46 protein-coding genes and 6 pseudogenes are annotated in these 57136 nt (G+C 69.3%); 24 read left to right on the top strand and 28 right to left on the bottom strand.

Features of this window, described 5'->3' with window-relative positions; all coding sequences use genetic code 11:
- A partial coding sequence (locus tag ABZ396_RS32275) for a plastocyanin/azurin family copper-binding protein (RefSeq protein ID WP_359186515.1) occupies positions 1-866 on the bottom strand: 866 nt, incomplete at its 3' end.
- A 775-nt stretch (positions 867-1641) separates the two neighbouring features.
- Between ABZ396_RS32275 and ABZ396_RS32270 the strand changes: the two genes are divergently transcribed.
- The 3 genes from ABZ396_RS32270 to ABZ396_RS32260 all read left to right on the top strand — a co-directional run bounded on the left by ABZ396_RS32270 (position 1642) and on the right by ABZ396_RS32260 (position 7541).
- The gene (locus ABZ396_RS32270; protein ID WP_358918435.1) at positions 1642-2640 is read left to right on the top strand and encodes a multicopper oxidase domain-containing protein; all 999 of its coding nucleotides are present in this window, start codon (positions 1642-1644) and stop codon (positions 2638-2640) included.
- A 337-nt stretch (positions 2641-2977) separates the two neighbouring features.
- Positions 2978-6967 carry a ThuA domain-containing protein gene (locus tag ABZ396_RS32265; RefSeq protein WP_358918436.1) on the top strand — a complete coding sequence of 1330 codons (3990 nt, stop codon included), beginning with the start codon at positions 2978-2980 and terminating at the stop codon, positions 6965-6967.
- Positions 6968-7304: 337 nt separating this feature from the next.
- Entirely contained in the window at positions 7305-7541 is a 237-nt protein-coding gene (locus ABZ396_RS32260) for a LuxR C-terminal-related transcriptional regulator (protein WP_358918438.1), read from the top strand.
- Between the two features lie 156 nt (positions 7542-7697).
- Here the strand turns inward: ABZ396_RS32260 and ABZ396_RS32255 are convergent, their stop codons facing one another.
- Complete coding sequence (locus tag ABZ396_RS32255; RefSeq protein WP_358918440.1) at positions 7698-8867, bottom strand: ROK family transcriptional regulator; 1170 nt, start codon at positions 8865-8867, stop codon at positions 7698-7700.
- 148 nt (positions 8868-9015) lie between these two features.
- Positions 9016-10005 carry a sugar phosphate isomerase/epimerase gene (locus ABZ396_RS32250; protein ID WP_358918441.1) on the bottom strand — a complete coding sequence of 330 codons (990 nt, stop codon included), beginning with the start codon at positions 10003-10005 and terminating at the stop codon, positions 9016-9018.
- 675 nt (positions 10006-10680) lie between these two features.
- Here ABZ396_RS32250 and ABZ396_RS32245 point away from each other — a divergent pair.
- On the top strand, positions 10681-13149 hold the full coding sequence (locus ABZ396_RS32245; RefSeq protein ID WP_358918443.1) for a PQQ-dependent sugar dehydrogenase: 2469 nt from the start codon (positions 10681-10683) through the stop codon (positions 13147-13149).
- A gap of 132 nt (positions 13150-13281) precedes the next feature.
- On the opposite strand, the pseudogene ABZ396_RS32240 reads toward ABZ396_RS32245, so the two are convergent.
- A pseudogene (locus ABZ396_RS32240) lies at positions 13282-13407 on the bottom strand (SAM-dependent methyltransferase); the annotation flags it as partial.
- Here ABZ396_RS32240 and ABZ396_RS32235 point away from each other — a divergent pair.
- Positions 13402-13488, top strand: a pseudogene (locus tag ABZ396_RS32235) (roadblock/LC7 domain-containing protein); the annotation flags it as partial. The pseudogenes ABZ396_RS32240 and ABZ396_RS32235 sit on opposite strands and share 6 nt — an antisense overlap.
- Before the next feature lie 2 nt (positions 13489-13490).
- Positions 13491-13652: pseudogene (locus tag ABZ396_RS32230) on the top strand (cytochrome P450); the annotation flags it as partial.
- A 65-nt stretch (positions 13653-13717) separates the two neighbouring features.
- Here the strand turns inward: ABZ396_RS32230 and ABZ396_RS32225 are convergent.
- Positions 13718-14947, bottom strand: a complete 1230-nt coding sequence (locus tag ABZ396_RS32225; protein WP_358918444.1) for a cytochrome P450 — start codon at positions 14945-14947, stop codon at positions 13718-13720.
- Positions 14948-15143: 196 nt separating this feature from the next.
- Between ABZ396_RS32225 and ABZ396_RS32220 the strand changes: the two genes are divergently transcribed.
- Complete coding sequence (locus ABZ396_RS32220) at positions 15144-15638, top strand: hypothetical protein (protein WP_358918446.1); 495 nt, start codon at positions 15144-15146, stop codon at positions 15636-15638.
- 198 nt (positions 15639-15836) lie between these two features.
- Here ABZ396_RS32220 and ABZ396_RS32215 read toward each other — a convergent pair whose 3' ends face one another.
- On the bottom strand, positions 15837-16910 hold the full coding sequence (locus ABZ396_RS32215) for a glycerophosphodiester phosphodiesterase family protein (RefSeq protein ID WP_358918448.1): 1074 nt from the start codon (positions 16908-16910) through the stop codon (positions 15837-15839).
- 364 nt (positions 16911-17274) lie between these two features.
- On the opposite strand from ABZ396_RS32215, the gene ABZ396_RS32210 reads away from it, so the two are divergent.
- Positions 17275-17625, top strand: coding sequence for a DUF5335 family protein (locus ABZ396_RS32210; protein WP_358918450.1), 351 nt, complete (start codon positions 17275-17277; stop codon positions 17623-17625).
- Between the two features lie 188 nt (positions 17626-17813).
- On the opposite strand, the pseudogene ABZ396_RS32205 reads toward ABZ396_RS32210, so the two are convergent.
- The 3 genes and pseudogenes from ABZ396_RS32205 to ABZ396_RS32195 form a co-directional block, all read right to left on the bottom strand.
- Positions 17814-18014: pseudogene (locus ABZ396_RS32205) on the bottom strand (EthD family reductase); the annotation flags it as partial.
- A complete protein-coding gene (locus ABZ396_RS32200) occupies positions 17974-18537 on the bottom strand; it encodes a dihydrofolate reductase family protein (protein ID WP_358918452.1) in 564 nt (187 codons plus the stop codon). The gene ABZ396_RS32200 and the pseudogene ABZ396_RS32205, both read right to left, overlap by 41 nt.
- A gap of 56 nt (positions 18538-18593) precedes the next feature.
- Positions 18594-18806: a hypothetical protein gene (locus ABZ396_RS32195; RefSeq protein ID WP_358918454.1), complete on the bottom strand. Its 213-nt coding sequence runs from the start codon at positions 18804-18806 to the stop codon at positions 18594-18596.
- Between the two features lie 207 nt (positions 18807-19013).
- On the opposite strand from ABZ396_RS32195, the gene ABZ396_RS32190 reads away from it, so the two are divergent.
- Positions 19014-20219, top strand: coding sequence for a cytochrome P450 (locus tag ABZ396_RS32190; protein WP_358918455.1), 1206 nt, complete (start codon positions 19014-19016; stop codon positions 20217-20219).
- Positions 20220-20300: 81 nt separating this feature from the next.
- Here ABZ396_RS32190 and ABZ396_RS32185 read toward each other — a convergent pair.
- The 3 genes and pseudogenes from ABZ396_RS32185 to ABZ396_RS32175 form a co-directional block, all read right to left on the bottom strand.
- Positions 20301-21047, bottom strand: a pseudogene (locus tag ABZ396_RS32185) (putative Ig domain-containing protein); the annotation flags it as partial.
- Positions 21048-22107: 1060 nt separating this feature from the next.
- Positions 22108-22308: pseudogene (locus ABZ396_RS32180) on the bottom strand (IS5/IS1182 family transposase); the annotation flags it as partial.
- Between the two features lie 382 nt (positions 22309-22690).
- Positions 22691-23857: a S1 family peptidase gene (locus ABZ396_RS32175; protein ID WP_358918457.1), complete on the bottom strand. Its 1167-nt coding sequence runs from the start codon at positions 23855-23857 to the stop codon at positions 22691-22693.
- Positions 23858-24187: 330 nt separating this feature from the next.
- Here ABZ396_RS32175 and ABZ396_RS32170 point away from each other — a divergent pair, with 330 nt between their 5' ends.
- The gene (locus ABZ396_RS32170) at positions 24188-25456 is read left to right on the top strand and encodes an FAD-dependent oxidoreductase (RefSeq protein ID WP_358918459.1); all 1269 of its coding nucleotides are present in this window, start codon (positions 24188-24190) and stop codon (positions 25454-25456) included.
- Between the two features lie 90 nt (positions 25457-25546).
- Here the strand turns inward: ABZ396_RS32170 and ABZ396_RS32165 are convergent, their stop codons facing one another.
- Genes ABZ396_RS32165 through ABZ396_RS32150 form a run of 4 tightly spaced genes read right to left on the bottom strand, consistent with a single transcriptional unit; the run spans position 25547 to position 29367 of the window.
- Positions 25547-26539 (bottom strand): ABC transporter substrate-binding protein, encoded by a 993-nt coding sequence (locus ABZ396_RS32165; RefSeq protein ID WP_358918460.1) that lies wholly within the window; start codon positions 26537-26539, stop codon positions 25547-25549.
- An 8-nt stretch (positions 26540-26547) separates the two neighbouring features.
- Entirely contained in the window at positions 26548-27570 is a 1023-nt protein-coding gene (locus ABZ396_RS32160; protein ID WP_358918462.1) for an amidohydrolase family protein, read from the bottom strand.
- Complete coding sequence (locus ABZ396_RS32155; RefSeq protein WP_358918463.1) at positions 27560-28255, bottom strand: 4-carboxy-4-hydroxy-2-oxoadipate aldolase/oxaloacetate decarboxylase; 696 nt, start codon at positions 28253-28255, stop codon at positions 27560-27562. Before ABZ396_RS32155 ends, ABZ396_RS32160 begins: the two co-directional genes overlap by 11 nt.
- The gene (locus ABZ396_RS32150) at positions 28252-29367 is read right to left on the bottom strand and encodes a zinc-binding dehydrogenase (protein ID WP_358918464.1); all 1116 of its coding nucleotides are present in this window, start codon (positions 29365-29367) and stop codon (positions 28252-28254) included. The genes ABZ396_RS32155 and ABZ396_RS32150 overlap by 4 nt, the downstream gene beginning before the upstream one ends.
- A gap of 82 nt (positions 29368-29449) precedes the next feature.
- Between ABZ396_RS32150 and ABZ396_RS32145 the strand changes: the two genes are divergently transcribed.
- Both ABZ396_RS32145 and ABZ396_RS32140 read left to right on the top strand, forming a co-directional pair.
- Positions 29450-30397 carry an ABC transporter substrate-binding protein gene (locus tag ABZ396_RS32145; RefSeq protein WP_358918465.1) on the top strand — a complete coding sequence of 316 codons (948 nt, stop codon included), beginning with the start codon at positions 29450-29452 and terminating at the stop codon, positions 30395-30397.
- A 34-nt stretch (positions 30398-30431) separates the two neighbouring features.
- Entirely contained in the window at positions 30432-30884 is a 453-nt protein-coding gene (locus ABZ396_RS32140) for an RpiB/LacA/LacB family sugar-phosphate isomerase (protein WP_358918467.1), read from the top strand.
- Positions 30885-30928: 44 nt separating this feature from the next.
- Here ABZ396_RS32140 and ABZ396_RS32135 read toward each other — a convergent pair whose 3' ends face one another.
- The 5 genes from ABZ396_RS32135 to ABZ396_RS32115 form a co-directional block, all read right to left on the bottom strand.
- The gene (locus ABZ396_RS32135) at positions 30929-31789 is read right to left on the bottom strand and encodes an alpha/beta hydrolase (RefSeq protein ID WP_358918469.1); all 861 of its coding nucleotides are present in this window, start codon (positions 31787-31789) and stop codon (positions 30929-30931) included.
- A 53-nt stretch (positions 31790-31842) separates the two neighbouring features.
- Complete coding sequence (locus ABZ396_RS32130) at positions 31843-32676, bottom strand: 3-methyl-2-oxobutanoate hydroxymethyltransferase (protein ID WP_358918471.1); 834 nt, start codon at positions 32674-32676, stop codon at positions 31843-31845.
- Positions 32677-32728: 52 nt separating this feature from the next.
- Positions 32729-33220, bottom strand: coding sequence for a 3-methyl-2-oxobutanoate hydroxymethyltransferase (locus tag ABZ396_RS32125; protein WP_358918472.1), 492 nt, complete (start codon positions 33218-33220; stop codon positions 32729-32731).
- A gap of 1 nt (position 33221) precedes the next feature.
- Positions 33222-34508 (bottom strand): aromatic ring-hydroxylating dioxygenase subunit alpha, encoded by a 1287-nt coding sequence (locus tag ABZ396_RS32120; RefSeq protein ID WP_358918474.1) that lies wholly within the window; start codon positions 34506-34508, stop codon positions 33222-33224.
- A gap of 76 nt (positions 34509-34584) precedes the next feature.
- Positions 34585-34899 (bottom strand): 2Fe-2S iron-sulfur cluster-binding protein, encoded by a 315-nt coding sequence (locus tag ABZ396_RS32115; protein ID WP_358918511.1) that lies wholly within the window; start codon positions 34897-34899, stop codon positions 34585-34587.
- A 154-nt stretch (positions 34900-35053) separates the two neighbouring features.
- Between ABZ396_RS32115 and ABZ396_RS32110 the strand changes: the two genes are divergently transcribed.
- The 10 genes from ABZ396_RS32110 (at position 35054) to ABZ396_RS32065 (ending at position 47379) form a co-directional block, all read left to right on the top strand.
- The gene (locus ABZ396_RS32110; protein WP_358918476.1) at positions 35054-35815 is read left to right on the top strand and encodes a 2,3-bisphosphoglycerate-dependent phosphoglycerate mutase; all 762 of its coding nucleotides are present in this window, start codon (positions 35054-35056) and stop codon (positions 35813-35815) included.
- Positions 35816-35914: 99 nt separating this feature from the next.
- Positions 35915-37048, top strand: a complete 1134-nt coding sequence (locus ABZ396_RS32105) for an ethanolamine ammonia lyase-activating protein (RefSeq protein WP_358918477.1) — start codon at positions 35915-35917, stop codon at positions 37046-37048.
- A 33-nt stretch (positions 37049-37081) separates the two neighbouring features.
- Positions 37082-38680 (top strand): ethanolamine ammonia-lyase reactivating factor EutA, encoded by a 1599-nt coding sequence (locus ABZ396_RS32100; RefSeq protein WP_358918479.1) that lies wholly within the window; start codon positions 37082-37084, stop codon positions 38678-38680.
- Positions 38681-38909: 229 nt separating this feature from the next.
- On the top strand, positions 38910-40010 hold the full coding sequence (locus tag ABZ396_RS32095; RefSeq protein WP_358918480.1) for an extracellular solute-binding protein: 1101 nt from the start codon (positions 38910-38912) through the stop codon (positions 40008-40010).
- A gap of 41 nt (positions 40011-40051) precedes the next feature.
- Positions 40052-41161 (top strand): extracellular solute-binding protein, encoded by a 1110-nt coding sequence (locus tag ABZ396_RS32090; RefSeq protein ID WP_358918482.1) that lies wholly within the window; start codon positions 40052-40054, stop codon positions 41159-41161.
- Positions 41162-41167: 6 nt separating this feature from the next.
- Positions 41168-42973 carry an iron ABC transporter permease gene (locus ABZ396_RS32085; protein WP_358918484.1) on the top strand — a complete coding sequence of 602 codons (1806 nt, stop codon included), beginning with the start codon at positions 41168-41170 and terminating at the stop codon, positions 42971-42973.
- An 18-nt stretch (positions 42974-42991) separates the two neighbouring features.
- A complete protein-coding gene (locus ABZ396_RS32080) occupies positions 42992-44125 on the top strand; it encodes an ABC transporter ATP-binding protein (protein ID WP_358918485.1) in 1134 nt (377 codons plus the stop codon).
- 3 nt (positions 44126-44128) lie between these two features.
- Positions 44129-45358, top strand: a complete 1230-nt coding sequence (locus tag ABZ396_RS32075; protein ID WP_358918486.1) for an MFS transporter — start codon at positions 44129-44131, stop codon at positions 45356-45358.
- 49 nt (positions 45359-45407) lie between these two features.
- Positions 45408-46475: a cupin domain-containing protein gene (locus ABZ396_RS32070; protein WP_358918488.1), complete on the top strand. Its 1068-nt coding sequence runs from the start codon at positions 45408-45410 to the stop codon at positions 46473-46475.
- A 16-nt stretch (positions 46476-46491) separates the two neighbouring features.
- Positions 46492-47379, top strand: a complete 888-nt coding sequence (locus ABZ396_RS32065; protein WP_358918489.1) for an AAA family ATPase — start codon at positions 46492-46494, stop codon at positions 47377-47379.
- 70 nt (positions 47380-47449) lie between these two features.
- Here ABZ396_RS32065 and ABZ396_RS32060 read toward each other — a convergent pair whose 3' ends face one another.
- From ABZ396_RS32060 to ABZ396_RS32050, 3 genes are all read right to left on the bottom strand, one after another.
- Entirely contained in the window at positions 47450-48460 is a 1011-nt protein-coding gene (locus ABZ396_RS32060) for a cupin domain-containing protein (RefSeq protein WP_358918491.1), read from the bottom strand.
- Between the two features lie 118 nt (positions 48461-48578).
- On the bottom strand, positions 48579-49361 hold the full coding sequence (locus ABZ396_RS32055) for a FadR/GntR family transcriptional regulator (RefSeq protein ID WP_358918493.1): 783 nt from the start codon (positions 49359-49361) through the stop codon (positions 48579-48581).
- Between the two features lie 240 nt (positions 49362-49601).
- A complete protein-coding gene (locus ABZ396_RS32050; RefSeq protein WP_358918495.1) occupies positions 49602-50327 on the bottom strand; it encodes an MFS transporter in 726 nt (241 codons plus the stop codon).
- A gap of 173 nt (positions 50328-50500) precedes the next feature.
- On the opposite strand from ABZ396_RS32050, the gene ABZ396_RS32045 reads away from it, so the two are divergent.
- Positions 50501-51052 (top strand): helix-turn-helix domain-containing protein, encoded by a 552-nt coding sequence (locus tag ABZ396_RS32045; protein WP_359186505.1) that lies wholly within the window; start codon positions 50501-50503, stop codon positions 51050-51052.
- 86 nt (positions 51053-51138) lie between these two features.
- On the opposite strand, the gene ABZ396_RS32040 is transcribed toward ABZ396_RS32045, so the two are convergent.
- Together ABZ396_RS32040 and ABZ396_RS32035 are read right to left on the bottom strand one after the other, a co-directional pair.
- The gene (locus ABZ396_RS32040; RefSeq protein ID WP_358918497.1) at positions 51139-51972 is read right to left on the bottom strand and encodes a transferase; all 834 of its coding nucleotides are present in this window, start codon (positions 51970-51972) and stop codon (positions 51139-51141) included.
- The gene (locus ABZ396_RS32035) at positions 51969-53234 is read right to left on the bottom strand and encodes a glycosyltransferase family 4 protein (protein ID WP_358918499.1); all 1266 of its coding nucleotides are present in this window, start codon (positions 53232-53234) and stop codon (positions 51969-51971) included. The genes ABZ396_RS32040 and ABZ396_RS32035 overlap by 4 nt, the downstream gene beginning before the upstream one ends.
- A 597-nt stretch (positions 53235-53831) precedes the next feature.
- Between ABZ396_RS32035 and ABZ396_RS32030 the strand changes: the two genes are divergently transcribed.
- Complete coding sequence (locus tag ABZ396_RS32030; RefSeq protein WP_358918501.1) at positions 53832-54515, top strand: GntR family transcriptional regulator; 684 nt, start codon at positions 53832-53834, stop codon at positions 54513-54515.
- 25 nt (positions 54516-54540) lie between these two features.
- Here ABZ396_RS32030 and ABZ396_RS32025 read toward each other — a convergent pair whose 3' ends face one another.
- Both ABZ396_RS32025 and frc read right to left on the bottom strand, forming a co-directional pair.
- Positions 54541-55923 carry an OFA family MFS transporter gene (locus ABZ396_RS32025; protein ID WP_358918503.1) on the bottom strand — a complete coding sequence of 461 codons (1383 nt, stop codon included), beginning with the start codon at positions 55921-55923 and terminating at the stop codon, positions 54541-54543.
- Between the two features lie 235 nt (positions 55924-56158).
- Positions 56159-57136 (bottom strand): formyl-CoA transferase (frc, locus tag ABZ396_RS32020; RefSeq protein ID WP_359186501.1); only part of this gene is annotated, 978 nt, incomplete at its 5' end.

The following is a 57136-nucleotide window of genomic DNA, read 5'->3' as shown; positions in this document are numbered from 1 at the left end:
GGCGCGGTGTAGTCCGCGTACGCCCCACTGTCGAGCGAGTACTCGGTCCTGGCCACCCCGGACTCCGCGTCCGAAGCCGACACCGTCACCGTCGCAACGTCGACATAGTTCCCCGAGGCATCCTTCGTCCCCGAGACCGAGGCCGACACCTGCGGCGGGGTGGTGTCCTGCGGCGGAGCCGCCACCACCGTGAACGACACCGACTTCACCGCCGATGTGTTACCGGCCTTGTCCGTGGCCCGGTACGACACCGAATGCTGACCCACACTGTTCACCTGCACCGGCGCGGTGTAGTCCGCGTAGGCCCCACTGTCGAGCGAGTACTCGGTCTTGGCCACGCCAGAACCGGAGTCGGAGGCCGACACCGTCACCGTCGCACTGTCGACGTAGTTCCCCGAGGCGTCCTTGGTCCCCGACACCGACGCCGACGTGTCCGGCGCGGTGGTGTCGTCCCCCGGACTCGCGGTGACGGTCAGTTCGCCCGACATGATGTGACCCGGCATCGCGCAGTAGTAGCGGTAGACGCCGGGAGTCAGAGTGACCTGGGCCGTGTGCCGGCCTCCGCTGGAATCCGATGGGCTCGCCTGGATGTTGAGGCTGACGTCGGTGTTGTAGTCGGGGTTGGAGGTGTCGAACGTCAGCGTGTGCGGCATCCCCGTTGTATTGCCGGTCGCCGCGCTGTTCTCGAACACGATCGTCGCCGGTCCGGCCACCGCAGTGGTGGGGGCGGACGTGTAGCCCATGTATCCGTCGCCGGCTGTCCAAGTGAGCACCTGGGTAGCGGCAGTGGAGTCGGCGCGGCTCCAGGCCGCGTACGCGGTCGGCGCGGCCAGCGCGAACGCCGTGACGAACAGGGCCCCCAGCACCAGGACCACCGAATGCGTGCGGCCCCGGCTCCGTGGCGCGGATCTGGAGGGAGGCGGATCCGTCTGGGTATGGAGCAGTCTTCTGAACACCGCTGCACCTTTCGCGAATCGCTTGTTGCGGTACCGCGTACGGATTCGCGGTCCCGCCGGGTGAACGACCAGCCGCCGGGACGACCGCGTCGGGGCCCGTCCGGCCGGGTGCCGCCCGGAGTTCGATCCGGGGCGGCGGTGGCGCTTTGTCCGTCAGCCTGACCGGCGCGCTGGACTCAGCGGGCCGATGAGGCGCTGGAAGTGATCACCGGGGCGGGACGACGGCGTCCGGCCGCAGTCACACACGAAGGAGCGGTGTCCGCTCCAACTCGTGCCGGAGTACTGACGCCACGGGCCCGCGCGCGTTGTTCACCCGCCTCCCCGGATTGCGGCAACGATGGGAAAGTACCGATCTTTTGACGACTCGCCAAGGTCTACGGCCGCAACCCGACCAACTTTGACCTGAGTCTGGAAAAACTGCGGGAGCGCGGTTACGGTAAGGCCGTTCCGAGGCGCAACCTGCCTCCCCGAGCCGAACCGGTCTCGGCCGTACCAGCACATCCGCCGGCCGGACGGCCCCCGACCGAAAACCGGTCTACCGACCTTCCCGGCGGCCCCCGCGGGGCCGAACGCCTGGCCCACCACCGCAAACCGCCGCGTCCGGATGCTGTGTTGCCCGGGGCGGCGCACCTGACGACCAGACAACGCCTTCAGGCACCCCACGCCTGTCGAGGATTGGAGAGCGATGACCGACTCAGGCGTAGGCTCGAGACGCCTCTTCTCCCGGCGATCATTCGCCACCGGGGTCGCGGCGGCGGCCGTCGTCCCCGCCGTGCTCAGCAGCACCGCCGCCGCGCCCATGGACAAGCCGGCCACGAAAGGCGGCGGCGGCGAGGTTCACAACCTGACGCTGTACATGGAGAAGCTGCCGAACGGGGAGATGGGCTACGGCCTCCAGCCCGGCCAGGCGACGATTCCCGGCCCGCTCATCGAGCTGACCGAGGGCGACACCATGAACATCGAGGTGGTCAACAACCTCGACGTCGCCGCCAGCCTCCATGTGCACGGCCTGGACTACGACGTTGCCAGCGACGGCACCAAGATGAACGACAGCGTCGTTCAGCCGGGCGACCGGCGCACCTACGTCTGGCGCACCCACGCCCCGGGCAAACGCCACGACGGGACGTGGGAGGCCGGAAGCGCCGGCTACTGGCACTATCACGACCACAACGTGGGCACCGAGCACGGCACCGGCGGGATCAAGAAGGGGCTGTTCGGCCCCGTGGTGGTGCGACGCAAGGGCGATGTGCTGCCCGACAAGCAGTTCACGGTCGTGTTCAACGACATGACCATCAACAACAAGGTCGCTCCCAACACCCCCACTTTCAAGGCCGTCCGCGGCGAGCGGGTGGAGTTCGTCGTGATCACCCACGGCGACTTCTTCCACACCTTCCACGTGCACGGCCACCGCTGGGTGGACAACCGCACCGGGATACTGGAGGGTCCGCAGGACGCCAGCCGGGTCATCGACACCAAGACCACCGGCCCCGCGGACTCCTTCGGGTTCCAGGTGATCGCCGGCGAACGGGTTGGCGCGGGCGCCTGGATGTACCACTGCCACGTACAGAGCCACTCGGACATGGGGATGTCCGGGGTCTTCCTGGTGACCGAGGCCGACGGCACGGTTCCCGGCGGCATGCCCTCCATGCCTGGCGGCGATATGCACGGCATGCCCGGCATGTGAGCCGAGCCGGCGCGCGTCCGTCGCCCCACCCCCGAAGCCACGCCGTCACACCTGACCGGACGGCCTGACGGCGTGTACCAACCTGCCGCCGGTCGGTCTCGGGCCGAGAGGACCCGGGTTGCCCCTGCCTTCACGGGCTCCGGCAACCCGGCCGTCCCCGGACGTCCTGATGGCCGGTCCGACCCCCTCGCCCGGCGCACATCGGGCGGAGCCGTGCGGCAGCCCTGCTCCACCCCCTGACCACTCTTCCGTTGTCGGATCGAGTCAAGGAGCAACAATGGGCCGAAGAGACCGGTTCGCCCTGTCACGACGAAGCGGAGCACCGCCGTCGCGCCCCGTGCGAACCCTCGACCATGCGCGGCCCTGGCGCCGCGCGGTCGTCCTGCTGTCCAGCTCGGCGCTGGCACTGGGGCTGGCCGCGCTGCCGGCCGTGCAGGCACAGGCGAAACCGCAATCCGAACCCGTCAAGGACCAGACTGCCGCCACCGACGCCTCGGTGAAGGTCCTGGTCTTCCACGGACCGGCCGACCAGCAGGACGACCCGGTCGCGGCCGCCACCTCGGCGGTCAAGGAACTGGGTCAGAAGAACGGCTTCTCCGTGGACGAGTCCGGCGATCCCGCCGTCTTCACCACAGACAGCCTGGCCCGCTACCGCGGCGTGGTGTTCCTGTCAGCCAAGGGCGTGTCCCTCACCTCCGACGAGGAGTCCGCGTTCCAGGCCTACGTCAAGGGCGGCGGCGGCTTCGTCGGCGTCCACGACGCCGCGCGCGCGGACGCCGGCTCCAGTTGGTTCACCGGCCTGATCGGCACGCGTCCGGCCACCAGCCTTTCCGCCTCCGAGAAGGTGGCGGAGGCCACGGCGAGCGACGAAAACCCGCCGAACGAGACGAAGGCCAAGCTGTTCGACGGCAGCAACTCCACCAAGTGGCTGACTCACCAGCCCACCGCCTGGGTCACGGCGAAGATGGACCACCCGGTCGCGGTGGCCCAGTACGCGCTGACGTCGGCCAACGACTATGCGGGCCGGGACCCCAAGGACTGGACCCTGCAGGGCTCGCAGGACGGGAACACCTGGAAGACGCTGGACACCCAGAGCGGCCAGAACTTCGCCGACCGCTTCCAGACCAAGCAGTACAAGTTCTCCAACACCACCGCCTACCCGTACTACCGGCTGAACGTCACCGCCAACTCCGGTGAGCCGCTGATGCAGTTGGCCGAGCTGCGGCTGTTCGGCGCCGACCCGGCGCCCGCGCCGGAGACCAAGGTGCAGCAGGCGGTCGTGGACGTCACCGATCGCCAGCACCCGGCGAACAAGGGCCTGCCGCTGAAGTGGACCCGGTCCGACCAGTGGATGAACTGGGACCCGAACCCCAACGGCAAGGTCCAGACGGTCGCCCAGGTCGAGGAGAACTCCTACGACCCCGGGCCGGCGGGCAACGGCGCGTTCCACCCGATCTCCTGGTGCCGGGACTACGACGGCGGCCGGTCGTTCTACACCGGCATGGGCCGCACCGAGGAGAGCTACACCTCGGACACCAAGTTCCAGAGCCACCTGCTCGGCGCCATCGAGTGGACGACCGGCATGGTCCGCGGCGACTGCCAGGCGACCATCGCGTCGAACTACTCGGTGGAACGGCTCACCGGCAATAACCAGGCGGGCCAGCTCGACCAGATAGGCGAGCCGCACGGTCTGACGATCGCGCCCGACGGCAAGGTCTTCTACATCGGCAAGGCGGCCTGCCCGAGCGGTCCGATCTCCGACTGGAACGACCCCAAGGTGGGTCTGGGCTGCGGCACGATCCACCAGTGGGACCCCCGGACCAAGCAGGTCAAGCTGCTCACCACGCTTGACGTGATGGGCAACCGGGGCAGCGGCAGCGAGCTGGTCAAGAACGAGGAGGGCCTGGTCGGCATCACCCTCGATCCCAAGTTCGAGCAGAACGGCTGGATCTACATCTACTGGATGCCGCACGAGTCGGTCGACCGGGACAAGCAGACGGGCCAGCGCACCGTCTCGCGCCTGACCTACGACTTCAATAACCAGTCGATCGACAAGAGCACCCGCAAGGACCTGCTCCACTGGACCGCCCAGATCCACAGCTGCTGCCACACGGGCGGCGGCATGACCTTCGACAACAATGGCAACCTCTACGTCGGCGTCGGTGACGACAACTCCTCGCAGGGAGCCGGGGCCGGCTACTCCGGGAACAACTGGACCCAGGACTACAAGGGCCTGTCCTTCCAGGACGCCCGCCGCACGGCCGGCAACACGAACGACCTCAACGGCAAGATCCTGCGGATCCACCCGGAACCGGACGGCACGTACACCATCCCCAAGGGCAACCTCTTCACCGGCAAGGAGGAAGGCGGCGGCAAGACCCGTCCGGAGATCTACGTCATGGGCGTCCGCAATATTGCGCGGATCGCCTGGGACAAGACCAACGACTGGCTGACCGCGGGCTGGGTCGGCCCCGACGCGCCGACGCCCGACCCGGAACTCGGCCCGGCCAAGTACGAGACCGCCACCATCATCACCTCCGCGGGCAACCAGGGCTGGCCGTACTGCATGGGCAACAAACAGCCGTACCGCGACCGCAGCAACACCGACGCCGGCGTGCTGACCGGTTGGTACGACTGCAACAACCTGAAGAACAACTCCCCTCGCAACACCGGTCTGGTGGACCTCCCGCCGGCCCGCAACAACATGATCTGGTACTCGCCGCAGGGCGGCGGCGTGGTCTACCCCAAGCGCAACGACGGCAGCGGGCTGCCCACGTACGCGCAGAGCGACGAGAAGTACACCGAGCCGTACCTCAAGGGCGGCGGCCAGGCCATCATGGACGGCCCCACCTATCACCGCTCGGAGGTCGACACCAACAGCGGTGTCGCCTGGCCCTCGTACTGGGACAACAAGTGGTTCATCGGTGACGAGTCCAACGCCAACAACCGTGTCGCGATCACCGTCGACCCGGCGGGCGTCAAGGACCAGGCCCCGCCGGCCTTCGGCGAGGACCTGCGCCAGATCCTCCCCGGCGGCATCGGGGACAGCAAGATCCAGAGCTGGATGGACGCCAAGTTCGGCCCGGACGGCGCGCTCTACATGCTCGACTACGCCGGCGGCTTCTTCAGCCTCGACCCGAACCAGAAGCTGGTCCGCGTCGCCTACCACGGGGGACCGGCCACGCCGAACCCGAGCGACGCCGCGGGTCGCGCCGTCGCCCAGAGCAAGCCCCGCACGATCCAGTTCTCGGCGGCGAAGGCGGGCGGCGTCGCCTGGGAGTGGGACTTCGGTGACGGCAGCCAGCCGTCGCACGAGGCCAACCCCACCCATACCTACGCCTCCTACGGCACCTACCACGCCACCCTGAAGGTGACCTACGCCAACGGCGAGCAGTCCACCGGGAAGATCAACGTGACGGCGGGCTGCACGGCGCCCGACGCCCGTGCCAACGTCTGGCTGCTCGACAGCGACACCGGCGTGGCCAACCACCAGGTCGGCGGCGGCTGCACGGTCAACGACCTGATCGACGACGAGAGCGCCTGGCCGAACCACGGCGCGTTCGTCAGCTACCTCAACGGCCTGGTGCACCAGTTCCGCAAGGACGGTGTGCTCGACAACCACGAGGCGGCGACGATCAGCAAGGAAGGCGCCAAGTCGCCCATCGGCAAGACATCCGGGTACAAGTCCCTCTTCGACGGATCCGCGTCGAGTCTGGCCGGGTGGAGCCAAGCGGGCGCAGGGCAGTTCTCGCTCCTGCCGGACGGCACCCTGCACAGCTCCGGCGGCATGGGAATGCTGTGGTACAGCAAGCAGGAGTTCAAGGACTACTCGATCCGCCTGCAGTTCCGGGATGTCGCTCCGGAAGGCCACGCGGCCAACAGTGGTGTCTTCGTGAGATTCCCCGATCCGCGGACTCCGCTGGACAAGCGGCCTGAGGGCTGCAGCACGACGGGAGCGGCCCGCACCGCCCCGGAGTGGGTGGCGATCTACTGCGGCAACGAAATCCAGATCTACGACGGGGACACCGGCGAGCCCCAGAAGACCGGTTCGGTCTACAACTTCGATCCGAACGACCTGGCCCATGCGAGGGTCACCCCGAAGGGCCAGTGGAACGACTACGAGATCCGGATCGTCGGCCAGCACTACACGATCAGCCGAAACGGCGTGGTGATCAAGGAGTTCGACAACACGCCCGGCAAGTCGTCGTCGCGTGCGGGCGATCCGCCCACGGATCTGCGCCAGTTCTTCAGCGGCTACGTGGGTCTGCAGAACCACAGTGACAACGACCTGATCGAGTTCCGCAACATCCGGGTGCGGGACCTGTAGCAAGGAGCGATCGGCGCCGGGCTCGGGGCGACTGTCCCGGGCCCGGCTCTGCGCCGGCCGGCGTACACCCACTTGGCCGCGACGGGACCTCCCCGGTCGTCCTCCAGCACCGGATTGAACGGTTCAATGCAGCAGAAGTTTCCGTGTAGAGCACATCAAACCCGGACCATGCAGCGGAGCCACCCTTGACCCCGTGCACTCGAAGAGTTACCCAAGTCACTTGAAACGTTATGGCGATTTGACAGACTCCGCGGTCGGTCACGGGTTCTGGCCTCCGATCAGGGCGGTGGCCTCCCCCGCGTTCCCTGGCGGCCGCACGCGGAAAAGGAGGACGGAAGTGTCCACGCTCAGCTACGAGACAGACCGTCGGCCCCCCAACAACGCCGGACTGCACAGAGACGAGGTGCACCTGCTCTCGCTTCTGGCAACCGGCCTGCCCGTCGAGTCCGTCGCCCGGCGGCTCAACGTCTGCCCCCGCACAGTGCGGCGACGTTGCCGAGGTGTGTGCGACAAGATAGGCGTCAGCAGCGTCATCGAGGCCGTCGCCTGGGCGGCGCGACGCAGACTGATCTGACCTCCCGCGAGGGCTGTTGAAGTCCAAGCAAGCGCCACATGCGTTCGCGCCCTGCCGCGCCCCTCGAGGGATGCGGCAGGGCGCGAAGACGTCCGGCCGAGCACGGGTGGGGCGCGACCGTGCCCCGGAAGGGTGCCGCGGACGGACAACCGAGGGTCAGTTCACAAGGCTGCCGTAGGCCAGTTCACTGGCCAGCACGGCGGCACCGACGACCCCGGCGCGGGCGCCCAGCTCGGACAGCACGATCGGCAGGTCGCCGGTGGCCAGGGGCAGCGACCGCTGGTAGACGACACTGCGCAGCTCCGCCAGCAGGATGTGCCCGAGATCGGCGAGGTCGCCGCCGATGACGATCATGGACGGGTTCATGAAGCTCACCAGCCCGGCCAGCACCTGGCCGACCTGCCGTCCGCCTGCCCGGACAATACCGATGCAGACGGCGTCACCGGCAGTCGCGCCGTCGGCGACGTCGCGGGCGGTGAGGGAGCCCTTCGCCTCCAGCAGCTCCGCCAGCAGCAGGGACTGGCCGCCGGCCGCGGCGGACTCGGCGTGGCGCGCAAGCGCCTCCTGGCTGAAGTGGGCCTCCAGGCAGCCCACGTTTCCGCATGAGCAGACCGGGCCGTCCGCGTCGACCTGGATGTGGCCGATGTCGCCGGCGCAGCCCGCGGCACCACGGTAGATGCGGCCGTCGATCTGTACTCCGCAGCCGATACCGCTGCCGATCTTGACGAAGATCAGGTTGTCGACGGTCCGGGCGACTCCGCTGTGCTGCTCGCCCAGGGTCATCACATTGACGTCGTTGTCGACGGCGACGGGGCAGCCGTGCTCACCGGAGAGCACGTCGCGGACCGGATGGCGGTCCCATCCCGGCATGATCGGCGGGGAAACGGGGACCCCCTCGCGGAAGCTCACCGGGCCGGGCAGACCGATCCCGATGGCGTCCAGCTGCCTGAAGTGGCCCTGTGCGCGGATCTTTTCCAGAATCTGCGTCACCCGTCCCAGCACGTTCACCGGACCGGTACGGATGTCGCAGTGCTCTCTGTACGACGCCACCGCCTGCAGGCAGCCGTCGGTGACTTCGACGCCGACCGAGCGGGTGTCCAGGTCGATCGCCGCGAAGCGTAGGCCGGGGTCCAGTTGCACGAGCGTGGAGCGGCGTCCGCGGCGGGCGTCGGCAGGCCCCGCCTGCACGACCCTCCCCGACGCCACCAGGTTTTCGAGCTCGGCCAGCAGGCGCGGACGCGGCACCTGGAGCCGGCCCGCCAACTGGGCGCGGGACTGCGGCCCGTGGTCTCGCAGCAGAGTGAGCAGGTTGTACTGGATGCCCACTTTGCTCACCTCCTGGTGGCAGGCACTGCTCGCCGGCCGGTGACGTCGTCGGCGGCAGCGGACGGAAGGGGCATGAGAAGCGTCCACCCCGTTCCGCCGCTCCCGCCGGCACTGGCAGGGGAGCGGGAAACGGGGTGATGGCGATGCGTCAGGAAAGCAGGTCGGCGAGCGCGGTGTAACTGCGCTGCGCGGCGCCCAGCGAGCCGGGCGGGTCGGGCTGGGTGCCGGGGGCGCTGTCCTGCTCCCAGATGCCGTGGTGGTTGCCGAAGGGACCGATCGCGTGGATGAACCGCTGGTAGCGCATGTCGCCGGCGCCGAACTCGGTCATGTCGTAGCCGTCAGCGGCGTTGGGGTCGGACTTGCCGTCCTTCATGTGGAAAAGCGTGTACCGGTAGGGGTGCTTGCGCACGTACGCGGCGGGGTCGAAGCCGGGGTAGCGGAACTGGCCGACGAAGGCCCAGTAGACGTCCATCTCGAGGTAGACGTGGGCGGCGTCGGTGTTCTCCATGAAGACGTCGTACAGACGTACTTCCGGCTGGTCCTGGGCGAAGGCGAACTCGGCCCAGTGGTTGTGCTGGTAGAGCTTGAGCCCACGCGCCGTCGCAGCCTGGCCCCAGCCGTTGAAGTCCTCCGCGGCCGCCTGGTATGCGGCAACCGTGGGGGTGTCCGAGGGGGCGTTCGGGGTCCCGATGTTAGGCATGCCCAGGATCTCGGCGTTGTCGAGCTCCTGCTGCAGGTTGCTGCGGAAGGCCCCGAGGCCGATGTGGCTGCCGATGGCTCGCAGGCCGTTGTCGTCGAGCAGCGTGCGGATCTCCTGCAGGGTGATCTGCCGGCCGAGGATGGAGGGGTTCTGGGTGTAGCCGGCGAACTCGACCTCCTTGTAGCCCATGCGCGACAGTTCCTCGAAGACGACGCGGAAGCCGAGGTCGTAGACCTTGTCGCGGACGCTGTAGAGCTGGATGCCGATGGCGTCCTTGGGAATGGTCAGGCTGGCGCCTCGGCGCGAGGCGTCCGGGGCGAGCGTCTGGGCGGCCGCGGGAAGCGCGCCCGCGACGGACGCCGCACCGAGGGCCACGGTGCCGGCGGCTGCCGCACGCAGAAAGCCTCTTCGGTCGAAGTCAGGTGTGAACTGACGCATCATCACTCCTTCGTTGTGGAGCCCCGAGCCGCGGCGAGGCCGGGGCGAGGGCCGACAGGGGAAGACGTACTCGCCCGGTCTTGGGGGCGGGTCGGTCGTCCGGGGCGTTCGTCGGCCGGAACGCCTGGAGGTGGGCGGGCGGTGTGCGGAACTGGCTGCGGGACGAGTGCTGTCGCGCTTGGTAGCGAGGGCGGCGCGGCCGCCGCCGCGCGGCTCCCCTGCGGACCGCCCGATCGCAACAAGTCGACCTCGACGAACCCAGGACGATGAACGCCTGGGACCGTCGATAGTTGACCACGAACCGCCGGTACTTTTCACCAGATGAGCAAAAGATGTGGCCACTTCAGGTCATGAAAAGCGGCTACCGAGCAGTACATCCTTGACAGTCCATCCCCATCGAGCCCACGCTCATGACGCTTCAACAGGGGGCGGCGAACCCCTCCGAGCCTTCTCTTCACGTCCCGCTCCGGACTCGCGCGGCCACACCACTGCTGGGTCCGCAGTCCGACCACGCCCGACGTCAGTTGCCGGCGGCGTGCACACCGGGACCACCTGTCCCCTCCACCGCGAACCGGCAGACGCCGGCCCGGGCCTCCGAACCCGGCCCCGGCACCCCGCGCGACGCGACCGCTAGCGCGATGTCCAACGCATCGCCCCAAGAGAGGTAGGCAGTACGTGCGTACACCAGTCAGCCGACTACTCACCGTCACGTTGAGCGCAGCGCTCAGCGTGGGGGTCGCGGTGGCCGGATCGTCGTTCGCGCAGGCGCGGATCCAGGCGTCCGACAGAACGGCCGCGCCCGCCGTCGCCACGTCCGACTTCCAGCAGGTCACCCTCGCCAAGGGACCGGACCAGGTGGGCGAGCCCATGGGACTCGCCGTGCTGCCCGACGGCAGCGCACTGCACAGCTCCCGGGACGGAACCGTCTATCTCACCAGCCTCGACGGCATCACCACCGTGGCGGCCAAGGTGTCGGTCTACACCCATGACGAGGACGGGTTGCAGACCATCGCGCTCGACCCGCACTTCGCCAAGAACCACTGGGTCTACGCGTACTACGCGCCGAGGCTCGACACCCCCATGACCGACGCCCCGGAGAACGGCACAGCCGCCGACTTCGCGCCGTACAAGGGATACAACCAGCTGTCCCGGTTCACCCTCACCGACGGCAAGCTGGACCCGTCGAGCGAGAAGAAGATCATGCGGGTCGACACCGACCGGGGCCAGTGCTGCCACGTCGCGGGCGACATGCACTTCGACGGCAGCGGCAACCTGCTGCTGAGCACCGGCGACGACTCCAACCCGTTCGCCTCCGACGGCTACGCCCCCATCGACCGGCGCCCGGACCGCAACCCCGTCTTCGACAACGAGCGCTCCACGGCCAACACCAACGACCTGCGCGGCAAGCTGCTTCGGATAAAGGTGCACAACGACGGCACCTACACGGTCCCGGCCGGGAACCTGTTCCCGAAGGGCACTGCGAAGACCCGTCCCGAGATCTACGCGATGGGCTTCCGCAACCCCTTCCGGTTCAACGTCGACAAGAAGACCGGCGTCATCTACCTGGCCGACTACGGCCCGGACGCCGGCAGCGCGAACCCCAAACGCGGGCCGGAGAATACCGTCGAGTTCAACCGGATCACCCGGCCCGGCTTCTTCGGATGGCCGTACTGCATCGGCAACAACACGCCGTACGTCCAGTACGACTTCGCCACCGGGCAATCCGGGCAGCCCTTCGACTGTGCCCACCCGGTGAACGACGCTCCCTTGAACACCGGCCTGAAGGCCCTGCCACCGGCCCAGCCGGCCTGGATCTGGAACCACTACGCGGGCAACCCACTCTTCCCCCAACTCGGTGGGGAGGGCGCGCCGATGGGCGGCCCCGTGTACAACTACGACTCGACGCTGAAGTCCCAGGTCAAGTTCCCCCAGAGCTATGACGGGAAGTTCTTCGCCTACGAGTTCGGCGCCCACTGGATCAAGCCGATCTCCTCGGACAGCAGCGGAAAGATCCAGTCGATCGACACCTTGACCAACGGCAGCGACTGGGCCCACCTGGTCGAGCCGATCGACACCGAGTTCGGCCCGGACGGCTCGCTGTACGTGCTCGACTACGGCAGCGCGTGGTTCGGCGGCTCCCTGGACGCCGGGCTCTACAAGATCGAGTACGCGCCGGGCAACAAGGCGCCGACCGCGGTGATCAAGACGGACACCACGTCGGGCAAGAACCCGCTGACGGTCAAGTTCGACGGCACCGGCTCGAACGACCCCGAGAACGACGCGCTCACCTACGCGTGGGACTTCGACAACGACGGCAAGACCGACTCGACGAGTGCCGCCCCGTCGTTCACCTACACCACGAACGGCCAGTACCACGCCAAGCTCACGGTCAGCGACCCGAACGGCCGTACAGGTGTCGCCGCCGTCCTGGTCACGGTGGGCAACTCCGCGCCGGTCCTGTCGTTCTCCCAGCCGCCGAACGGGCTGACGTTCATGGACGGTGACCAGGTCGCGTGGAAGATCGACGCGACCGACCCGGACGGCACCCCGGTGGACTGCTCCAAGGTCCAGGTCAGCTATTCGCTCGGCCATGACATGCACTCCCACAACCTCTCGCAGACCACGGGGTGCAGCGGTACGTTCACCATGACCACGGCGGGCCACACCGACGCCGACGACTTCTACGCCATCCTGTCCGCGAGCTACACCGACTCCTCCCCGACCGCCGGGGTGCCGGCCCTCACCGGCACGACGCAGATCGTCCTGCAGCCCAAGGGCCGGCAGGCGGAGTTCTACCGCACGCAGTCCGGCGTGCACACGAGCTCCGACGCCAACGCCCAGGGCAACGAGGCGGTCACGTCGATCAACAACGGTGACTGGATCGAGTTCGACCCGTACGACCTCCAGGGTGTGAGCAAGATCGACTTCCGGGCCGCGTCGAGCGGTGCCGGTGGCACCATCGAGGTCCACACCGACGCGCCCGACGGCCCGCTGGCCGGCACGGCGACGGTCGGCGGCACCTCCGGTGCCTACACGACGGTCAGCGCACCGGTGACCGACCCGGGCGGGACGCACAAGCTGTACTTCGTCTTCAAGGGCGGCAGCGGCGACCTGTTCAGCCTGGACTCCTTCACCATGAGCTGACACGGCAGCAGCCCACGCCCGCCCCGCCGGACCGTCACCGACGGCCCGGCGGGGCGGTTCGTGTTCCAGGGAATGCCGCCGGGGAGCGCTCGGCCGCCCGGCGGGCGGGTGATCAGCACGCCTCGCAGAACCTCACCGGCGGTGCACGCTGACGGCACAGCCGCCACCGTCGTAGGGGCCTGCGTCCCAGGCAGCGAAGCGGTAGACGAAGGTGAGCCCGGCCGCCGCGCAGCAGTCGTCGTAATGCGGCAGGGTGACCTGCTGTGCATCGTGGAGGCGGGCGAGGGCGCGCACCTTGCGGTCATCGCGCAGCAGAGCGCTGACCCGGGCGTCGTGGGTCGCTCCTGGCCGACGTGATGGCACGGACGGCGGTGGAGACTCTCCTGGAACACCTCCCCGACCTCGTACTGGCCGTCGAAGCCGGGGAGTTGACGTGGCGCCCGTCCATCTGGATGCGTGGTCTGACCTCGCTTCCGGTGCAGTTCACTCCGCAGGTGCAGTAACCGTGCCCTCGGCGGTCCGGACAGGATTCCCGGGCCCGCGGAGGCAGCGATTCAGCGCGGCCGCATCATGCGGCGGAGGACGGCGTGAAGTTCACCGGCAGCGCCTGCGGGCCGCGGGTGAACACGCCCCGCTCGACCGGATCGAATCCGTCGGCGAGGCGCAGGTCGGGCATGGCGTCGAGCAGCTGGTTCACGCCCACCTCGACCTCGGCCTTGGCCAGCAGGGCGCCTACGCAGAAGTGCCGGCCGAGCGCGAAGGAGAGGTGGTCGGCGGCGGCCGAGAACGCCGAGGTCGTGGTGAGGTCGTCGCGGAAGAGGTCGAACGTGTCAGGGTCGCGGTAGCGCTGCTCGTCCCGGTTGGCGGCGCCGATGAGGCAGGTGACGGTGGCGCCGGCCGGGATGGTGCCACCGGTGAGCTCGACCTCGGTCGCCGACTGCCGCATGATCATGTGGACCGGCGGGGTGTAGCGGAGGGTCTCCGCGAAGGCGGCGGGGATCAGGCTCCGGTCCGAGCGGACCGCCGCCAACTGGTCGGGGTTCACCAGCAAGTTCGCCAGGATGCTGGCTATCGCCTTGTCGGTGGTCTCTCCGCCGGCCGCCAGCAGCAGGCTGCAGAAGGCCTTGATGTCCTCGTCGCTCATGCGGACGCCGTCCACCTCGGCGGCGCACAGCGCGGACAGCAGGTCGTCGCCCAGGTTGTCGCGCCGCTCACGGATGATCGGAATCATGTACTCGGCGAACTCCGCCCGGGTGCGCTCGCCAGCGGCGGCCACCTCCTTGTCGCCCGAGAGGTTGCCGAGGAAGGCGATGACGGCCGTGTACCAGCCGTGGAACCGGACGTGGTCCGCCTTGTCCAGGGCCAGCATGTCCGCGATGACGTTGACCGGAAAACGGGTTGCGTAGTCACCGACGATGTCGGCGGATCCAGTGTGCCGGAAGGCGTCGATGAGCTCGCGCGAGTTGCGCTCAATGACCGGCAGGAACTTCTCCTGCAGGTCGCTGCCGCGGAACGCGGGGGCGACGAGAGCCCGGCGCACCGCATGTTCACGGCCGCTGAGCTGCAGGATCGTCTTGCCGTGGACCGGCTCGAGTTGCCAGTCGTAGTTGTCGGTGGTGAACTCGGCCTGCTTGTCCTTGAAGACGCGTTCGACGTCCTCATAGCGGGAGATTATCCAGCTCTTGGTGGCCTCGTGCCAGATCAGGGGCATTTCCTCCCGCATCACCGCGTAGGCGGGGTAGGGATCCGCGGCGAACTCGGGCGAAAGGATGTCGGGAAGAGCCTGGGCAGCGGACACGGAGCTCCTTGGATAGATGCCTGCCGTAGATGCCAGGTTATTGATCTTTCGACCTCTCAAACAGACGATTCCCGGCAGAAGTTGACCCATGCATCAACTGCCATCGAATGCGCAAGCTCAACCGTTACGGCGCCGAAGTTCTGGCCGTCTGTGCAGGCCGGCAGACCGGAGGAGAAGCCGAGGGTGACTGATGCGAATGCTGCTGGAAGAGACCGCCGTCCAGCTGTCCCGTAGCCCCGCCGCCCACGACGACAAGCAGATCGTGTCCCGGCGGGCGGCGCCCGCCGGGGCATCTCGCGGTGGGGGCGTGGGATGCCGCTGCCGGCTGCGGATGCGGTGTTCACCGGAATGGGTCTTGTTTGCCACATTCGCGATCTTGCACGCTCAGCATGCCCGTTCCCGTACCGAGGAGGATCGCGTGCCAAGCGAAGTGGACATTCTGGCGCCGCCGCGGGCTGTCGCCACGGACCTTTCCCGGTGGGTGGCCGAGCTCGACGATGCGCTGCCGGTGAAGTCGGAGGGCTCCAACCTGCTGCCGATGCGGGGGTGTTCCGGCGCCGCCGGGAGCGCGTTCGCCACGATGGCGTCGTCCACGGCAACGAAGATCGACAACCGTCACGAGACGTTACCGAGAAGGGTTCAGTCGCCGAATGTCGAGCCTTTCGAGGCCGCCTACCCCAAGGCCGTGTGAGGTCGCTTCAATCGCAACGCTGATGGAACCACTATCCGCGACCCTGTGGGCAGTCGCTCGCGGACGGGTGCCGGCCCCCTTCGCCGGAGCGAGGAATACCGCGTCCCCACCGACGAGCCGCAGCCGGCGGTCTCTGCTGGGTGAACAACGGCCAACGCGCCTGGCTGGCTCGGCCGTTGTTCACCGATCGCGCAGAAATCAGCGCGGCTGGTACGGCTTGGGAAGGCGCATGCCGCGGTCGGCCATGATCTGCCTCAGGTGGTTGGGGTAGTTGGTGATGATGCCGTCGATGCCCATGTCCATCAGCGCCTCGACGGTGGCCGGGTCGTCGCAGGTCCAGGGGACGACCTTGAGGCCACGGGCGTGGGCCTCGTCGATCATCGCCCGGTCGGAGTAGAAGCGGAAGCCCGGGTCGCCGACCTTGCCGCTCTGCGGGAAGCCGTAGTTGGGGGAGAGCGCCTTGACTCCGGGAATGGCGGCGGCCGCCTTCACGAAGTCGCCGTCGTAGTCGTCCGCGTCGATCCCACCGAGCCACGGGGAGGTGCCGGGTTGGCCGACCTGGAGGAAGTCGTAGTTGGTGAGCGCCACCAGGGGCCACCTGGGGGCGAGCTTGTGCATCGCCTTCAGGGCGCCCCAGTCGAAGGACTGGATGGTGACCTGGTCCTCGATGCCGGAGGCGTGGATCTCCTCGTACACCCGGCGTACGAACAGCTCGCGCGGCGCGGTCTGTTCCGGCGCGCCCGCCTCGACCTTCGTCTCGATGTTCAGGGTGACCTGATGGGCGTGGTAGCTCTTGACCAGGTTCAGGACGTCCTTGAGCTCGGCCATCCGGAAGCCCTTGATCACCTCCTGCTCGGGGAAGCCCGGCAGCTGCTGGTAGCCGCAGTCCATCGTCTTGATCTGAGCCAGCGTCAGGTCCTTGATGTACTTGCCGACGTACGGGAACATCGGGTCGCCCGGCGTCACCGGCGCCGTGTCCTGGCACTTCTGGGCGCTGACCTGCCGGTCGTGGTTGACGACGACCTTCCGGTCCTTGGTGATCTGGGTGTCCAGCTCCAGGGTGGAGACCCCGAGCCGCATCGCCTTGGCGAATCCCTCCAAGGACTCCTCCGTCGTCATGCCGATGCCGCCACGGTGGGCCTGCAGGTCGAAGTGGGTCTTCTGGCTCTGCACACCGGGGCCGTCGGCGGTCGTCGCGTGTGCGGCCGCCGGGAACGCGAACGCGGGCACCAGGGCCAGGCCGGCGAGGACATGTCTTGCGGACGCGGACATCGAAACCTCACTCGTATGGGTTGGGGCGCGCGAAGACGCTAGTCCGGCTCCGGGCGTGCTCAACTGCCTGGACATGATGGGGGTGTGAACGCTGGAGAAACCGCGTTCGCTGATCGGCCGACAACGTTGTCCGACCACACGGCCGCGGGCTTGACCGTCGGCCGTCGCGAAACCCTCCCGGACCGAGCGGCAGCCCGCAGCGGCAGTGACGGCACCGGTCGCCTGACACCCGCGGTACGCGGGCCTCGGCCTGGCGGGTCCAAGCGCGGTCGCACCGCTGGACCCGCCAGGCCGAGGCCGCGGGCAGGCGACGCGGCGACTGTCGTACATGTGGAACAACAGCGCATCCATGGGAGGACCGAAGATGGCTGGCAACGGAACGCTCCCCCGCAACGAATGGAAGGCCGCGCTGGACCGGATCACCGAGGAGCACACGGGCGAACACATCACCATCGAACTGCTGGACCCGGAGGTCGGGCACCAGTACGAGGCCGAGCGGTTGCCCTTCGCGTACCTCGACTACGACCCGAAGGACGACACGGCGATCGTGGCCGTCGGCGGGAAGTCGGCACGCTACCCCGTGGTACTGAGGCACATGATTGCCCACCCCACGGAGGTCGACGTCGCGACCCATGACATTCCCGAACCGGCCGTCCGGATCGTCGGCTCGGACGGCACCGCGACACTGATCACCTTCTTCAAGGCCGGGTCGTGATCCATGCCGAGTGCTGATCCACCGGGCCAGCTGTGCGCGGGCCGGACGGGTCGGGCCCCGCCATGGCGCCTCGTACGCTTGGCACGAGGTCGTCCGGCGTGGCCTGACCGACCTGCTCGACGCCGAACGAACGCGGCGTGCAGCTGGTCCACCGTGTCCGATTCCAGCTCGGCGACCAGACAGTACGGGAAGCCACCGCGGACGGCGACCAGGTCGCGGCCGACCGTGTAGCGGCGCAGCCCCGGCAGGCGGCGTGCGAACGGGATGTGGGTGTCGCGGTAATGCCGGTCGAATGTCGCGGTGTCGCGGGGTCGGCGGGTGTCTCGTATAGGGCGATGAAGCGGGCGGTCATCGGGCGGCCCTGCGGTGGCGGGTGAGGACGGCGGCACCGACCTGCTCGGCAGCCAGACACTCCAGCTCGGCGTGGCGGCTGCCGGCCGGGAAGAGCCGTCGGCCGGTTCCGAGGAGGGTGGGGAAGGTCAGCAGCCGGTACTCGTCGACCATTTCGGCGGCCCTCAGCCGGTCCACGACGCTGAGGCTCCCGGTGACGACCACGTCCCGCGGCTCGCGCTTGACGGCGTCGACCAGGTCGCCGTCAAGGACCTGGGAGTTCGCCCACGCCGACGTGTCGGTGTGGGGCAGGGTGCGGGAGGCGACCAGCTTCGGCACAGCGTTCATCCGTGCGGCGAACGGGTCGTCGCGGCCAGGCCACAGCCTCGAGAACAACTGCCAGGTGGCGCGACCGAGCAGCAGCACCCCGTCGTCCAGCGTGCGGCCGAGCCGGAACTTGTCCCCGGCGACCGCCTCCGGGCCGTGCCGGAATGCCCAGCCGCCCAGCGGCGTGCCCGCGGACCCGTCCGGGTCGGACACGATCCCGTCCAGGGTGATGAACTCGATGACGATGACGCTCACGATGAGGCTCCTTCGGTTCGGTGCTCACCGGTATGTACCAGTCACGTAGCCCGGACTCATCGCTCCCGGCGGAACTGGTCGGCGGGAATCTCGCGCGGCAGCTCGAAGGCGTCGAAGACGCGCGGATCGGCGAACACGACGTTGTGCGCGACCCGGCCGTCGGTGACCGTGAAGACCTGCAGGGTGTGCAGACGGTGCCCGCCGCCGGGCTCCGGCGCGTACGCGGCGAGCGCGGGCTGCCCGTTGGCGCTCGAAGTCCACCGGATCATGATGCCGCACACCAGTCTGACGCCCCCGAGACGGAGCTTCCGCGGGATCCGCCAGGGCTAGGGCCTGCTGCGAGGGATGAACGGGGCTGTCCGCGGGGCCGCGCGGGAATCGGGCGGGAGAGCTCACTGGCGGTACACCGGTGGCCCGGTGTCACCGAGTGGCATATGCATGGGATAACAAATCAGCGAAAAAGGGAGAGCGGTGCGATGACCTCAGGCGACGAAGCGATCACCTGTCCGTTCGACTTCAGTGAGGGCTTGGAGTTCGATCCCTCCCTGGCGGCGCTCATGGACCGTGATTCCATCGCCCGGATTCGGCTGCCGTACGGTGACGCCGATGCCTGGCTGGTGACCGGGTTCGAGGGGGTGCAGCAGGTAACCACTGATCAGCGGTTCAGCCGGGCGGGGATCGTGGGATCCGACTTCCCGCGGCTGACGCCGGAGCCCATCATCTCCGCCGAGTCGATCAATGTGATGGACCCGCCGCACAGCAGCCGCCTGCGGCACCTGGCGTCGCAGGCGTTCACCCAGCGGCGGGTGGACGGGATGCGAGGGAGGATCACCCGGCTTGCGGACGAACTGCTCGACGAGATGGCCGAGCAGGGACCGCCGGCGGATCTCGTAGGCCATCTGTCGAACCCTCTTCCCCAGCACACCGTTTTCGACCTTTTCGGCATTCCCCGGGACGACTGGGGCCGGACGCAGCAGAACCTGCAGCGACTGCTCGCCACTGGCCCGGACAACCGCGAGCCCGCCGCAGCGGCCAAGGCCGAGTTGCGGGAGTACTTCGGCGCGCTGGTCGAGCAGCGGCGGCGTTCTCCGGGGAAGGACCTGATCAGCGCGTTGGCGGCCGCGAAGGACGGCGAGGACGTGCTCGACGACCAGGAAGTGGTCGTCATGGCGCTGACGCTGACGCTCAGCGGGCAGGACACGGCCACCTGTCAGATCAGCGACATCTGCTACCTCCTTCTGACCCGCCCCGAGCTGATGAAGCGCCTGAGCAGTCGGCCGGAGGACCTCACGGACGTCCTGAACGAACTGCTCCGCGTCATCCCCTTCCGCAAGGGTGTCGGTATCCCCCGGGTGGCACGGGAGGACGTGGAGATGGGCGGGGTGCGGATCCGAAAGGGTGACTTCGTCCATGTGTCGTACCTGACGGCGAACCGCGACCCGGAGCGGTACCCGGATCCGGACTCCATCGACCCGGACCGGCCCTCTGTTCCGCACATGACCTTCGGCTGGGGCGGACACCGGTGCATCGCCGTGCCGCTGGCCATGGCGGAGCTGGAAGTGGCTGTCGGGCGGCTGCTGGAGCGGTTTCCGGAGTTGCGGCTGGCGGTACCGCCGGAGGAAGTGCGCTGGGACACGGAGACGATCCGGCGCTTCCCGATCGAGTTGCCCGTTGCCTGGTAGGGGCTGAGTCCCCGCGGACCCGCCGGTGTTCCGTCGCGGTGGACGCCACGACGGAACACCGGGAGCCGACCAATCGGGGGCTCAGGAGACGTTGACTGCGGTGTCGTCGACGACGAAGGAGGTCTGGCTGGTGTAGTCCTCGGTGCCGGTGAACTTCAGCGTGACGTTCTGACCAGCGAAGCTGGAGAGGCTGAAGGACTTCTGGACGTATCCGCCGGCCGCGTTGAGATTGGAGTACGTCGCCAGCGTGGTCGAGTTCGCCTGGACGGTGAGCTTGTCATAGGCGGTGGTGGTGCTGGTCTCGGCGGTGTCGATGTGCAGGTAGAGGGAGAGGGTCGCTGTGCAGCCGGCCGGGATGGTCACCGACTGAGACAGGGTGTCGGTGTGGGTGGAGCCGTAGCCGTCCAGCCAGGCGTCCCAACTGCCGGTGTGCGCGGGCTCGGTCGAGTTGTTGCTGATGACGCCGGAACCCGTGGTCCACGGTGCGGCGGTGCCGGCCTCGAAACCCGGGTTGCCGATCAGCTGGGCGGGAGTGCAGTTGCCGCCACCCGTGGGATTCACCGTCCAGGTGAAGGACGTGCTGCCGGAGGGGCCGGTGCTGTCGTGCGCGGTGACCGTGGCGCTGTACGTGCCGGCCGTCGTGGGCGTACCCGAGATCACCCCGCTGTTGGAGTTCTCCGACAGACCGGGCGGCAGGCCGGTCGCCGAATAACTCAGCGTCCCGCCCGCGGTGTCCGTCGCGGAAATGGGCAGCGAGACCGCCGTACCGACCGTGCCGGTCCGGCTGCCGGGGTTGGTGACCGTGACGCTGCCGCCCGTGCCGGTACCGAACTGCACGTCCAGCACGCTGTGCAGTTCGACGGCGTTGGGGGCGACCCCGGTCTGGCCGTGCTTGAAGTCGAAGAAGCCCACGCCGGTGAGGGTGACGGGCACGTTCGCCGTCTGGAAGCTGCCGGTAGCCATGTACTTGGCGTTGAACTCGCCGCGCGCCTTCTGGATGCTGGACAACAGCGGGCTGCCGGCGCCGACGCACGCCGGGTCCGGGATCTCGCCGATCATCGTGTGCCCGGAGCCGTCGCTGAGGACCAGGTGGTAGTCCGAGTCGGCTTCGAGCTTGTACTGCGTCAGTGTCGCCTGAAGTCGGTAGACGGTGGTCTCCGTCGGCTTCACCCGGTTGTTGGCCGGGAGCGACGACGGGGCGGGGAGTGCGTCGAGGGACGCGATCGTGGTCGAGGTCGTGGACTGCAGGTTGATCGACCCGGCATCGGCGTCGGTGCCGGTCTTCACCGACCATCGCTCCACACCGCAACTTCCGGTGAGGGCCGCGGTCTTGGCGACCACATCCTCGTGTTCCTCGGCGTCGGGAGTCGAGTGATAGCGCGCTCCGGCGCTACTGCTGGTGGCGGTCATGGCCAGTACCGTCGCGAGCGTGGCCGCCAGGGCGGCCGCCAGGTAAATCCACCATCTGTTCTTTTTGAGCACGGAGATACTCCCGGAGGTGCGGGGGCGGTCCGGCAGCCCAGGGCCGCGGAACTCGGGGGCCGCCGGTGGGCATCCTGTGAGCGTGCTGTGCGTGGTGGGACTGCCATGAAGTGTGATGAGCCGCTGGTTGACGCGCATAGACCCATCACGTAAACAACTGGCCGCGTACGGTCAAGAATTGGCCAGCGTGCGGCCTGATCCGGGGCGGGACCGGCGCAGCGGCCCAGCAATCCCACCAGCGACGCCATTCGCTCTGCCTGGGAAGCGCGGTGCCACGGCTCGACGTCTGCCCCAGTCCAAGCGCACGGTCCAGGACTCCTGGAAGGATGAGGTCCAGGCGGCGCCGGCAGATGACGCCGCCGCCGAGAGCGAGGAAGGCTTCGTGGAGGTCGTCGCGGATTTCTCAGCGGGTGCGCAGGCGGCGGAGCCAGTGCAGAAGTACGAAGGCGGCCCTGACGACCCTGCGATGGAAGCCCAGGCCGGAGCCGTGCTCGGTCCCGCGGCAGGCGATGGGCGGGCGGATGCCCAGGTCGCGTAGGAGGCGACGGTAGGTGTCATGGTCGTAGCCGCGGTCGGCGTAGAGCACGTCGGGGCGTCGGCGGGGACGCCGCGCTTGCTTTTCGCGATCCGCTCGGGCAGGAAGGGCGCCCTGATCGTACTGACCGGGTACATGGCCAAGGAGTTGAGCCCGCGGGGTATCCGCGTCGACTCCGTCGCTCCCGGCGCCCCCTCACCCGCTTCGCCGACAGTCCCTTCGAGCGGCACCCAAAGATCATCCCTGACCTGGCACGCACCTTCGCCCTCGGGCGGTCCCGGAGGCCGCCTCGGGTTCCGGCTCTCCGGGCAGCCGAACATCCGGTGGGCGGCCGACTCTGCCGGTCTGCCGAAATGACATGACACCGGGGCCCGGCGGCGTCGGGCGGACCTTGTCCGCAAGGCGCCGCCGGGGCCCGGCCGGCAGGCAGGGCCCGCCGTCGTACCTGGACGGGTCAGGCGGTGTGCAGCGTCAGGCCGTACCGGCCGAGGATCTCATTGACGGGCTGGAACCAGGTCTCTCCCCCGCTGCTGCAGTTGCCCCAGCCGCCGGAGGTGACCCCCTGCGCCTGGTCGCCGCTGATGAACGAGCCGCCGGAGTCACCGGGTTCGGCGCACACGTTCGTCTTGGTGAGCTCGTGCACCGCGCCCTGGCTGTAGTTGACGGTCTCGTTCTGGGCGAGGACCGTGCCGCAGTGCCAGTGCGTCGTCGATCCCGAGCGGCAGATGGAGGCACCTACGGGTGCCACGGCCGAGCCCCGCACCAGCTGGTCGGAGACGGTGCCCCAGCCGAGCACGACCGGAACCGTCCACCAGCCGCTGCCCACGTTGACCCAGGCGTAGTCGTTGTCCGGGAACGAGGAGCCCTGGAAGTTGCCGATGTAGCTGCCGTCCCAGCCGCTGACGCCGGCGCCGGGCTGTGCGCAGTGCCCGGCGGTGACGAACCCGCCGTACACGGAGAAGCCGATGGAGCAGCGGACGTTGCCGGTGTAGTACGGGTCGCCGCCGACTGTTCCGGCGGCGAGGGTCTTCGGCGCGCCGGGGGTCTCCTTGACCACGACGGGGCCGGCTGTTCGGGCGCGGGCGAGGAACTTCTGGACATCGTTGTCAGCCAGCTCGCCGCCGGCGACGTTGACGACCACCGTGCTCGCCTTCGGGTCGACGTGCCAGCTGCTGACGCCCGCCGGTGCGGGGAGCCTGTCGAGCCGTGCCCGGGTGGCGTCGAGTCGTCGCGCGCTGTGCGCGACGGTACTGACGGTCGCGCCCGTGGCTCGTACCGCCTGTCGGGTCGCGGCGGACGCGTCCGGGGTGACGCCGACGGTGAGTTTGCCGCGGGCGGCGTCGAACCAGGAACCGCCGAAGGAGGTTCCCGCCGCCCGGCGGGCCTTGGGTTCCGCGGTGGTGGCCCGCTGTTCGGCGGCCAGTCGTGCCTCGGCCTCGGCCTTGGAGAGATGCAGGTCCCGCTGCATCGCCGAGAGGAGACCGGCCGAGGCGGGCGCCGCGGTGGTTCGGGCGGGGGTCGGGGAGTCGTCGGCGGAAGCGGGCACGGTCGCGGCGGTGGCGCCCGCGCCGAGCATGAGCAGCACGGCCAGGCCGGCATGCGTGAGTCTGGTGCGTCTCATGGGGGTTGCCCTTCGTCGTTCCAACTGGGGTGGGGGTGGAACAGCAGAGCTGTGAGAGCGCTCTCAGTGCTGTGGCAGGGCAGAGCCTAGCGGCTGATCATGGGCAGGTCCATGCCAATGCAGGGGTCAACAAGCGCCCGAGGGAACAGTCATGACGCCTCGCCCGTCATGGTCGAACGCTTTCACCTACGCCCGCGGGGCGTGGGGCCATCCCCGCGGGCCAGGAATGGCCCCACGGGCGCAGGGCGGCCCCACAGTCGGCGACCTGACACGACCTTCCTATAGGTATAATGGTATGACATTAACAGGGCGAGTTGAGGGGGCCTTGGAATGACGGATGGAACGCTCATCGTCGGCGCCAGCCAAGCCGGTATGCAACTGGCGGTCACCCTGCGGCACTTGGGGGATCACGAAGCGATCACCATGGTGGGAGAGGAGATGCATCCGCCGTACCAGCGGCCGCCTCTGTCCAAGGAGTTCCTGACGGGCGCCGCTGACGCCGAGTCCCTTGCCTTCCGTTCACCGTCCTACTACGCCCAGGCCGGAATCGGTCTGGTCAGCGGCGAGCGCGTCACCGCAATCACGCTCTCCCGGTCGGGACAGCCGGGTTCCGGTACCGCGGTCACGGCGAGCGGCCGTACCCTGCCCTTCGACCGGCTGGCCCTGACCGTCGGCGCCGGGCCCCGGCGGCTCGACCTGCCCGGAGCGGACTTGGCCGGCATCTGCCACCTGCGGGACCGCGACGACGCGGCCGACCTGCGGGACCGGCTCGGCACCGCCTCCCACGTCGTGGTCGTCGGCGGCGGCTTCATCGGGCTGGAGGCGGCGGCCGCCGCCCGGGCTCTCGGCAAGGACGTCACCATGGTCGAGGCGACCGAGCGGCTGATGCCGCGCGCCGTGGCACCCGTGGTCTCGGAGTTCTACCGGCGGGCTCACGAGCGGCGCGGCACCCGGGTGCTGTTGTCGGCCGCCGTCGCGGGGTTCGACGGCGTGGCGGGGCGGGTCAGCGGGGTGCGCCTCGCCGACGGCACCGTGCTGCCGTCCGACCTTGTGCTCGTCGGGGTCGGGGCCGTTCCCCGCACGGAACTGGCCGAGCAACTGGGCCTCGAGTGCGATCGCGGCATCGTGGTCGACGCATACGCGCGCACCAGCGATCCCCGCATCTGCGCGGCCGGCGACTGCACCGTGCAGCCCCACCCCATGACAGGACAGGGCAGGGTGCGGCTGGAGTCCGTGCAGAACGCCGTCACGCAGGCCACGGTCGCCGCCGCCTCGCTGCTGGGCAAACCCGCCAGGACGCCCACGGTGCCCTGGTTCTGGTCGTACCAGGGGGATCTCAAGCTGCAGATCGCCGGGTTGTCGGCCGGCTACGACGACTGTGTCGTACGCGGGGAACCGGACAGCGAGCGATTCTCCGTCCTGTACTACCGGCAGGGCGAACTCCTGGCGATCGACGCCGTCAACAGTCCCGCCGACTACATGGCGGTGCGCAAGGCACTCACGCAGGGTGCGACCGTCCCGGCGGGCGTGGCGGCCGACCCCGGCACTCCCCTGAAGACCTTGCTGGTCCCCCGCCCGGACGTGGTGGCATCCCCCTGACGGTCAGTGTGAGAGCAGCTGAGGCGTGCGGCCGCCGGGCCGCACGCCTCCTCTGTCATCACCGACGTTCCAGCCGTCACCGACGTGCCGTCAGATCACTGCCGCCTCCAGCGACTCGGGCGCGAACAGCTGCTCCGGTTCCCACAGCCGTCCGGACAGCCCCTGTTCGTGGTGGTACCGCAGGAATGTCGTCAGCGCCGCTCGGTTGCCGTCAACGCCGTAGGACCAGTAGTCCCCGCCCAACAGGGAGCGCGCCTCCTCCAGTTGGGGCGTCAGCCAGGGCAGCATGAAGCGCAGCGCCGAGGTGTCGTACAGGTTGGCGTACGCCGCCTCCTTGGCCGCCAGCAGCGCCTTGCAGAGCGACTGGGCGACCCACGGGTGGCGGTCGTAGACGTCCCGCCGGATCACCACCACGTGCATGATCGGGAAGATGCCGGTCGCCGCGTAGTACTCCTTCTCGGCGGCGACCACGTCCGGGAACACCCGGCGCACGCGCGGATCCCCGGCGGCGAACGGGCTCGGTACGCGTGGTGTGCACAGGGCGTCGATCTCCCCTTCGGCGAGCATGCGGGCGAGCGTCCGGTCCTCGGGGATGCGGCTGACGCGCAGTGAGTCCGGCAGGTCGACGCCCGCCTTCTCGATGCGGCCGGGGGTCTCCTGGCCGCCGGTGAGGTAGCTGACCGAGTCCACGGGTACCCCGTGCCGGTCGGCGAGGATGCCCCGCATCCACACGCAGGCGGTCAGCTGGTACTCGGGGGTGCCGATCCGCTTGCCGCGCAGGTCCTCGGGGGCGTGGATGCCCGCGTCTGCGTGGCAGTACAGCGAGCCGTGGCGGAACATGCGGGAGGTGAAGACCGGCAGGGCCACGAACGGGCCGGGGTCGGCGCGCAGCGACAGGACGTACGAGGACAGCGACATCTCCGCCACCTCGAACTCCTGGTGCCGCATCATCCGGAAGAAGGTCTCCTCGACCGGCAGCCGAAGATACGTAAGGTCGATGCCGTCGGGGCGGACGGTCCCCTCCTCCAGGGCGCGCGTGCGGTCGTAGTCACCGCAGGCGAAGGTGAGGTGCAGTCTGCTCATGGGTGCCTCTACCTGCCCTGTGCCGTGAGCCGTGCGTCCAGACGCGGGTACACGCGCCGGGCGTTGGCCTCGAAGACCTTGTGCCGCTGCTCGTCGGTGAGCCCGGCCCGGTCGACGTACCGCTTGGTGTCGTCCCAGTCGATGCCGGTCTCCGGGTCGGCGCCGCGCACGGCGCCCAGCATCTCCGAGGCGAACAGGATGTTGTCGGCGCCGACCACCCGGTGCAGCAGGTCGATGCCGGGCTGGTGGTAGACGCAGGTGTCGAAGAAGACGTTGCGCTTCAGATGCTCGGCCGGATCTGGCCGGCCCAGCCGCACGGCCAGCCCGCGGTAGCGGCCCCAGTGGTACGGCACGGCACCGCCGCCGTGCGGGATCACGAACCGCAGCCCCGGGAAGCGGGCGAACAGGTCGCCCTCGACGAACTGCATGAACGCCGAGGTGTCCGCGTTGAGGTAGTGGGCGCCCAGGGCGTGGAAGTTCGGGTTGCAGGACGCCGAGACATGGATCATCGCGGGGACGTCCAGCTCGGCCATCGTCTCGTACAGCGGGAACCAGTAGGGGTCGGTGAGCGGCGGCGAGGTCCAGTAACCGCCGGACGGGTCGGGGTTGAGGTTGCAGCCGACGAAGCCGAGAGTCTCGACGCAGCGGCGCAGTTCGGTGACCGCGTGGTCGAGCGCGCCGCCCGGGGTCTGCGGCAGCTGGCAGACGGCGGCGAAGTTCCGGGGGAACAGTTCCACGACGCGGTGGACCAGGTCGTTGCACACCCGTGCCCACTGCCGTGCGGTGGCCGGGTCCGTTACGTGGTGTTCCATGCCGGACGCCTTGGGCGAGAAGAGCATCAGGTCGCCGCCGCGTTCCCGCAGCAGCTTGAGCTGGTTGTTCTCCACGCTCTCCCGGATTGCTTCGTCGCTGATGGCGGCGGGCGTCGGGGCGGGCAGCGACGGATCCGCAAGGCGGGCCAACTGGGCGTCACGAAATGCCTGGTGCCGCGGCGGCGTGGTGGTGTAGTGCCCGTGGACATCAATGATCATCGGCCGGCCCCCGGTCGACGTAGACGAGGCCCTTGCGTGCGAGCCGCTCCCGCATCGCGTTGACGTCGAGGCCCAGTTCGCCGCTCGCGTAGCGCTCGCGGCTGACGGCCTCCTTCTCCTCCCGGGCACGGGAGGCGGCGAGTACGGTGGCCGCGTCGCGCCGCGGCACGACCACCACACCGTCGTCGTCGGCGACGATCACATCGCCCGGGCCGATCCGCTGACCGGCGCAGACGAGGGGGACGTTGACGTCGCCGAGGGTCTCCTTGACCGTGCCGAGCGCGCTGACGTGGCGTGCCCAGACGGGGAAGCCCATCCGTCGCAGATCCACTACGTCGCGGCAGCCGGCGTCGATGACCAGTCCGCGCACGCCGCGTGCGGCGACCGCGGTGGCGAGCAGGTCGCCGAAGTAGCCGGCCTGGGACGGGGAGGTGGGAGCCACGACGAGGACGTCTCCGTCGCGGCACTGCTCCACCGCGACGTGGATCATCCAGTTGTCGCCGGGCGGCACGCTCACGGTCACGGCGGTGCCGGCGATGTGCGCGCCCGCCCAGACGGGCCGCAGCGCGGGATCGAGGAGCCCGGTGCGCCCCTGGGCCTCGTGGACGGTGGCCACGCCGAATCCGGCGAGGGCGTCCACCGTCGCGGCGTCGGCCCGGTGCGGGTTGCGGACGACGATGCTCATGCCGCCGCCCAGGGCAGCAGGGACACGTGCACGGCGTCCTCGCCGGTCTCGCCACCGACGGTCCGGATGGCGCGGTCGGCCTCGGCGAGCGGGAAGCTGTGGGTGCTGAGCTTCTCCAGCGGGAAGCGGCCCGACGCCAGCTGCTCCAGGGCGAGTTCGCACGAGTGGTAGCTGTGGCCGCGGGCGCTCTTGAGGGCGATCGACTTCTCCGTCAGCTTCTTCATCGGGAAGTCGGGGAAGGCGGCCAGTTCACCCTGGACCACCATCGTGCCCTCGCGCCGCTTGAGCACGTCGATGCCCAGCAGCACGGGCGCGGTGCCGGCACCCGCGGTGCAGTCCAGCACGACGTCGACGCCGCGCCCGCCCGTGAGGTCCATGACGCCGGCCCGCGCGTCCTGACGCGTCACGTCGATCACGTGGTCGGCGCCCAGCTCCCGTGCCAGGGAAAGGCGCGCTGTGTCGCGCGTGGTGCCGGTGACGATGATGAGGGAGGCGCCCGCCTGCTTGCAGGCGACGACCTGGGACAGGCCCTGCTGTCCGGGGCCCTGGATGAGGACGGTCGAGGCGTAGCCGACGCCCGCGGTGATCAGCGCCCACTCGATGCCGTTCGACAACGGCGTGACGAGTCCGGCGAGTTCGGCCGAGACGCCGTCGGGCACGCGGTGTGTCACCGAGTTCCAGGGCAGGTAGAGGTACTGCGCGAAGCCGCCCCACAGGTGGTAGGGGTGGTTCGCCGAGGTGTAGCCGTATCGGCGGGCGTCGGGGTTGGTGCGCCAGTCGGTGGCCTCGCAGTGCCGGTACTCGCCCCGGTGGCACCACTCGCAGCGGTAGCAGCCGACGTAGTGCTCGACGAAGACGCGGTCGCCCTCGGCCAGGCCCTTGCGCTCGGTGAAGGTGCGGCCCGCCTTCGCGATGACACCCACGTTCTCGTGCCCCATGATCACCGGATCCGTGAAGGGCGGCTTGCCGTACATCTTCACGTCGGTGCCGCAGATCCCGGCGACCTCCACCTTCAGCAGGGCTCCGTCGTCGGGTATGTCCGGCATCGGGAACTCCCGCAGTTCGGTCCGGCCGGGCGCCGTTCGTACCGCCGCCAGCACCTGTTCCGCCATGACGTCGTCTCCTCACGTTCGGGGCTGTCCCGCCGGGCAGACAGTGTATGGACTGATGGACTAACCATGCTACCTTCAGGCCATGGATGTACCCCGGCTCAGGACAGTGACCCGCACCCAGGGCAACAACGAGGCGCTGAAGACGGGGGCAGTGACGCCCTACGGCTTCCGGTTCGAGTTCGAGGAAGTGCCCGTACTCGTCCAGGCGTTCCGGCGCATGGTGCGAGAGACGGCGTACGACGTCAGTGAGATGGCGCTGACCACGTACCTGGTGGCGAAGGCGCACGGCGCGCGGTTCACGGCCGTGCCCGTCTTCCTGGTGCGCGGCTTCCACCACGGCGCGATCTTCCATGACCCGTCGTCAGATGTGCGCTCCGTCAGGGACCTTGAGGGCCGCAGGGTCGGCGTGAGCCGGGGCTACACGGTGACCACCGGGGTCTGGGCCCGTGCCGTCCTGCGCGAGGAGTACGGCGTCGACCTCGACAAGGTGACCTGGGTCCTGTCGGGCGACGAGCACGTGGCCGCGTACCGGCCGCCGGCGAACGTCATACCCATGGAGCCGGGACGCTCGCTGGAGAAGATGCTGCTCGACGGCGAACTGGCCGCGGTGATCGGCCCCAGGCCCGAGTCACCGGCCCTCGCCCCGCTGATCCCCGACCCGGAGGAGGCGGGCTTCACCGCCCTGCGCGAGCGGGGGCTGTACCCGATCAACCATCTGATCGTGGTCCGCGACGAACTCCTCGCCGAGCGACCGGAGTTGGCAGGACAGGTGTTCAACGCCTTCGCCCGGTCCAAGCGGCTGTACGTGGACCGGCTGCGTGCGGGCGCGATCGACTCCCCCACCGCCACAGACCTCATGCACCGGCGGGTCATGGAGATCACCCGAGCGGATCCGCTGCCGTACGGGATCGAGCCGAACCGGGCCGTGCTTGAGGAGCTCATGCGTCACGCCGTGGACCAGCGGATCCTCGAACGGCCGCTGCCCATCGAGTCGTTGTTCGCCGTGAGCACTCGCGCGCTGACCGGCTGACCCACGCCCTGGCCCGCCTGCCGAAGGGACACGCATGCGCATCGCCATAGCCGCCGACCACAACGGCTTCGCCCTCAAGGCCCGGCTGGCGGCCTGGCTGACGGCGCACGGACACACCGTCGACGACCGCGGCAGCCACACCGGTGAGACCGTCGACTACCCACCGTTGTGCGCGGACGTCTGCCGGCAGGTCGTCGACGGCGCCGCCGATCGCGGCATCGTCCTCGGCGGGAGCGGGCTCGGGGAGACCATCGCCTGCAACAAGATCCGCGGGATCCGGGCCGGGCTCTGCCACGACCTGTGGAGCACGCGGATCTCCCGCGGCAACAACGACTCCAATGTCCTCGTCCTCGCGGCGAAGGTCCTCGCGCCCGACGCGGCCGAGGGCATCGTCGGGACGTGGCTCGAGACCCCCTTCAACGGCGGCGTGCACGCTCGGCGTCTGGACCAGATCGCCGCGCTGGAGCACGGACCGGCGCGGCCGTGAGAGCGAGCCCGGCCGGGTTTTCCCTCACGGCCGGGCCTCCTGCTCTACGGCTGCTTCCCCGCCCGTGCCAGGAAGTCCAGGATCCGGGCCGGTGCCGTCTCCTCCGTCTGCTCGGCCACCGGCACGTCCCAGTACTCCGTGGTGGGCAGGCACTCCTGCAGGTACCGGGCAGCCGAGGGGGCGTGCGAGGTGTCCTGTCCGGGAACGACGAGCGCCGGTACGTCGAGGCGCAGCAGATCCTCCGGCTCGGGTCCGGGAACCGTGTCCCGGTCGAACAGCAGCCGTGCCGTCCCGGTCACCGCCGCCCGGTAGCGGTCGGGGTCGGTTCGCGCGTAGGCGTCGGCGAACTCCGCGTCGGTGCGGATCACTTGTGCCCAGGGGCCGACGCGGGGGTCCTTGGTGAAGCCCGCCTCCGAGCCGCGCGCCAGGCTGACCACCTGGGCCAGTCCGTGCTCGTCGGCGTAGACCAGGTGATGCCGGAACCTGTCGTGCTGCTTCATCCGGTACTTCACGCCACCGGCCGGCGAATACAGCACCATGCTCAGCACACGCTCCGGACGAGCCACCGCGAGGGCCGCCGCGGTGGAGCAGCCCACGCAGCCGCCCATCAGATGTGCCCGCTCGACACCGAGATGGTCGAGCAGCCCCACCCCCTGCCGGACGTAGTCGGCCCAGGAGATCCGCTCCAGGCGTCCCCCCGACCGGCCGGACTCACGCCGGTCGAAGGTGACGCAGGTGTACTTCTCGGTGAGGCGGTCGAGCAGCCGCAGGCGCCGGTAGAGACCCACCGTGTGCCAGCCCTCCAGGCTGGAGTCGAAGCCGCCGGGCGAGAACATCAGCAGGGGCGGCCCCGAACCCGTGACCTCGTATCGGGTGGGGATTCCGTCGATGACGGCGGTGGGCATGGATCGTGGTCCTTTCTTTCTGCTGCGTCTGCGCGGCGTCGAAGCTCCGGTGGTCAGGTCGCCGGGGGGACGGGGACACCGCCGGCGACCTGGCGTGCCGCTCGCACGTCCGCCGCGTAGGACGTGATCGCGTCGAGCGTGATCCGGGCGACGTTGGCGTAGGTGTCCGGCGGATCGTCGATGGCCGAGGCGGCGTAGCCGATGGCCGCGTGCGCCATGCGCATCCGCCCGTCGAGCCACGGGCCGCCACCGAATCCGCCGACCACCGGGACGGTGACGGCGGCGGCCACGGCTGCGCCGACCACCGGCCCGGAATTGGTGAAGTTCAGCAGGGCGGCGCCGGCCTCCTCGAGCCGCTTCGCCTCCGCAACCATGGCGTCCTTCATCTCCACCGGCACCTGGTCGGCGGCCGACGGAACGGCGCTGTACTCGACGCCGTAACGCAGCGCGGTCTGCGGGGTGATCCCGAACTGGGCGAACACCGGGATGCCGGCGCGGGTGATCGCCGTGACGGCCTCGGGGAAGTCACCGGCCGCGTCCAGCTTGACCATGTCGACCCCGGCTTCCTTGACGAACCGGACGGCCGCGCGCACCGCGCTGTCGGCGCCCTCCTGCAACGGGCCGAACGGGAAGTCGACGCTGACCAGGGCCCGTTGTACTCCCCGGCGTACCGCCCGGGCAACGGTGACCATCTGGTCCATCGTCACTTCGAACGGGTTGGCCTGCCCCCACAGGTTCACGCCCACCGTGTCGCCGACGGAGACGAGGTCGACCCCGGCCCGGTCCACGATGCGCGCCATCTGGTAGTCCCAGGCGACGACGCCGACGATCTTGCGTCCCTCGTCCTTCATCCGCCGCAGGTCGCGCAGGGTGACCTTCTCGGACATGTACGTTCCTCCTCAACCCTGTAGTGCCGTGCCAGGCCGTGTCGGGCACGGCCTAAACCCTCAGTGCCGTGAGCAGTTCCAGGGCGTCGCTCTCGTCGGCGGACAGCAGCAGCACACGGGCGTAGGGCCGCAGGGCCGCGACTGCTTCGTCGGCCTCGTAGCCGTCCCCCATGACCACGCCGGCCGTGGTGATGCCCCGCCGCCCGCAGAGCCGGCCGATCTCGGCCGCGACGCTTCGGCCGGCGTCCTCGGTTGCGAGGACGACGACCACGTCGGTACCGGTGAGGACGTCGTCGAACGGGGCGGCCACGCCGCCGAGTTCGTACAGCAGACCGCCGCCGGGCCACACTCCGCCGACGGTGTAGAAGCGAGCGTGTGCCCACGGCCGGCCGGCCAGGCGGCGCGCGACCGACTCGGCCCGCTCGTCCAGCGCGACGACACGTGCGGCGCGGGCCGGGGCGATCGGTGCGTCGATCCGGAACCGGGACTCGCTCGCCGAGGCCGCTCGGGCACTCTCGCTCAGGTACGGGGTCGCCCTCGTCATGTCACACCGAGGCCTGCGGGACACCGGGGTTCACCTTCACCGCGTCGCGGCAGGAGTCCAGGAACGACTCGGCCTGCGGCAGCACCACCGCCGCGGACCGCACCCGCTGGTGCTCCGGGTCCACACCGGGCGGCGTCACACCCTCGTCGCGCAGCGCGATCGCGGCCTTCCGAAGCTTCTGCCGGGCCTTGACGATGCCGCTGTCGGCGGGGACCAGGCGCTCCTTGCTGCGGTCGACGACGGGGCCCATGCTCTCCTGCAGTGAGGCGTCCTGCATGGCGATGCCGGCCACGCCGGAGTAGGTCTCGCCGCGCTTCTGCGCCGCACGGTCCATCAGGTAGTCGTTGTCCATGTTGGCCACGGGCCGGTAGGTCCCCGGGATGTTCTTGCTGTGGACGCCGTGGCCGTCGGTCATCGCCTGCCGCTCCGCGTCGGTGAGGGCCCGCACGGGGTGGTAGTCGAAGGAGTACGTCCAGCAGTTCTCGTCGTCGATCGGCACCCAGAAGTGGCCGTGCACCGGGTGGTCGCCGCGCGGGGGGACCATCGTGAACGCCGGCATCACCCACGGCGTGATCCGCCAGTAGAAGCTGCCCTCCTCGGCATTGCGCCGCGCGCCGACGAACAGGCCGCCGTCGCTGTCGGCCACCTCGAAGAACGGCTTGGTGTCGTTGAGGTTGTACTCGTTACCCTTGGCGCCCTTGAACAGCGGGTCGCTCTTCAGTCCGCCGGAGTGCAGGAAGCTGACGTGGCTGGAGTCGATGCCGCCCTCGAAGGCCTGCAGCCAGTTGCACTGCTGCCAGCGCTTGGAGGTGTAGGTCTGCTCCGGCGGGACGTGTACCCATTCGAATTCCGGCTGCGGCGGCCGGGTGGCGGCGTCACCCATGTGGGTCCACAGGACGTCGCCTATCTTCACCAGGGGGTACGACGTGAGCTGCACGTTCTGGCAGAAGCTGCTGTTGCCGGCCTCCGAGGGGACCTCCACGCACTGGCCGGTGACGTCGTACTTCCAGCCGTGGTAGGGGCATCGCAGCCCGGAGCCCTCGTTGCGGCCGAACCACAGCGAGGCACCTCGGTGCGCGCAGAACTCGTCGACGAGGCCGTAGCGCCCGTCGCTGTCACGGAAGGCGACCATGCGCTCGGACAGGAGCTTGACACGCACGGGCGGGCAGTCGTTCTCCGGGAGTTCCTCGGCGAGGAGCGCGGGGATCCAGTACTGCCGGAACAGCTCGCCCATCGGCGTCCCCGGACCGGTCTGGGTGAGCAGCTCGTTGATGTCTTTTCTGAGCACGGTCGTTTCCCCTTCAGGTACTGACCCGCCGGCGGGTCGTGGACATCGGTGCTGGACGGTGCGACCCGGAGCCCGGTCAGGGCTGCTGCGGCGGAAGGTCGACGGTGAGCCCCTCGAGTTCACCGGTGATGCGGATCTGGCACGACAGACGGCTGGTGGCACGCCGTTCGGTCACGGCCAGGTCGAGCAGGTCGTCCTCCATGTCGCCGGGCCCGCCCACGAGCGGCGTGAACTGCTCGCGCACCCAGACATGGCAGGTGGCGCAGGACTGGTTGCCGCCGCACTCGGCGACGATCCCGGGAACGCCGTTCCTCACCGCGGCCGCCATGACCGAGTCCCCGACCGCCGCGTCGACGGTGTACTCGGGACCGTCACTGCCGACGAAGATCACCTTGGGCAAGGTCCCTGTTTCCTCTCACGATCGGCGAAAGCTACTGCGAACGGATCGCACGCCACAGGGCCGCGCTCCGTTGTATGGTCTGTCCATTAGACCAGAATGAGCAAAGGCCGAACAAGACTCGGGACGACAGATCACAATCGGCGGTATGCCAACGCTGATTCTGCTTCGCCACGGCGAGAGCGAATGGAACGCCAGGAATCTCTTCACCGGCTGGGCCGACGTCGACCTGACGCCGTTCGGTGAAGAACAGGCTCGGCGCAGTGGTGAGTTACTGCGTGACAACGGCCTCGCGCCTGACGCGGTGCACACCTCGGCCCTGACGCGGGCTGTGCGCACCGCGACCCTCGCCGCCCGGGCCGCGGGCCGCTCCGCGGCGCCGGTCACCCGGCACTGGCGGCTCAACGAACGGCACTACGGGGCCCTGCAGGGCAGGGAGAAGAGCGAGATCCTGCGGGAGTTCGGCGAGGAACGCTACCGGCTCTGGCGTCGCTCGTACGACGCGACACCGCCGCCCCTCGCGGACGGCGGCGCGGGAGACGCGTGGGAGGACCCCCGCTACGCGGCACTGCCCCGCGCCCTCCTGCCGCGCGCCGAGTCGCTCGCCGATGTCACCGCCCGGCTGCTGCCCTGCTGGCACGACGCGATCGTGCCCGACCTGCGGGCCGGCCGGACCCTGCTGGTCGTGGCGCACAGCAACTCCCTGCGGGCCCTGGTCGTGCACCTGGACCGGCTGAGCCACGAGGAGCTGCTCGCCCTGAACATCCCGACCGCCATGCCCCTGCGCTACGACCTCGACCAGAACCTGGTGCCACGCGCGCGAGGCGGCAGGTACCTGGATCCGCGAGCCTCCGCGGCCGCGGCCGAGGTGGCGGACGAGGGCCGCCGGTCATCGCGGCCAAGTCGTTGACGCCCCCACCCGGTGGACTTATGGTTCTACCAATTCTCACCCCCCGCTGCCCCGTCAGCGCACGTTTGTGCCGCAAGAGCCGATCAGGAAGGGCCGCCCATGCCCAAGGACGCGATCGTCGACGACTCCCTGGCGGCGAAGTTCGCCACGGAGAAGGACTCCCCCTACACCCGCTGGGTCGCCGCCGAAGGGCTGGACATCATCGCCGCCCACTACATCCCGGACCTGCGCAGCGTCGAGCTCAAGCCGTGGGCACGGCGCGGCGGCCGGGGAGTGTTCATCAACCATGAGGCGACCAGGACGTCCAACGACTGCTACGTCTGCGAGATCCCCGCGGGCGGCGAGCTGGCCCCGCAGCGGCAACTGTTCGAGGAGATGATCCTCGTTCTCGACGGCCAGGGCTCGACCAGGGTCTGGAACGACTCGGGTGCCGAGGTCAGCTTCGAGTGGCAGGCGGGCTCGATGTTCGCCATCCCGCTCAACGCCCGCCACCAGCACTTCAACGGCTCCGGCCGGAAGGCGGCCCGGTTCGTCTCCTCGACGAACATGCCGCCCGTCCTCAACCTCTACGACGACCCCGACTTCGTCTTCGACACCCCGCGGGACTTCCCGGACCGCTTCAACGGCGAGCCCGACTACTTCTCCCCCAAGGGCGAGCAGAAGGGCCTTCTGCTGGACACCAACTTCGTGGCGGACGCGGTCAACCTGCCGCTGATCGAGGCGAAGGAGCGCGGCGCGGGCGGCGGTCACATCCGCTTCGCGATGGCCAGGGGCTCGATGAACAGCCACATCTCGCAGTTCCCGACGGCGACCTACAAGAAGGGGCACCGGCACGGCCCGGGCGCCCACGTCATCATCCTCTCGGGCGAGGGGTACAGCCTGATGTGGCCGGAGGGCGAGGAGCCCCGCCGCTACGAGTGGGGACCGGGCACACTGATCGTTCCGCCGAACATGTGGTTCCACCAGCACTTCAACACGGGCCAGGAGCCGGGCCGTTACCTCGCCTTCAAGCACGAGGTGGTCTCCGTGCGCAACGCGCAGGGCGTGCCGAAGGCCTGGATCAGCCGCCGTGTCGGCGGCGACCAGATCGACTACGCCGACGAGTCGCCGTATGTGCGCGAGACCTTCCGTGAGGCACTCGCCAAGCACGGGACGGAGCCGCAGATGGACGCCGTCTACGAGGCGGAGCTCGCCACGCTCCCGCCGAAGCCGGAGCAGTACACCACCGCCTGAGCCAGCATGCGGCGTTCGTGAAGGAGCGGGACCGTGCGGCACGCCGAAGGACACAGCCATGACGAGGGGTTGCGCGCGGTCCACCCGCCGTACACCCCCGACCACAACCACAACCACGACCACGACCACGACCACGTGCACGACGACGAGGTGCCCAGGCCGCTGGAGGACCATCCGATCTGGCAGCGGGACAACGTGACGCTGCACAGCGTCGGCATCGACATCGGATCGTCCGGCACCCAGGTCGTCTTCTCGCGGCTGCATCTGCGTCGCATCAGCGAGGACCTGACGAGCCGTTACCTGGTGGTGCGGCGGGACACCCTCCACCGCTCACCGGTGGCGCTCACCCCGTACACCGGCGGCGAGCACATCGACGCGAGTGCCCTCGGGTCGATCATCGACGCCGCCTATCAGGCCGCGGCCGTCGATCCGGCCGCCGTGGACACCGGCGTGGTGATCCTCACCGGCGAGGCGCTGCGCCGCCGCAATGCGCAGGCGATCGCCGGCATCCTGGCCGAGCGCGGAGGCGAACTGGTCACCGCGAGCGCGGGCCACCACATGGAGTCCATGCTGGCGGCCTATGGATCGGGGGCCGCCAAGGTGTCGTACGAGACCGGGCGGCGCATCCTCAACATCGACGTCGGCGGCGGGACCACGAAACTCGCCCTGGTAGACCGGGGACGGATCACGGCGACCGCCGCCCTGCACATCGGCGGGCGCCTGCAGGTGGTCGACGACACCGGCCGCATCACGCGCCTGGAGCCGGCCGGGAGCAGGCACGCGACCCGTGCCGGTTTCGTCTGGAAGTCCGGTGACACCGTCCGAGGTCACGAACTCGACCGGGTGGCGGAGTCGATGGCCGACGCACTGGTCCAGGCGGTCGCCGCGGATCCCGTGCCCGCACATGTCCGCGACCTGTATCTCACCGAGCCCCTGCCGGACCTCGATCAGGTCGACGGAGTGATGTTCTCGGGAGGAGTCGCGGAGTACGTCTACGGGCGCGAGCAGGCGGACTTCGGGGACCTCGGCCGGCGGCTGGGCCACGCGCTGCGCCGGCGGGCGGAGTCGGGCGCGCTGCCGTACCCCCTGCTTGCTCCTGGCGAGTGCATCCGGGCGACGGCATTGGGCGCGTCGGAGCACAGCGTCCAGTTGAGCGGCAACACGGGGTACGTGTCCGACCCCGGGGCATTACTCCCGCGGCGCAACCTGCAGGTGCTCAGGCCGCTCTACGAACTCGGGGAGACAGTCGACGCCCACCTCGTCGAGGTGGCGATCCGGAGGCATCTGGTCGCTCTGGACGTCGCGCAGACCGGTGTGGACATCGTCCTCGCGCTGGCGTGGAGCGGGCCGCCGAGCCACGACAGGCTGCTGCCCTTCGCCCGGGGCATCCGGGACGCGCTCGCCGAGCGCACCGCGCAGGGCAGGCCGCTGTACATCGTGCTGGACGGCGATGTGGCCCTGACGCTGGGCAGGCTGCTGCGGGAGGAACTGGACGTCACCGCGGACCTGTTCGTCGTCGACGGCGTGAGCCTGCGGGACTTCGACTACGTGGACATCGGACGGATCCGTCTGCCGTCGAACACGGTCCCGGTCACGATCAAGTCGCTCGTCTTCGAGCAGGATCCTCGCTGAGGGCCTGCCCGGCAGTCGCACCAGGTAACGATAGCGCAAATCCGAGTCCGATGGTTAGACCATAATACCTCATTTGCTGTTACATACAGGGACCCGATCCCGCAGCCGATCACCGGCCGGCTGACGACTCACGGTCCCCCGCCCGGCCATCGGCGCGACAGCGCACCCTCCCCCACTTTGCTCTTCTGCTCGGCCCCAGAAGTCGTCCGCCACGTCCAAGGAGTGTGCGATGCGTCAAAGTGCTCTCATCGTCGGCCTGCTGGCCACGGGTCTCGTCCTCACCGGCTGCGGCACGCCTGCCACGGGTACGGCCGGCTCCGCGCCGGACACCAACCCCTACGCCCGGTACGAGACGTTCACGGGCCAGCAACGCACGCGCGCTCTGCTGGCCGACGCCCGGAAGGAGGGAGGGGAGCTGGACCTGTATACATCCAACACCGACATCCAGGACCTGGTCGACGGGTTCGAGAAGGCGTACCCAGGGCTCAAGGTCCAGACCTTCCGGGCCAACTCCGAGACCGTCCTGCAGCGCACGCTGCAGGAGAACCAGGCGAACAAGCCGCACAACGACGTCATCGACACCAACGACCTCGAACTGCGGGCGCTCGACTCGCAGCACCTGCTGCACCCCTACCACGGCCCCGCAGAGGCCGGGCTGAAGGACGCCGCCAGGCACCTCGGTGGATGGACCGCCGAGCGGTTCAACGCCTTCGTCGTCGGCTGGAACACCAGCCGGGTGAAGAAGGGGGAGGAACCCAGGTCCTTCAGCGACCTCGCAGACCCGAAGTGGAAGGGCGAACTCTCCATGGAGGTCGGCGACTGGGACTGGTACGCGTCCCTCCACACGTACCTGACCGAGAAGAAGGGCATGTCCCCCGAGGCCGTGGACGCCCTCTTCCGGAAGGTCGCCGCCAACGCCGAGGTGACCAAGGGTCACACCGTCCAGGGCCAACTGCTCGGAGCGGGCCAGTTCGCCGTCGCCCTGTCCGTCTACAGCCACACCGTCGACAAGGCGGCGCGACAGGGCGCGCCCGTGGCCTGGCGACCGGCCGTCGAGCCGGTGATCCTGCGCCCCAACGGCGTGGCACTCATGACCCGCCCGAGCCACCCCGCCGCGGCGCTGCTGTGGACCGACTGGGTCCTCAGCGACGGTCAGAAGATCATCGCGGACTCCCTGCGCATCCCCGCGGCCAAGAGCGTGCCGGGTGCCAAGGACCCGATCCCGGCCGGCATCACCACCTACAGCGTCTCGAAGACAGCCGAGACCGACACCAAGAAGTGGAACGCCGCCTACGACGCCCTGTTGCGCGGCGTCCCGGCGGCGGGCTGAACGTACACACCTTTTCGCATCTCTTCCAGGAGAGCACCCGCATGAGGACCCGTAACACCACCCTCGCTCTGGCCGGCCTGCTGGTCGCGTCGTTCACCACCGGTTGTGGAGGCGCCGTCACGACCGCCTCCAACGTCCACGCGGACGGCGTCTACGCGCAGATCGCCGCGATCCCCAAGGACCAGCAGCGCGCCAAGGCCGAGGAACTGGCCAGGAAGGAGGGCGGGACTCTCTCCCTCTACACGTCGATGACCTCGGACATCGCGACGCCTGTCGCGAAGGCGTTCGAGAAGAAGTTCGGCATCCGCGTCAGCGTCTTCCGCGCCAACTCCGAGACGGTGCTCCAACGCACCATGCAGGAAGCCCAGGCCGGCAAGTCGGGCGCCGACGCGGTGGAGACCAACTTTCTGGAGATGGCCGCCCTGGCCGACAACGGTCTCCTGGCGGACTTCAACGGCTCCGCACTCGACAAGGTGGAACCGGCCGGCAAGTTCGAGCACTGGACGGCGAGCCGGTTCAACGTGTTCCAGCCCGCGTGGAACACCCAACTGATCAAGCCCGGCGACGAACCGCACAGCTGGGACGACCTCGCCCTGCCCAAGTACAAGGGCAGGATCAGCCTGGAGGTCAGCGACGCCGACTGGTTCGCCAACCTCACGAAGTACTGGCTCGAGCACGGCAAGACACAGACACAGGTGGACAAGCTGTGGAAGGACATCGTCGCCAACGCCAAGGTGGCCAAGGGCCACACGACGATGATGCAGTTCCTCGCCGCGGGCCAGACGCCGCTGGAGGCGATGAACTACACCTACATCACGGACCGGGCCGCCGACCGGGGCGCCCCCGTCGCCCGACTGCCCCGGAGCGGAGTGTCGACGCTGCCCGCCTTCGCACGTCCCAACGGCGTCGGCATGATCAAGAACGCCGCGCATCCCGCCACGGCCTGGCTCTTCTACGACTGGCTCCTGACGGACGGCCAGAAGGACCTGGTCAAGCTGAAGCTCACCCCGGCCACGAAGGTCCCCGGTGACACGAGCCTGAAGGGCCTCACCCTCGTCCCCTTCGACGTCAAGGATCTGAGCAAGAACTCCGGCACCTGGGACAAGAAGTACGACGCGCTGCTGCGCGGCGCGAACACGGTGGGGAGCTGACCGTCGATGGCACTCGTACCCACCTCCACGTCACCCCGGGACAAGGCCGCCGGACCCCCGCCCAGCGCCGGTCGCGGACCCGCCGAGGCCACCCGGGGCTCCAGGCTCCTGCGGCTGGCGCGGCGCCCGCTGTCGCTCCAGGGCCTGCTGGTCGGTGGCGCCGTCGTCATCGTCGGCTACCTCGCCATCGTGCCGCTGGGCTACCTGATTCACGACACCTTCCTCAGTGCCGACGGCAACGGCGTCTCCTTCGGGGCGTTCTCCCGGGCCTACGGCGGCAACTCCCAGTCCGGCGAGATGATGCTCAACTCCCTGGGCTTCGCGATCGGTTCCGCCGTGCTGGCCCTCGTCCTCGGTACCGCCCTGGCCTATGTGCAGGTGCGGACGGACACCCCCTTCAAGGGCCTGTTCTTCGCGGCGTCACTGGTGCCGCTCATCGTGCCCGGCATCCTCTACGCCACCTCGTGGATCTTCCTCGGCGACCCGTCGAGCGGCCTGCTCAACTCCCTTGTCTTCAAGCCCTTGTTCGGCTCTTCGCCCATCAACATCTACAGCGTGTGGGGCATGATCTGGGTGCAGGGACTGCACCTCGCGCCGGTCGCGTTCCTGCTCATGGTCGCCGCCTTCCGCGCGATGGACCCCTCGCTGGAGGAGTCCGCCGCCATGTGCGGAGCCGGCCGCATCACCGTCCTGCGCCGGGTCACGGTTCCGCTGCTGCGGCCGGCGATGATCTCCGCGGCGCTGCTGATGTTCGTGCAGTCCCTGGAGAGCTTCGAGGTGCCCGCACTGCTCGGGCTGCAGAACCGTATCTACGTGTTCACCAGCCGGATCTACTTCGTGCTGCGGGCCTACCCTGTCGACTACGGCGCCGCCGGAGCCTACGCCCTCGGGCTGCTGGCCATCGCGGCGGTCGGGGTGCTCGTCTCCGGCTGGCTGCAGCGCTCCTCCCGCAACTACCAGACGGTGACCGGCAAGGCGTTCCGCCCCCGCCCGGTCGAGCTCGGCCGAGCCCGCCCCTTCGTCGGCGTCGCCGTGCTCCTCTACTTCCTGCTCACGGTGGTCCTGCCGGTCGCCGTCCTGGTCTACGCCTCGCTGCTGAAGTACTACGCCGCACCGACCCGCAAGACGTTCAGCCAGATGACCTTCGCCAACTACCGCGCCGTCTTCGACATGCCGTTGGCCTTCACGGCACTGAAGAACTCGCTCGTCGTCGGGGTGGGAGCCGCCACGGTCGTGATGCTTCTGACCGCGATCGTCTCGTGGGTCGTCCTGCGCACCAAGGCCCCGGGCCGCCGGCTGCTGGACCTGCTCGCCTTCACCCCCATCGTCATCCCCGGCCTGGTGCTCGGCCTGGCCCTGGCGTTCGTCTACCTGCGCATGCCGCTGCCCATCTACGGCACGCTGCTCATCCTGCTGGTGTCGTACTGCACGCGCTACCTGCCGTACGGCATGCGCTACTCGTCGGCGGCGATGGCGCAGATGTCACCGGAACTGGAGGAGTCGGCCGCGGTGTCCGGCGCCTCGTGGTTCCAGACCTTCCGCCGCGTCCTGCTGCCACTGATGAGCGGTGGCATCCTCGCCGGCTGGGTCTACATCCTCGTCGTGTCCTTCCGCGAGCTGTCCAGCACCATCCTGCTCTACAGCCCCGGCAAGGAAGTGCTGTCCGTGCTGATCTGGGAGCAGTTCGAGAACGGCCAGTTCACCACGCTCGCCGCCCTCGGCGTGTGCATGGTCGCCCTGCTCGTCGTGCTCGTCGCCGTTGCCTACCGCCTGGGTGCCCGCTTCGGGCTGCAGAACGATTCCGCGAACTGACCGAAGGGAAATCCAGCGATGTTGACGGTCGAATCCCTCAAGAAGAGCTACGACGACTCCGCGAGGAGGCGCACCTCCCGGCCCGACGAGAGCACGCGCGTGTTCGCCGTCGGCGGCGTCGACTTCGAGGTGCACGACGGCGAGCTGTTCACACTGCTCGGCCCCTCCGGCTGCGGCAAGACCACCACCCTGCGCTCGGTCGCAGGCCTGGAACGCCCGACTGAGGGCCGAGTGACGCTCGGCGGGCGTGTGCTCTTCGACTCCCAGAAGCGCATCAGCATGCACGCCAACCAGCGCGGGCTCGGCATGGTCTTCCAGTCGTACGCCATCTGGCCGCACATGTCGGTCTTCAAGAACGTGTCGTTCCCCCTGGACGTCATGCCCCGCACCAAGCGCCCCGGGCGCAAGGAGATCGAGGAGCGCGTCGGGCAGGTTCTCGACGTGACCGAACTGGGCGCCTACGCGTCCCGGCCGGCCACCAAGCTCTCCGGCGGACAGCAGCAGCGCCTGGCTCTGGCCCGTGCCCTGGTGACCCGGCCCGAACTGATGCTGCTGGACGAGCCGCTGTCCAACCTGGACGCCAAGCTGCGCGAGTCGATGCGGTTCGAACTCAAGCGACTGCAGCGGGAGTTGAACCTGACCGCCATCTACGTGACGCACGACCAGGCCGAGGCCCTGGTGATGTCGAACCGGATCGCGGTGATGAACAAGGGCCGTATCGAGCAGATCGGCAAGCCCCGGGAGATCTACACCCGGCCCGCGACCCGGTTCGTCGCCGAGTTCATCGGCACCTCCAACTTCATGGAGGCCAAGGTGGTCTCCGTCGAGGGTGGCGAGGTGCAGGTCGACGCGGCACCGGGCCGGCTCCTCGCCCGCGAGGTGCACAGGACACCGTCCGTGGGCGAGACGGTGCTGATCTCGATCCGGCCGGAGAGCGTCGAACTGCACCGCGAACGGCGCGGCGACGTGCCCAACGAATGGTCGGGCAGGGTCCTCACCCGCGCCTTCATGGGCGATGTCGTCGACCACATCGTGGGCGTCGGCGACCTCGAGATCCGCAGCCGCTCCAACCCCACCTTGTCGATCCCTCCGGGCACGGAGGTCCATTTCACCGTCGCCCCGGACAAGGTGGCCCTGGTTCCGGTCGACTGACCGATGGCGATACCCGAGGTACTGCGCAACCGCGACTTCAGCCTCTACTGGGGCGGTGTCGTCCTGTCCCAGATCGGGACCCGGGGCGCCGTCGCCGCCAGCCTGTACCAGGTCTACCAACTGACGGGCTCGACCGCGCAGGTCGGGCTCGTGGGCCTGGCCCAGGCCGCGGCCCTGCTGGTGCTGTCACCGGTCGGCGGCATCTACGCCGACCGGCTGGACCGGCGGCGGCTGCTGCAGCTCACACAATGCGTCGCCCTGCTGGTGTCGGCCGCGCTCGCGGCGATCACCTTCGCGGGAGCGGCCACGGTATGGGCGGTGCTCGCCTCCTCCCTGCTGGCGACGGCGGCGGCGACCTTCGACCAGCCGGCCCGGCAGGCGCTCATCCCGGCGATCGTGCCGCGCGACCGGCTCGTCGAGGCGTTCGCGCTGCTCAATCCCTCCAGGGAGCTGGCGGTCCTGGTGGGGCCCGCGTTGGCGGGCGTGCTGATCGCCGTCGGCGGACCAGGGGCCGTCTACGTCTTCGACGCCGTCACCTACGCGGTGCTGGTCGCTGTCCTGGCCACGCTGCGCGTGCCGCAGCTGATCGTCGACGGCGCCCGGCACTCGCTGCTGGAGAGCCTGCGCCAGGGCGTGCGGTACGTGAGCCGCCGGCCCCTGGTCTGGCAGCTGATGGGCCTGGACGTGTCCGCCACGGTGTTCGGCGCGTACCGGGTGCTGCTGCCCGCCTTCGCCGTGCACGTCCTGCACGTGGGCGCCACCGGCTACGGACTGCTGTCCGCGGCGCCGTCGGCCGGGGCGCTGATCGGATCGGTGTGGGTTTTCCGGCTCGTGCGGACGGCGCGCGGCGGTCGGATCGTGCTGTGGGGGACGGCCGCGTACGGACTGTCCGTCGTGGGTCTGGCGCAGGCTCGCGACTTCTCCACGGCGATCGTCGCGGCCCTGGCGCTGGGGGCCGCGGACGCGGTCGCCACGACCGTGCGCCACGCCGCCGTCCAGATCGAGACACCGGACGACCTGCGCGGCCGGGTCTCCGCCATTTACCAGATGTGTTCGCGAGGCGGGCCGGCGATCGGCGACTCCCTGATGGGCCTGGCCGCCGGCGCCCTCGGTCCCGTCGTCGCGCTCACCCTGGGCGGACTCGTGCCGGCAGCCGTCTCGGCCGCGTGCGCGTCGCGCAGCCGCACGGTCCGGGAGTACAGCGTGACCGCGGCCGGGCCCGCCTCGCCCTGAACGAATGCGCCTTCTCTTTCGCCCCCCTTCCATCTGTCGGGAGCATCGCTTGAGTACGCACACCACGACCGAAGTCACCCACTACCACGTCCAGAAACGCCGACGGGCCGCCTTCATCGAGGACTGGCGCAAGAACTACCGCACGGTCGTCACTCTGGAGGACGCCGTCGTGCACCCGACCGACCGGGGCAGCCGCGTGGGCGTCTACGTCGGTGCCGACGGCGACCGGCCCACCCGCACCATGGACGCTCTCGCCCACGAACTCGACCCAGGGACCACGACCACCCTGCACCGGCACTCGTGGGACGCCATGGTGTTCGTCGTGGCGGGCTGGGGCTGGACCGAGATCGACGGCCGGCGTATCGAGTGGGGTCCGGGTGACTCGCTGCACCTGCCCGCCTGGTCCTGGCACCGCAGCGGCAACACCGGGGACACGACGACGCGTTACCTCACCTTCTCCAGCGCTCCCCTGCTGGAGACGATGGGCATGGCCCTCGTCGAGGACGCCGGCCACACCCCCGTCGCCGAACTGCCGCCGCGTCCGCCGTTCTCGCCGGGCCGGGACGGCGCCGATCCGTACGCGGCGCGGCTGCGGCGGCTCGCCCGGGACCAGGAGGCCCGTCGCTCCGGGCGGCTGCACACCAGCTGGGACGAGCTCGAACTGCGCAACACCCCGCGCGGCACCCGCACCACGTTCCTGCTGGACCGCGCCATCGGCTACCAGGCGTCCGGCATCACGATGGCCATGTTCGAGATCGGCCCGGGCCGCGCCCAGTCGATGCACCGGCACCCCGGCGAGGCATGGCTGTACGTCGTGGAGGGCACCGGCGAGAGCTATCTGGGCACCGAGCCGGAGGGCGGCGAGCGGCATCCGTGGAAGAAGGGCGACATCATCGTCGTCGACCACTTCCTGTGGCACCAGCACATCAACACGGACCCGGACCGCACGGCGAAGGTCGTCCGCATCCACATGTTCGACAGCATTCTGGAGACCATGCGGGCCCTGTGCGATCCGGTGGTGCTGTTCGAGGAGCCGCCGGACCACATCCGCGACGCGCAGGCCGGCGACCCGTCGACGATTCAGTGGCCGGCGCTCACACGCCCGACCTGGCCGTGAACGGGGGCCGGAAGCGGTGAGCACCGCACTGCCGCACGGCGTGGCCGGGCTCCACGCCCTGCCCGCCGACCATCACGACGGGCCGTGGGACTCCGTGATCGTCGACCCCCGTGTCAAGGAGCGTCTGCTGGCGACCGCCGTCCTGGTGCTCCGGCACGGGAGGCGGCTCGCGGGCTCGGCCGTGGCACCGCACGGACTGGTGGTGCTGGCCGGGCCGCCAGGCACCGGCAAGACCACACTGGCGCGGGGGCTGGCACAGGCGGCCGCGCGCACGCTGGCGCCGCACGGCGCGACGACGCTCGTCGAGGTCGATCCGCACGCCTTCCCGAGCGAGTTGCTGGGCGAGAGCCAGCGTGCGGTCTCCCGACTGTTCCAGGAGACCCTGCCCGAACTGGCCGCTCGCCGCCCGCACACGATCGTGCTCGTCGACGAGGTCGAGGCACTCGCCGTGCGCCGGCACGCCGCGTCCTTCGACACCAACCCGGTCGACGTGCACCGGGCCACGGACGCGGTGCTCAGCGGGCTTGACGGGTTGCGCGCCCAGCGTCCCGGGACACTGCTGGTCGTGACCACGAACTTCAGCGAGGCCGTCGACGAGGCGTTCCTCTCCCGCGCCGACCTGGTCGTTCGCACCGGCCTGCCGGACGAGTCGGTCGTCCCGCTCATCATCGCGGACTCGCTGCGTGAACTGGCGGCGCAGTGGCCCGAACTGGGGGCGCTGGCCGGGGATCTCGCGGTGCACCGGCGAGTGGGCAAGCTGCTGACCGGGCTGGACGGGCGGCGGATCCGCAAGACCGTGCACGGCGCCCTGGCGCTGCGCCTGGAGACGGCGCGGGAGCCGTCGCTGCTGAGCCTCGACGACCTGGTCGCGGCAGCGGAGGAGGCGGCCCGGCAGGGATCGTGAACCGACGCGAACGGGCCCGGGCCCCACACCGAGTGCGGTGTGGGGCCCGGACGTCTTCGGGGACGCCGCGTCAGGACTGCTGCGGCGCACGGTACTCGGGAGCCTCCTCCATGAAGTGCACCGCGTCGTAACCCAGGTGTTTGAAGACGCGGTTCTGCGCCGACAGCAGACGCAGCGGCGTCCCGTCGTAGGCGAACAGCTGGCACACATGGTTCTGCGGCACGTACAGGGTGTCGCCCTTGGTGATCTCGTGCCGGGTCGGCTCCACGGCGACGCGTGCGTAGTACTTCTCGGCGATCTCCGCCTCGACCTCCCACTGCAGGGCGTATCCGCTGCCGTCCAGCACGTAGAACACCTCGTCGGCCATCTTCCAGTACTTGCCCGACCGGCTGCCGGCGGGGATGTCGAGTTCGAAGGCGTCGACGGAGAAGATGCGGGCGTCGGTGCGCTCGGGTGAGGACATCACGCGGACCCGGCCCAGGGGGGTGTCCTCCCAGGTGGTGTCGCCGACACTGATCACCTTCTTGCGGTTCTCCACGCCGGGCGTCCAGATCCGGGACCAGTCCTCCCGGGGGCCGAAGTCGTCCTCCCGCTCGACCGGGCCGCTGCGTCCCTGCTGCCACAGGCCCATGAACATCCAGGTGCTCTTGGCCTTCAGCACCAGGGCGGTGGCGGTCTCGTCGTAGGGGTTGAAGTGGCGGTGCACGGAGTCGGTGTGGACGAACACCAGGTCGTCCTTGGTCCAGTCGTAGCGCTGGTCGTCGTGGATCTCGTAGCCGCGGCCCTGGAGGATGTAGAAGGCGGCCTCGTTCTGGTGGCCGTGTCCGTGATTGCTGGACTGCGGCGGTAGTTCGACGAAGTGGACCTGGATGGTCTGGGTGAGGAAGTCCTCGTCTCCCGGGCCGATCCGCCACCATGTCCGGGACTTGTCGCTGTCGCCGGAGTGGGCCACCTTCGCGTCGTCGACGACCACGGTGTCGTCACGCACCCGTTGGACGGCCAACTGCCTGCGACGGAACTCGCCTAGCCCGTATGTCTCCGAGGTCAGGCCGCGGACGAAAACGCGCCCCTTCTTGCCCATGGTGCCTCCTGATGGCCGTAGCCCTCTGCAATCACCTGATGGTCTAACCATAATGCCTTACGTGAGGGCGTAAAAGAGTCCCGGGCCCATCAGGACCCGGGACCGGCCGGCTTCGGGTTCAGCCGCGGCTGCGGTCACCCTTCACCCGGGAGGCCGTGCGGGTCAGGTGAGTTCGCATGATCTGCGTCGCGGCCTCCACATCACGCGCGGCAACGGCCTCGACGAACCTGCGGTGCTCCTTGGAGCCCTGCCGCCCCATTTGCGGCTCGATGCTCTGCGCCTCCCGCAGGCTCATGAGCAGGGGGCCGTGGAAGGACCGCACGAGCATCTCGATGGCGCCGTTGTGCGTGGAGGCGGCCAGCCGGGTGTGGAAGTCCGCGGACATCTCCATGTCGTACGTGCCCTGCTCGATGGCTTCCGCGTGCTCGTCGCACAGGGCGCGCAGGGCATCGAGGTCCTCGTCCGTGGCCCGCTCGACGACGAGGGGCACGATGCCGAGTTCGAAGACGAGCCGCGCCTCGGTGACCTCGGCCGCCGTCAGCGGCGACAGCGAGAGCAGGTCGGCGAGCCCTTCGCCCACCCGCCGCGAGGACGGAGCCGTCACGAACGCCCCGCCACGCGCGCCCACGCGGATCTCGACGAGTCCGCTGGCCTCCAGGCTGCGCAGCGCCTCCCGCACGGTCACCCGGCTCACGCCGAACTGCACACACAGGTCGCGCTCGCTGGGCAGCCGGTCACCCGGCTGCAGGCGCTCCTCCTTCAGCAGCAACCGGATCTGGTCGACGATCAGCTGGGAGACACGACTCGAGGAGACCGCCTTGAACAGCCCCTCGGTCGCGGGAGCCCGCTTGGCGGACTTCTCGTCTGCGGTCTCGGCGCGCTGGCTGGGTCGCGATGGCATGTGCGCATTCTCCCATGACCGCAGCCCGCGCCGCCGTGCACCTCCTCAATGGCTTGAAGTCATACCAACAGACCAAGGCGTCCGCCTCCGTCATGCCCGGAGCCATGCCTCCGGGACGCCGGGCTCGATCGCGCTCGTGCGCGCGTCAGGTCACGGTGTCCGGCCCCACCGTCCGCCCGTTGCCGAGGGCGGCCGCCGGGGTCTGTGCGTCCGCCGGCCCGCCGGAGCGGGCGGAGTCGTTCACCGAGCGGCCGTAGCGCACCCCCAGCAGCAGGACCGCCAGGCCGGCGGCGAGCATCGGCACGGACATCGCGTAGAACACGGTGCTCGGTGACCAGTTCGCGGCGAGCGCCGCTCCCACCACGATGGGTCCGAGGATGCCGCCCACGCGGCCGACGCCCAGGGCCCAGCCGACGCGGGTGGAGCGCATCGGCCCGGATAGAAGACGGCGGCCAGTGCGATCAGGCTCTTCCGGCCGCCGCTGACGCAGCAGCCCGCGAAGAAGTTCGCCGTCATCGGAACCCACAACGGCTCGTGCAGGGCGGTACCGGTCAGGGCCACGCAGACGCAACCCGCCAGGTAGAGGACGCCCAGTGTCCGGTACGGGCCCAGCCGGTCCATGGACGGGCCGGTGACGAAGGCGGCGGCGATACCGCCCACCGTGGTCAGCGTGGTCGCGGCGACGACCACGCTCATCGAGTGACCCAGGTCGGTCACGATGGTGGGGAGCCAGCTCTGCAGGGCGTAGAACTCGGCCAGATTGATCATGAACACGAACCACAGCAGTACCGTGCCCCACAGCCACCTGCCCGTGAACAGGCTGGTGAGCGCGGCGCGCTTCCCGCTGTCGTTCTCCTCCACGCTGAAGACGGCTTCGCCGTGCTCGGGCATGGACAGGGGCAGCTCTCCGTCGATCCGGCGGAACACCGCGTACATGCGGTGCGGGTCCGTGTTCCGCCGGATCATGAAGACCGGGGACTCCGGCAGGCCGCGGACCAGGAGGGGAAATCAGCAGCACGGGCGCCGCGGCGCCGACCCACAGCAGCGAGCGCCAGCCGTGGTCGGGAATCAGCCAGCCCCCGGCCAGACCGGCCACCACGAAGCCGACCGAGAAGCCGCAGTAGACGACCAGCACGAAGGTGGCCCGCAGCCTCTTGGGACTGAACTCGCGCGCCGTGTCGACCTGCGCCGTGTCGATCACACAGCTCACGGTCTCGGAAGCGGCCCATGCCACCGGGCTGACCCGCGCCACGGCGCGCCGCTGCCTGCTCACCCTGACCGAGCTCGGCTACCCGACGCACGACGCTTCCGCCCCACTCCCCGCATGGCGCGCCTCGGCGGCTCGTACACGCGCACCGACCCGCTGCCAAGGCTGGCGCAGTCGCAACTGGTCTCGGCTCGCCGGGCGTTTGGGGGAATCCATCTCCCTGGCCGTTCTGGACGAGGGCGAGGCGGTGTTCGTGGCCCGCGCGGAGACCGAGCGCGTTGTGTCCGCTGGGGTGCGCATCGGGGTCCGGCTCCCCGCCTGCAGCACGGCGACGGGCCGCGTTCTTCTCGCGGCACTGTCCGACGAGGAGTTGGACGCCCTCCCGTCAGTTCGGCGCCTACCGCGACTTCACCGGCGGCGGCCCTCGGCGCCGTCCCTCGCAAGAGCGTCAAGGACAGCGCCGAAGCCGTCGACATCCCCGTAACCTTCGACGGCGTGGCCTTCCGCAAACCTCGCCACGATGCCGAAGGCGGTCGAAGGAGGAGCGGAACTTCCGGAACGTGAAGTCGTTCACGTGGACCGCGTGTTGACCTCGATGGCCAGATCGTTGTTCACCGTGTAGTAGGGGCGGACCTCGTACTCCCCGCGCTTCCCGAGCCGCGTGGCGGAATAGACGAAGATCTCCTTGCGGTCCGGGATGTCGTCGAACAGCTTGCCGACCCGCACCTTGTCCGCCTCCTCCTCCGGCTGCACGAACACGTCCCAGGCGTACGGGCCGACCGGCTCCGGCCGCAGCAGGTTCCCGTAGTCGACGCGGAAGGAGAACTCGTGTTCGTCGGCCTGTCGCAGCGGCAAGGGGTGCAGTGTCCGCTCCTGGCGGTGTCGCAGCACGACGGTCGCACGAGGTCCCAGCCGCCTGCCGTACAGCCGCGCCGACACGGTCACGCCGTCGCTGTCGACACGAAGCGACCGCGTCTCCGCGTGGGCCGTGCGCAGCCAGGTCCGCACCGCCAGGTAGCCGTCCTTCGTGGCATAGGGGATGCGGACGGCCACCGGAGAGGTCCAGTCCCGTCGGCTGCCGTCGAGGAGCAGCCGTAGGTCACGCAAACCGGGCCGGGCCCGTCGTTCCTCCTCGTCCTGGTCGACGACGTAGACGTCCCATCGTCCCTCGGCGAGCGTAGGCAGGTCGGGCTGCACCGCGATCCACCGGCCTTCCGGTGCCTTCTCAAGGGTGAGGGGGTTGAACGGCTGCTCCTCGGCGGCCGTGCCCACCGGCTTGGTTCGCCGGCGCAGCAGCAACCGCGGCTCGCGCGCCTCCGGCAACTCCAGCGACCAGGTGATGTTCCCGTCTTCGTCGATGGTGCAGTGACAGCGTGGCTCGTGCTGACGCTGGTCTTCGGTCATCGATGGGAACCCCGTACTCTGCGCAGCGCGTTGCCGGCCGCCACGTAGGCGCCGTCCTTGAGGGCATGACTCCTGCTCGTCAGCACCCGGCACAGACCGGGGCCGGACAGGGCTCCCGGGACCTCGCCCGCTACCGGCTCCAGCAGTGAATCGATCAGTTGCTCCGCCTGACGCACCACGAGGGCGGGAGAGAACCTCTGGGCATGGCGGACTGCGGCCTGGCCCATGCGGCGACGCAGGGAGTCGTCCTCGATGAGTTCCAGCAGCGCCGCGGCCAGGGCGTCCGGATCATCCACCGACGTCAGACGCCCGTCGACTCCGTCCTGGATGATCTCGGCGGGCCCATGCGGACAGTCGGTGCTGACCACGGGCAGTCCGCAGCGCATCGCTTCCACGATGGTCATGCCGAAGGGCTCGAAGTTCGACGCGGCAAGGCCGATGGATCCCTTGACCCACTCGGCTTCGATGGGTGTGGCGGCTCCCATGAGGAGCACGTTGTCGTAGAGTCCGAGCCGCCCGATCAGCTCACGCAGACGTCCGTGTTCCTCCCCCTTCCCATAAATGCGCAGTTGCCAGTCCGGGCGCCGCGCGGCCACGCGGGCGAACGCCTCGATCATCAGGTCGAAGCGCTTGACCGGTACCAGCCGCCCCGCGGCGACGACGGTCTTCGAGCTGCTGTCGGCGACCGGAAGCGTGGGATCGGGCACGCTGTTGGGCAGGCACTGCAGACGCACGCCCGGCAGATGCATCTTGCGCCGGTAGGTGCGGGCGTCCGCCTCGGTGACGGTCGTCAGGGCGTTCAGGCCCGGGTACGCCCGGCGCAGGACACGACGCAGCCGTGGGGAATGGTTGTCCAGCGTCAGGTGCTCCTGCCCTATTCGCACGATCCGCCGTGGGCCCTGAAGGGCAAGGTGGACGTTGAGCCCGGGGCGCGTGGCGATGACGACGTCGCCGTCCGTGCCGTCCAGCCATTCCTCGATCCGCTGGTCCGTCAGCCGGCTGTACTGCCGATAGCGGTACTCGGCCTCCGGGAAGACACGGGCCGGCTTGAGGTGCAGGGGGTGGTCCTCCTCGGTCCGCAGGTCCACCAGGTGCCGCAGCCGGACTCTGGGGTCGAGTGTGTAGTTCGGTCTCTGTCTGTGTCTCAGCACGGAAACGATCTCGACATCGTGTCTCTCCGCCAACCCCTGAGCCAGATTGAAGGTGGTGGTGATAGTGCCGCCGATGCCGTATGCGTTGTGGATGAGAAAGCGGATCCTCATGATCACCCAGACGCTTGCTCGCCGGCAGAAGGTTGTATGTAGTTGACGAAGAGGCAAAAAATTCGTGACCACTGGCCGAATACATGCGGCGCGATATCGATGATGAGGCGATTTATTCGGTTATCGAACGAGCCGATCCGGAGACGGGGATGGAGGCCGGTCAGATTGAGCCAGGCGCGCAGCTGGAGGAGTACATGAACAGGGTGACGCCGGGGACCGGCCGGCCCAGGGGGCGCACCCGCCGGCCGGTCCCGCGTCCGTGTCACGTGCTGTATCGCCGTCAGCTCACGGTGGCCGCCGTGCGCTGAGTCGGGCGGTGCTCGCGCGTGTACACGTTCATGGAGTGCCGCGCAGGCCGGCGTCAACGACCAGGCGACCCTGGCTCAGTGACTCGCTGCAGCAATCCCTCGTCCGGACAACTGCAGCGGCATGGTCGACAGCATTCTGTCTACAGTATGCTCTCCGCGCTGACAAGAGGCAGAACAGCGGCTCGACTTCCCCCGAGCCACAAGCGCTCACGCCGCGGCAGTCGAGTGCGTAGACTGTAGACGAAAACCAATATCAGGCTAGGTTGAGCTGCTACCGAAGGGTGGAGCCATGGCGTCCGCGGCGTTGCCGACCGGTACCGTACCCAAGCTGGAGCGACCCGGCCCGCTGCGCGAGCGGGTCTACGAAGCCCTCCTGGAGCTCATCGTCACCAGGTCGCTCCAGCCCGGACAGCATCTCGTCGAGACCGAGCTCGCCGGCTACCTCGGCGTCTCCCGCCAGCCCGTCCGCGAGGCGCTGCAGCGGCTCAACACCGAGGGCTGGGTGGACCTGCGCCCGGCACAGGGCGCGTTCGTGCACGACCCCACGGAGGAGGAGGCCGACCAACTGCTCGTCGTCCGCGGTCTGCTCGAGGCCGAGGCGGCGAGACTGGCGGCGGCCAACGCCACCCCGGAGGCCACGGCGCGGCTGCGCGAGTTGTGCGAGGCGGGCGAGCGGGCGCTGAAGGCCGACGACGTCGATGCCGTGGTCGCGGCCAACGCCGACTTTCACGCGTACGTGATGGAACTCGCGGCGAACTCGGTGCTCGCGGAGCTGTCCGCACAGGTGGATCGCCGCGTCCGGTGGTTCCACACGCCCGTCGCCCGTACCCGCGGCGCGTTGTCCTGGGACGAGCACCGGGCAATGATCGACGCCATCGCGGCAAGGAACGAGCAGCGGGCGCAGCAACTGATGCGGGATCACACGGAGCACACCCGCACCAGCTACCACGAACGCACGGATTCCGAGCAGTGACGGTCGACTCTGCCGATGGTGCGGCCTAGGCCGTTTCGCTGCTCACCTGCAACGCGCCCGCCTGGACTCGGAGCGCCGTGGTGCGGCCCGGCTGCCGCAACAGCAGCGCAAGCGCCGCCGACGCCAGCCCGAAGCACCCGGCGAATATGTAGGCACCGGAGTAGCCCCACGCCGCGACGACCGTCGCCCCCAGGCCGCTGCCGGCCAGCCCGCCGACCAGCTTGGAGCTGTACACCAGACCGTAGTTCTGGGCGTTGTTGTTCTCACCGAAGTAGTCCGGGACCAGCGAGGCGAACATCGGGAAGAAGGCGCCCGAGCCGAAACCGGAGATGAAGGCGAAGAAGAGGAACAGCGGTTCACTGCGGATGTCACCGGCCCACAGGACACCGAACTGCGCCAGGCCCTCGACCGCGATCACCAGAATCAGGGTCTGCTTCCGTCCGAGCCGGTCGGACACCCAGCCGGTCACGCCCCGACCGGTGCCGTTGATGAGGGACATGATGCCCATCGACGAGGCGACCACCAGCGGGCCGAACCCGATCTCCTTCGCGAACGGAACCTGGAAGGAGATGCCGAAGATGGAGACCCCGGAGCACAACACCAGGCAGAGCCACATCAGCGGGAGCATCCCGGTGCGGATCGCCTCCATCGGCTCGTACTGCCGCACGGCCGGGGGGTTCTTGGACAGCGTCGTGTCGTTGGCCTTCTTGCTGTGCTGGAGCGGGTCGACCTCCTCGGGCCACCAGTTCTTCGGCGGGTCCTTGAAGAACCAGCCGCAGATCGCCACGAACGCCAGGACGTAGATGCCCACCAAGTCGAGCACCGTGCGGTAGTTGTCGGCGTCGAAGGAGTAGGTGAACACGAAGATCATCGGTACGGACCCGTAGGCGAAACCGCCGTTGACGAAGCCGGTCTTGCCACCGCGCCGTTCCGGGTACCACTTGCCGACGATGTTGACGCAGGTCGAGTAGACCATGCCGGCGCCCGCGCCACCGAGGACACCGAAGCCCGCGATCGCCAGCGCCACGTTCGGCGCGTAGCTGAGGGCGAAGAAGCCGAGCCCGGCCAGGACGGCTCCGATCAGCATGGCCCCACGGGCCGTGAGGATCCCGCGTTCCCGCAGCCTTCCCGTCGGGAAGGCCACTCCCGCCTGGAAGACTGTCCACACGCCCAGGACCCAGAATGTGTCGGTGGACGTCCAGCCGTGCGCCGAGGACACGACCTCCTCGGCCGAGCCGTAGGCGTATTCCGCGACGCTGATGGCCATCATGGCCACCCACGGAAGCACCACCATCAGCAGACGTGGTCCGCCAAGGATGTCCCGGGGGCTCTCGCCGACCCGGTACACGCGTCCGTTCGCATCCGTGATCTCCTGGTATGCGGGTCGCCTGGATGTTGCGGTTGTCATGTTGTTTCCCCTTGCTCAAGAGACTCACCAGCGCCCCCTGGTCGGTACTCCGAGTGCAATGCGGGGAGGTCCGGCCCCGGGCAGCGGCGCCCGAGCAGGACCTGTCATGCGGACCGGTCAGGACGGTCCGCGCCATCGAGGGTCGGGTCACGGCGCAGCGGGGGTCCGCGGCGCCGCGTCGGAAGCGGCGGATGCCGGGCAGCTTCCGCCGAGTGGCGGTGGCACCGCACCATGCTCAGATCACTCCGTTCGACTTGAGCATCCGCAAGTCCTCGTCGCCCAGGCCGAGTTCGCCGATGTAGATCTCTTCGTTGTGCTCGCCCAGCAGCGGGGAGGTGGTCACGTCCACTGGCGAGTCGGACAGTTTCAGCGGGCTGCCCACGGTGGTGAACTCACCCCGCTCGGGATGCGGGACGCGTACCACCATCTCGTTGGCGATCAGCGATTCGTCCTCGATGATCTCCTTGGTGGACAGGATCGGCCCGCACGGAATGTTGTGCGCGTTCAGCCTTTCCAGCACTTGCCGCTTCGGCAGGGTGGAAGTCCATTCCTCGATCAGCTGGAACAACTTGCCCAGCTTCGGCAGGCGGGCCTCGGGGGTGGCCCAGTCGGGGTCGTCGGCGAGCTCCGGGTGGCCGATCATCTCGCTGAGCGGCCTCCAGCCGACGGGCTGGACGATGACGTACACGTAGTCGTTCGGGCCGCCCGGCGCGCAGCGGACCGCCCAGCCGGGCTGGCCGCCGCCGGAGGCGTTGCCGGAGCGGGGCACCTCGTCGCCGAAGTCCTCGTTGGGGTACTCGGCGAGCGGCCCGTGCACGAGCCGCTGCTGGTCGCGCAGCTTCACCCGGCAGAGATTGAGCACGGCGTGCTGCATGGCGACGTTCACCCGCTGACCGCGCCCGGTCCGTTCCCGCTGCAGCAGAGCGGCGAGGATGCCGGCCACGGCGTGCACACCGGTCCCCGAGTCGCCGATCTGGGCACCGGTGGCCAGCGGCGGGCCGTCCTCGAAGCCGGTGGTGGCCATCGAGCCGCCCATGGCCTGGGCGACGACCTCGTACGCCTTGAAGTTGGTGTACGGGCCCTCCCCGAAGCCCTTGATGGAGGCGTACACGATCCGCGGGTTGATCTCCTTGATGCGGTCCCAGGTGAAGCCCATCCGGTCGACCGCGCCGGGGCCGAAGTTCTCGACCATGACGTCCGAGCGGCGGATCAG

Origin of the sequence: Streptomyces sp. NPDC005866, from assembly GCF_040629895.1 — a bacterium.
Taxonomy (GTDB): Bacteria; Actinomycetota; Actinomycetes; order Streptomycetales; family Streptomycetaceae; genus Streptomyces.
Note: the sequence above shows the minus strand (reverse complement) of the source record. Positions and strands in the feature narration are given on the sequence as shown.

Coding starts and splice junctions, on each gene's coding strand:
- ABZ396_RS32270 (WP_358918435.1), top strand. CDS start 1,642: ATGACCGACTCAGGCGTAGGCTCGAGACGCCTCTTCTCCCGGCGATCA.
- ABZ396_RS32250 (WP_358918441.1), bottom strand. CDS start 10,005: ATGCGTCAGTTCACACCTGACTTCGACCGAAGAGGCTTTCTGCGTGCG.
- ABZ396_RS32220 (WP_358918446.1), top strand. CDS start 15,144: ATGCTGCTGGAAGAGACCGCCGTCCAGCTGTCCCGTAGCCCCGCCGCC.
- ABZ396_RS32215 (WP_358918448.1), bottom strand. CDS start 16,910: ATGTCCGCGTCCGCAAGACATGTCCTCGCCGGCCTGGCCCTGGTGCCC.
- ABZ396_RS32210 (WP_358918450.1), top strand. CDS start 17,275: ATGGCTGGCAACGGAACGCTCCCCCGCAACGAATGGAAGGCCGCGCTG.
- ABZ396_RS32195 (WP_358918454.1), bottom strand. CDS start 18,806: ATGATCCGGTGGACTTCGAGCGCCAACGGGCAGCCCGCGCTCGCCGCG.
- ABZ396_RS32190 (WP_358918455.1), top strand. CDS start 19,014: ATGACCTCAGGCGACGAAGCGATCACCTGTCCGTTCGACTTCAGTGAG.
- ABZ396_RS32175 (WP_358918457.1), bottom strand. CDS start 23,857: ATGAGACGCACCAGACTCACGCATGCCGGCCTGGCCGTGCTGCTCATG.
- ABZ396_RS32170 (WP_358918459.1), top strand. CDS start 24,188: ATGACGGATGGAACGCTCATCGTCGGCGCCAGCCAAGCCGGTATGCAA.
- ABZ396_RS32165 (WP_358918460.1), bottom strand. CDS start 26,539: ATGAGCAGACTGCACCTCACCTTCGCCTGCGGTGACTACGACCGCACG.
- ABZ396_RS32160 (WP_358918462.1), bottom strand. CDS start 27,570: ATGATCATTGATGTCCACGGGCACTACACCACCACGCCGCCGCGGCAC.
- ABZ396_RS32155 (WP_358918463.1), bottom strand. CDS start 28,255: ATGAGCATCGTCGTCCGCAACCCGCACCGGGCCGACGCCGCGACGGTG.
- ABZ396_RS32150 (WP_358918464.1), bottom strand. CDS start 29,367: ATGGCGGAACAGGTGCTGGCGGCGGTACGAACGGCGCCCGGCCGGACC.
- ABZ396_RS32145 (WP_358918465.1), top strand. CDS start 29,450: ATGGATGTACCCCGGCTCAGGACAGTGACCCGCACCCAGGGCAACAAC.
- ABZ396_RS32140 (WP_358918467.1), top strand. CDS start 30,432: ATGCGCATCGCCATAGCCGCCGACCACAACGGCTTCGCCCTCAAGGCC.
- ABZ396_RS32135 (WP_358918469.1), bottom strand. CDS start 31,789: ATGCCCACCGCCGTCATCGACGGAATCCCCACCCGATACGAGGTCACG.
- ABZ396_RS32130 (WP_358918471.1), bottom strand. CDS start 32,676: ATGTCCGAGAAGGTCACCCTGCGCGACCTGCGGCGGATGAAGGACGAG.
- ABZ396_RS32125 (WP_358918472.1), bottom strand. CDS start 33,220: ATGACGAGGGCGACCCCGTACCTGAGCGAGAGTGCCCGAGCGGCCTCG.
- ABZ396_RS32110 (WP_358918476.1), top strand. CDS start 35,054: ATGCCAACGCTGATTCTGCTTCGCCACGGCGAGAGCGAATGGAACGCC.
- ABZ396_RS32105 (WP_358918477.1), top strand. CDS start 35,915: ATGCCCAAGGACGCGATCGTCGACGACTCCCTGGCGGCGAAGTTCGCC.
- ABZ396_RS32095 (WP_358918480.1), top strand. CDS start 38,910: ATGCGTCAAAGTGCTCTCATCGTCGGCCTGCTGGCCACGGGTCTCGTC.
- ABZ396_RS32090 (WP_358918482.1), top strand. CDS start 40,052: ATGAGGACCCGTAACACCACCCTCGCTCTGGCCGGCCTGCTGGTCGCG.
- ABZ396_RS32085 (WP_358918484.1), top strand. CDS start 41,168: ATGGCACTCGTACCCACCTCCACGTCACCCCGGGACAAGGCCGCCGGA.
- ABZ396_RS32080 (WP_358918485.1), top strand. CDS start 42,992: ATGTTGACGGTCGAATCCCTCAAGAAGAGCTACGACGACTCCGCGAGG.
- ABZ396_RS32075 (WP_358918486.1), top strand. CDS start 44,129: ATGGCGATACCCGAGGTACTGCGCAACCGCGACTTCAGCCTCTACTGG.
- ABZ396_RS32060 (WP_358918491.1), bottom strand. CDS start 48,460: ATGGGCAAGAAGGGGCGCGTTTTCGTCCGCGGCCTGACCTCGGAGACA.
- ABZ396_RS32055 (WP_358918493.1), bottom strand. CDS start 49,361: ATGCCATCGCGACCCAGCCAGCGCGCCGAGACCGCAGACGAGAAGTCC.
- ABZ396_RS32050 (WP_358918495.1), bottom strand. CDS start 50,327: ATGATCCGGCGGAACACGGACCCGCACCGCATGTACGCGGTGTTCCGC.
- ABZ396_RS32040 (WP_358918497.1), bottom strand. CDS start 51,972: ATGACCGAAGACCAGCGTCAGCACGAGCCACGCTGTCACTGCACCATC.
- ABZ396_RS32035 (WP_358918499.1), bottom strand. CDS start 53,234: ATGAGGATCCGCTTTCTCATCCACAACGCATACGGCATCGGCGGCACT.
- ABZ396_RS32030 (WP_358918501.1), top strand. CDS start 53,832: ATGGCGTCCGCGGCGTTGCCGACCGGTACCGTACCCAAGCTGGAGCGA.
- ABZ396_RS32025 (WP_358918503.1), bottom strand. CDS start 55,923: ATGACAACCGCAACATCCAGGCGACCCGCATACCAGGAGATCACGGAT.